Raw genomic sequence first — 56,440 nt, 5'->3', positions numbered from 1 at the left:
CAGCGGTTCGCCCTCGCGCGGTTCCTGCTCCGACTCGCTCACGATCCCTCCTTTGGCTCCTTCTCAGGCGGCCTTGGCCTGCCTGATCGAATCGAAGGCGGCGAAGAGCCGCTTGCGGGTCGCCGCATCCAGCGCCTCCAGCGGCGGGCGCATCGCGCCATAGCCGTCATCGCCATGGATATGGCCGACCAGCGCCTTCACCGCCGCCAGCACCGGGTGCGAGCAGATCTCGTCGACCAGCGCGTTCACCACCGGGCTGTCCTTGCCCTCGTAGACCATCGGCCGCAGCAGGCCGGGCACCAGATTGGCAAGGCCGCAGATCGTGCCCTCGGCACCGTTGCGCACCGCCTTGGCGAGCTGGCGCTCGTCGCCGACGAGAATGGCGAGTTCGCCATGCGCCTTCAGCAGCGCCTCGGTATTGGCATAGCTGCCGGAAGAATCCTTCACGCCGATGACGAGGCCCGGGAACGCGGTCTTGAGCCGCTGCACGAGTTCGACGCTGATGCTCACCGCCGTCACCGACGGGATGTGGTAGACGACGACGTTGCGGGCGGAGGCGCCGAGCTTCTCGAAGAACTGCGAGAACCAGACATAGAGCCCTTCGTCGCTGACGCCCTTGAAGTAGAAGGGCGGCGCGACCAGCAAGCCCTTCGCCCCGGCATCGAGCGCGATGCGCGCCTGCTCCACCGCCTCATGCATCGAGGCCGCGGCGATGCCGGCATAGATCTGCCTGGCCGGATCGATCCCCGCCCCGATCAGCGCGCCCATCATCGCGGTCCGTGCCGGGAGCCCCAGCGCCGCGCCCTCGCCCGTCGTGCCGAACAGCGTGACGGAATCGCAGCCCTCGGCCAGCACATGGCGGGCGTGATGGACGAGGCGCGGCAGGTCGACGCTGCCGCCTTCCCGCATCGGGGTGGTGATCGCGCAGGAAAGGCCGAAGCGGGTCTTGTCGGAGGCCATGGGATGAGCTTTCAGGACTGAACGTTGGCTGACATGTTAGTATGAAGACAGAGCCGCCCGCAAGCGGTTCCGGAAGGCATCGACTAGCCGTCCTTGAGGCCTCCGGCGGAGAGACCGGCGACGATCTGGCGCTGGGCGATGACGGTGACGAGGAGCACGGGCAGCGTCACCAGCAGCGCCGCCGCTGCCAGCGGCCCCCAGGAGATCTGCTCGAAGGTCAGCGAGTTGTAGACGGCCGAGGGCAGCGTCCGGCTCGCCTTGCCGCCGAGCACCACCGAGAAGATGAAGTTGTTCCAGGAGAAGATGAAGGCGAGGATGCCGCCGACGACGATGCCGGGCTTGGCCAGCGGCAGCGCGACATGGCGGAAGGCCTGCCAGGTCGTGGCCCCGTCGATGCGCGAGGCATCCTCCAGCTCCATGGGAACATTCTCGAAATACCCGATCATGATCCAGACGATGATCGGGATGGTGATGACGAGATGGGTGATGACCAGCGCCGTAATGGAGCCCACCAATCCCGCGATTTGAAACAACAGGAAGAGCGGGATCAGGTAGGAAAGTGCCGGCGTCATCCGCGCCACCAGGATCAGCACCGCGAATTTATGCGCCTTGCCGCGCGCGATGCCGTAGCCGGCGGGCACGCCGACCAGCAGGCCAAGCAGCACCGCCCCGCCCGTGACCAGGATCGAGTTCCAGAGATAGAGCCCGAAATTATTCTGCGCGAAGACGTCGACATAGTTCTTCAGCGTCGGCGGATTCGGGATGAAGACCGGCGGGAAGGCGGTGTTGTCGAGCTCGTTCTTGAGCGACAGCGAGATCATCCAGAGGAAGACCAGCACCGCCGGCGAGACCAGCACGAAGACCGAGGCCCAGAAACCGAATTTCTTGAGCGTGCGGTTCATCACGCGTTCCACTTCGACTTCTGCCGGGCATAGAGCAGCAGCAGCGAGAGCATGATGATGATGACGAAGAAGATCACCACGACGGCCGAGGCGTAGCCGATCTTGTAGAACTGGAAGGCCTGCAGATAGAGGAAGATATTCAGCGTCTCGGACGCCGTGCCCGGCCCGCCCTGCGTGATCACGAAGATCGTGTCGAAGGCCTTCAGCGCATCGATGGTGCGGATCACGATCGCCACCATGATGAAGGGCCAGACCAGCGGCAGCGTGATGTGCCGGAACATGTGCCAGTCATTCGCGCCGTCGATCAGCGCTGACTCGTAAGGCTCCCGCGGCAGCCCGGCCAATCCGCCGAGCACGATCAGCATGACCAGCGGCGTCCAGTGCCAGACCTCGACCAGGACCAGCGTCGGGATCACGGTCGAGGGCTCGTAGACCCAGCCGGACGGCCCGATGCCGACGAGCGACAGCAGGTAGTTCAGCACGCCGAGCTGCGGGTGGAACATCATCGTCCAGACCAGCGCGACCGCGACCGGCGTCGCCATCATCGGCATGACGAAGATCGTGCGCAGCAGGCCGCGGAACGGGAACTCGCGATGGAAGACCAGCGCCGCCGCCGTGCCGAATACAATGGGGAGCACCACTGCAAGAATAGTGAAATAGGCCGTATGCCCCATCGACTCGATGAAGCGCTGGTCCTTCATCAGCTCGGCGAAATTGCCGAGGCCGACGAACTCCACCCCGCCACCGATCTTCCAGTCCTGCCCGGACATGTAGAGCGTGAACAGCCAGGGGAAGACGATCACCGCCGCGATCACCAGCACCGCCGGCAGCGAGAACAGCCAATAGCGCGGCGTGAAATCCGCCGAGGCCGAAGCGGCGCCCGCAGGCGCCGCGCTGGCGAGATCGGCTGGCAGGGACGTACTGGTCATGTGGTCTGCTTCACTGGAAACCAATCGTCATGCTCGCCCTTGCGGCGAGCATCCACGTCTTGAACACGCAGCTCGATCGCGGAAGACATGGATGGTCGGGACAAGCCCGACCATGACGCCCCCGCGCTGAGCCGGGATCAGCCCTGCTCGCTTTTGGCGAGCACCGGCGCGAAGGTCTCGGTCGCCTTCTTCAGCTCTGCCGCGACATCCGCTCCGCCGATCGCATTGGTCAGCGCCACGCCGAACACGTCGCGGAACTCGGTCACCGGCACGATCTGCGGCAGGCCGGCGCGCGCGACCTTGGCCGAGGCCAGCAGGCAGTCGAAATACTGCTTGCCGAACTTCGACTGCGCGATCGTCTCGGTGTCGAGATAGGCCGAGGAACGGCCGGGCGCGCCCGCGCCGGCCTTGAGCATGGCGATCTGGTTCTTCTTGTTGGTCATGAACTGGAGATAGAGCCAGGCCGCTTCCTTCTTGGAGGAGCCGCGCGAGATGCCCATGCCGTCGGCGAACATGCCGGCATGATGCGCCTTCGGCCCCGGCGGCGTCACGCCATAGCCGACCTTGCCGACGATGCGCGACTTGGTCGGATCTTCCAGCGGCGTGGCGAAACCGATGCCGTCGAGCCACATCGCGGCGCGGCCCTGCATGAAGGTGGTCTGGCACTCGTTCCAGTTGAAGCCGACCTGGCCGACAGGCCCCGTCTCCTTGTTGAGCTTGCGGTAGAGATCGGCGGCCCAGATCGCCTCCGGCGTATCGGTCTGCAATTTGCCGTCCGTCGAGGTCGTCTCCATGCCCTGCCCGAGCATCAGCGAGGTCCAGACCGGAACGTTCGCGTTCTTCAGGCCGCGCGAAACGAAGCCGGCGACGCCCTTCGCGGGATCGTGCAGCTTCTGCGCGACGGTGAACATCTCGTCCATCGTCTTGGGATAGGCCACGCCCTTCGCGTCGAAGAGCTCCTTGTTGTAGTAGACCATCCAGTAATCGACGAAGAACGGGATCGTATCGAGCGCCCCGTCGGCCTGCCGCGCATAGGCGACCGGGCCGGCGCCGAAATCGGCGAAGTCGAAATCCGGCGCGGTCAGCGACGGGTTCTTGATGAAGGGCTCGAGATTCTCGAACCACTTGCCCTTGGCCGCCATGCGCTTCTGCACATGCAGCGAGATGCCGCTGACATCGAAGCTCGGCTTGCCCGAGGCGAATTCGATCACCGCCTTCTGGCGCTGCTGCTGCTCCGGCACCTGCTCGGCCGAGACCTTGATGCCGGTGAGCTCGGTGAACTCCTTCTCCGCCGCCTGCATCAGGTCGGAGCGCGGGTTCTTGACCAGCAGCACGTCGATCGACTGGCCGGAGAATTTCTTCCAGTCGAACGCGCCTTGCGCCTGCGCCTTGCGCAGCACGAAGGGCGAGGCGATCGCGGCGGCGCCGCCAGCCAGCAGGACACGACGGGTCGGCTTGAGAATGCTATCGGTCATCGGCGTCCTCCCCAGGACTTGAACACGGCCCGTTTCAGGCCTTTGATGGCGCGCGGAACACGAGGCGACGATGGCCTCCCGCACCCGTGATCGGGCTGGACGCTAATCTCCTTTCGGCCCGGTTGCAAGCTAACATGTTGGCGTGCACATAGTGTCGCCGCGCCATGCCTCCCCGCCGCCGGATCCCCCGCGAGAGCTGCCCGTGACGAGCCCGCCCCGCATCGATTCCCACCAGCATTTCTGGCGGCTTGCCCGCGACGACTATGGCTGGCTGACGCCGGCGCTGAAGCCGATCTACCGCGATTTCGAGCCTGCCGATCTCGCCCCGCATCTCGCGCAGCACGACATCGCCTCGACCATCCTCGTCCAGGCCGCCGCGACCGAAGCCGAGACGCATCACCTGCTCGCCATCGCCGCCGCCACGCCCTTCGTCGCGGGCGTCGTCGGCTGGACCGATTTCGAAGCGCCGGACGCCCCCGCCCGCATCGCCGCGCTCGCCGCCGATCCGCTGCTCGTGGGCCTGCGCCCCATGGTGCAGGACATCCCCGATCCCGGCTGGCTGGCGAAGCCCGCGCTGGCCCCCGCCTTCGCGGCACTCAAAGAGCACGGCCTCGTCTTCGACGCGCTGGTGAAGCCGCCGCAGATCCCCGCCCTCCTCACGCTGCTGGAGCGCGAGACGGAACTCCCCGTCGTCATCGACCACGGCGCCAAGCCGAACCTGACCGGCGCCGAGCTCTCCGCCTGGCGCGGCGGCATCGCGGCCTTGGCCGCGCGGCCGAACACATCTTGCAAGCTCTCCGGCCTCGTCACCGAAGCCGGACCCGGCTGGCGCGAGGCGGTGCTGGCGCCGGCCGTCGCCCAGCTGCTGGCCTGTTTCGGGCCGGAGCGCCTGCTCTGGGGCAGCGACTGGCCGGTCGCAACGCTCGCCGCCAGCTACGATCAGTGGCTCGCCGCCGCCGAGCGCCTGACCGCGACGCTGACCGGGCCCGAGCGCGCCGCGATCTTCGGCGGCAACGCCGCCCGCATCTACCTGACCAAGAGGGGCCGCCGCCCGTCATGCTGAAAAACCTCGACCCCGTCCTCTCTGCCGACCTGCTCTGGGTGCTCGCCGCGATGGGCCATGGCGACGACCTCGCGCTGGTCGATGCCAACCACCCCGCCGAAACCATCGCCGGCGCCACCACCAGCGGCCGCCTGATCCGCCTGCCCGGCCTGACGATGCAGCGCGCCGCCCGCGCCATCCTCTCGGTGCTGCCGATCGACGATTTCGAGCCGCAACCGCTCAGGCGCATGGAAGTGGTCGGCGATGCCAACGCGATCCCCGATGTCCAGCGCGCCGTGCAGGCCGAGATCGACAAGGCGATCGGCCGCTCCACGCCGCTCGCCGGCATCGAGCGCTTCGCCTTCTATGATCAGGCGCGGCGGGCTTTCGCGGTCGTGCAGGTCGGCGATCCCCGACCCTATGGCTGCTTCCTGCTGCGCAAGGGCGTGATCGCCGGCGAGCCGGGCTGAAACGCGCGCCTCACGAGCCCTTGGCGATGGCCTGCTTCAGGCGCGCGACCGCCTCCACCGCGCCGGAGCGAACCGTGACCTCCAGCGTCGGCGCCTCGCGCTCGATCATCGCGATCAGCGTCTCGGGCGTGATCTCGGCCCGCTGCTGGGTCAGCTTCAGCACGGCATTGGCGATGATATTCGGCCAGAACGCCGCCCCGCCCTTGGCCAGCCCCTTGGCCTTGCGGCCTTCGAATTCCTGGGCGAGCTGTTCGGGGGTCTTGCGGGCCATGATGTCGTCACCTCCAAGCCATTCCAGCAAAACTGCGAAGCGGTTTTGCGTCCGGAATTGCGTCAAAATAGAAAGCTGTAGCTTTGGAGGCGAATTCTGTTCGCCGTAAAAGCTGCAGCGGATCAAGGCGCTGCCTATCACGAAATGCCGGCCTTTGCTGTGGCATCGGATTTGTCTGGAAAACGGATTCCCCTTTCCGGTCCGATGCACTAGCAGGAGCGGCGCCCGAGGCTTGAGCCGTGATGCGGCCGCCCGTTCAGGACCAGACCATGCCCCGCTTCGCCTTGCTCGCCGCGCTCGCCGGCCTCCTCCTCGCCGCACCGGCCGCCGCCCGGATCACCGACCGGGAGCTGAGCTGCGCCGACTGGCTGAAATCCGGCGGCCATCGCAAGAGCGAATACCCGGCCTCCGTCGCGGAGAAGATCAGGGCCTTCTGCGCCAACAATCCGAAGATGAAGGCGATCGACGCCGAAATGACGATGACGGGGGATTGAGCGGCGCGGCCTTCTCCTTCTCCCCTCGGGGGAGAAGGTGGCAGCGCGCAGCGCTGACGGATGAGGTCGTGCCCCGCCGTCCTTCCCTCATCCGTCTGCTTCGCAGACACCTTCTCCCCCGAGGGGAGAAGGAACCCACGCCAAATCCCCGCCCGCGTTACCGCGTTCGCTGATCGATGAGGGGCAGCGGAGCGCCGCGAGGCGCGGGGTATCGGGCCGCTTCCATTGAGCCAGGATGCGGCGCGGAGGGATTGAGCCACCCTCCGCACGCCCCGTGGCGCTCCGCTTGCCGGCGTTCTTAAGTCTCCGGGCCGCGCTTATACGGCAGGGCGTTTCGCTGACCTGCGGGCCTCGACGCCAGTTCGGCAGAGACGCTTGCGCGATCTCCTTTGTCTCGTGCAGCGGATGATCCCGAAACGGGCTTAAGCCGCTTTTCGGTCCGCTGCCGGCCTTGTCGCGTCCTGGCCCCGCAGATGCGGTGCCGCCATGCCTTCCAGCGAGCTCCTCGCACAGGGATCGTAATGTCCCCAGGGCGGTGCCCCGAAGCCTCCCGGGAGTGGGTCGTAACCCCACCCGCAGGCGCCGCCCCCGCCCCGCCAACGGCATACCTCCGGATGGCTGCCCCTCGGGGACGAGGTGGGGTGAGGATAAGGGCGGCGTGTGAGCGCGGGGATAAGTTATCTCGCCTAAAGTCGATAAGCGCAAAAGCGCATTCAAAAAACTTGTTACCGGCAGGATCACGCGTTCGAAAACCTGACGATTTGAGTTTTGTCCGTTCGCGCTTCGCCGACCTCACGCGCAAAAATAATAGTACCTTACTAGCGTCTTGCCTTCGCTATCAGAAAATTACATGCTCAAAAAACGACCCCAAAAATCGATTGAATCGGCCATGCCAAGTCACTTAATTAATTCGATAAAGATAAAAAACCTATTTGGATTATACAGCTACGACCTTCCGCACGAAGGCTCTCTCGCTGACGCAAGTATATTATACGGCGATAATGGTGTTGGAAAGAGCACCATACTAAAACTAGTTTTCCATCTCCTCTCACCGGGCGGAAATAATGGTCATCGCACCGCGTTGCTAGAAGCAAATTTTTCTTATCTAGAAGTAATTTTGACAACTGGCATAAAAGTAAGTGCAACTAAAAAGTCGAACGATGAAAATAATTCAATTGTACTGCAAATTAACGATGAGAACAAAATACTAGCCATATGGGAACACCATGTCGACCACGTCAGATTCGAAGATGGAAATAATACAGTTCTATACCTGAATAACGAAGGAAAGATAATATCTAGGCGCCGAATCAATCAAAAAGCCGGCCCCCGCCCCCCGGAAGGCGAAGAAGCATTCCTTGAGGCGCTTCAGCGGCACAGTCCTACTGTCTTTATTCTGAACGCCTAACGCCGCTTGTATAGTGATGAACTAGACGAAACCCGACATGAAGCCGAATTAAAATCCATTTTCAGACGGAACGAAACCAAAAGCGCGACAGATGTAGTAGCAAGGTCAAGACAGATTGCTCTCTCAAGCGCTCTACGTCGCGTGGAATTTTGGATAAGCCGCCGAACTATATTGGCCAGCAATGAAGGATTGACGAATGTCAATGAGGTATATCGCAATATTCTTAGGCAGATAGAAATTGATAGATCTGACTTAATTTCAGACAGCGAAATGATGGATCTATCAAATAGACTTGACATAATCAATAAAAGGACAGCCGATTTTTCTAAATATGAAATACAGAATACTATATCAACGATTGATTTCAAGAATGCCTTGGAAAATCAATCTGACTACTATTCGGAGTTGTCAGCTCGACTACTTAAGCCTTACGTCGAAAGCCTAGAAGCAAGGATATCGTCACTCGACTCGATATACAATATTGTTGATAAATTCATCCAGATCGTTAACGAAATGCTCAATGATAAATTCATCACATATACGATGACTGAAGGATTTAAGATACTTAATATTAAAGGGCATTATATTGAAGTAGAACACTTGTCTTCTGGTGAGCAGCAACTGCTTCTTTTGTTGTCTCATATACTTGTAGCGCGCGACAAGCCTAGCGTGTTCATAGTTGATGAACCAGAGTTATCTTTGAATGTCAAATGGCAGAGAAAGCTAATCGATAGCCTTCTTGAATTAACTCAGCGATCTCAGATACAATTTATACTAGCAACTCACTCTCTTGAGTTGCTATCACAACATATGGATAAAGTTGTACCTCTATATAATAGGCAGCCTACATGATACCAAGACGATCAATCAGCGAATTAAAAGCAAGGTATACACTCGAGCCAAGCATAAAAGACATATTCGTGGAAGGTCAATTCGACAAAGACGTGATATCCGTCCATTTTTCGAGCGACCTAGGATATCAAATTTATTTGATAGACACAGTTGATCTTCCGTTCGAAGAGCTTAAGAAACTCGGCCTTACAGACGGGAATAAGCAAAGAGTCATAGCCTTGTCTATGATGATGAACGACCTAAACAAAAACGAAACAGTTCGATTTTTAGTTGACCGCGATCTGGATGAATGGGTTGGAGAAAAAAGATCTGCAAAAGGTCTTTTTTCAACGAAATACTGTTGCATGGAGATGTATTTCTTTGAGGAAGAAATAATAAAAGATATAATATTAATCTGTTCAGAGTCAAAAATAGACAAATGGAGTGATTTTTATAGGAAATTTGCAGCCGTATTGACAGATTACTTTAGTTACAGGCTCGCACGTCACGAGCATGACGCAACTCTTAGTATCCCAAACATAGAGCAATGCCTAGAAATGAAAGATTTAATTCACATAGATATAGATAGATTCAACACGATAATGTGCACAAATAATAAGCGAAATGACTTCGTTGATGAAATACATAACAAATCTGCCTCATGGAAAAAAATTATAAATGGGAAAAATAAATTATCAATCAATGGGCACGATTTCATAAACACCATGGTATGGTGCATTAACAAATTTAAAGGCCACCGAAAGTTCGCGGACAAATTGTTTGTTGAGCGTCTACTGGTAATGCACTCAAAGAGGATTATCGAGATAGGGCAGATATTTGAGAACCCTACAACCGATGACTACGCTCTCCGACCCGCTTGACTCTCCGCCCCGTCCCATCCTACCCCCATCGACGGGACACGCCCCCCCAACGGGGCGCGCCCATCTGTAAGGATGGAGACATCGATGGCGAATACCGTTCCGAACACGCGCCCGCGCGTGCCTAATTTCTCGTCCGGCCCCTGCGCCAAGCGCCCCGGCTGGGCCCTCAAGAACCTCTCCGACGCCCCGCTCGGCCGCTCGCACCGCGCCAAGATCGGCAAGGACAAGCTGAAAGCTGCGATCGACCTGACGCGCGAGGTGCTGCAGGTTCCCGCCGATTACCGCATCGGCATCGTGCCGGCCTCCGATACCGGCGCCGTCGAGATGGCGCTCTGGTCCCTGCTCGGCGCTCGCGGCGTCGACATGGTCAGCTGGGAAAGCTTCGGCGCCGGCTGGGTCACCGATGTCGTCAAGCAGCTCAAGCTCCCCGATGTCCGCACCTTCGACGCGCCCTATGGCGAATTGCCGAACCTCAAGAAGGTCGACACCAAGAACCGCGACGTCGTCTTCACCTGGAACGGCACCACCTCCGGCGTGCGCGTCGTCGACGCGAGCTGGATCGCTGACGATCGCGAGGGGCTGACGATCTGCGACGCCACCTCCGCCGCCTTCGCCCAGCGCCTCGACTGGCAAAAGCTCGATGTCGTCACCTTCTCCTGGCAGAAGGTGCTCGGCGGCGAGGCGGCGCATGGCATGATCGTGCTCTCGCCCCGCGCCGTCGCCCGGCTCGAAAGCTACAAGCCGGCCTGGCCGCTGCCGAAGATCTTCCGCATGACCTCGGGCGGCAAGCTGATCGAGGGCATCTTCACCGGCGAGACCATCAACACGCCGTCCATGCTCGCGGTCGAGGACTATATCGACGCGCTGGAATGGGCCCAGAAGGTCGGCGGGCTCGACGGCCTGGTGAAGCGCGCCGACGGCAATGCCCGCGTCATCGCCAAGTTCGTGCGCGAGAACGACTGGATCGACTTCCTGGCCGTGAAGCCGAAGACGCGCTCCAACACGTCGGTCTGCCTGAAGTTCACCGACCCGGCCGTGACGGCCCTGCCGGCGGACGCACAGGCGGCCTTCGCCAAGCAGGTCGTCTCGATCATCGAGAAGGCCGGCGCCGGCTACGATCTCGGCCATTACCGCGACGCCCCTCCGGGCCTGCGCATCTGGTGCGGCGCGACCGTCCAGTCGCGCGACGTGAAAGCGCTGCTGCCGTGGATCGCCTATGCCTTCGCCGAGGCCAAGGCGGCGCTCGGCAAGAAGGCGGCGTAAGCAACTGCCCGTTGTGACACACTCGACGTCATCCCGGGCAAGCGAAGCGCAGACCCGGGATCCATCGTAGAGCGAGACGCCCTTCGATGGATCCCGGAGCAGCGCCGCTTCGCGGCTTGTCCGGGATGACGGTGTGTTTCCCCGCTTCCTGAATTCACACAAGCGCAGAGCGCCCTCGCGCCGCGCCAGCCGGAGCCTCCCATGCCCGCACCAAAAGTCCTGATTTCCGACGCCCTCTCCCCCGCCGCCGTCCAGATCTTCAAGGACCGTGGCATCGACGTGACCTTCGATCCGAACCTCGGCAAGGACAAGGACAAGCTGGCCGCGATCATCGGCGAATATGACGGCCTCGCCATCCGCTCGGCCACCAAGGCGACCGCCAAGCTGCTGGAGCAGGCGACGAACCTGAAGGTCATCGGCCGCGCCGGCATCGGCGTCGACAATGTCGAGATCCCGGCCGCCACCGCGCGCGGCGTGATCGTGATGAACACGCCTTTCGGCAACTCGATCACCACCGCCGAGCACGCCATCGCCATGATGTTCGCGCTCGCCCGCCAGATCCCCTCGGCCGATACCTCGACCCAGGCCGGCAAGTGGGAAAAGAACCGCTTCATGGGCGTCGAGATCACGGCCAAGACGCTCGGCCTGATCGGCGCCGGCAATATCGGCTCGATCGTCGCCGAGCGCGCCATCGGCCTGAAGATGCGCGTCATCGCCTATGACCCCTATCTCTCGCCGGAACGCGCCGTTCAGCTCGGCGTCGAGAAGGTCGAGCTGGACGACCTGCTGAAGCGCGCCGACTTCATCACGCTGCACGTGCCCATGACCGAGAAGACCAAGAACATCCTCTCGGCCGAGAACCTCGCCAAGACCAAGAAGGGCGTGCGCATCATCAACTGCGCCCGCGGCGGCCTTGTCGACGAGCAGGCGCTGGCCGATCTGATCAAGTCCGGCCATGTCGCGGGCGCCGCCTTCGACGTGTTCTCGGTCGAGCCGGCGGAAGCGAACCCGCTCTTCGGGCTGGAGAACGTGGTCTGCACGCCGCATCTCGGCGCCTCCACCAACGAGGCGCAGGAGAATGTCGCCCTGCAGGTCGCCGAGCAGATGAGCGACTACCTGCTCAAGGGCGCGATCACCAACGCGGTCAACTTCCCCTCGATCACGGCGGAAGAAGCGCCGCGCGTGAAGCCCTTCGTCGATCTCGCCGAGAAGCTCGGCTCCTTCCTCGGTCAGCTCACCGAAGCAGCCGTGAAGGGCATCCGCATCGAGTACGAGGGCGCGGTCGCGAGCCTGAACCTCAAGGCGATCTCGGCCGCCGCGATCACCGGCGTGCTGCGCCCGTTCCTGCCCGAAATCAACATGGTCAACTCGGCCATGGTGGCGAAGGAGAAGGGCATCGTCGTCGAGGAGCTGACCCGCGAGGTCGCCGGTAATCTCGAAAGCGTCATCCGCATCGTCGTCGAGGCCGAGGACATGCCGCGCCACGCCTCCGGCACGGTGTTCCAGGACGGCAAGCCGCGCATCGTCGAGATCCGCGACATCGCTGTCGATGCCGAGTTCGCGCCGCACATGCTCTACGTGCGCAATGCCGACAAGCCGGGATTCATCGGCCAGTTCGGCTCGCTGCTCGGCCAGGCTGGCGTCAATGTCGCGACCTTCGCGCTCGGCCGCGACAAGCCCGGCGGCGACGCGATCTGCTATGTCTCGGTCGACGAGCCGATCTCGGACGAGTTGCTGGCCAAGATCCACGAAATCCCGATGGTCAAGCGCGCCCGCCGCCTGAAGTTCTGATCGTGCTCAACCCGCTGAAGGCTCTCGTCGCCGCGCCAACCGGGGCGGCGGAGCCGATCCATTTCGAGGTCCGCCGCGACGAGGCGGCGGGCCTCTGGTACGCCATCGATACCGGCGAGCTCGGCATCGTCACCGAGGCCGAGACGCTGGAGGCGCTGCGCGAGCGATTGACCCGGCTCCTGCCGGAATGCTTCGGCATCGAGGGCTGCCCGGTCGAGCTGTCGCTCTGCGATGCGGAGAATGGCGAGCCAGCCTGAGTACCGCCGCAACCTTGCCGCAATATCACGGCCCTGTGATCGCTCCATCGCAGAGGACCGCCCATGCCTGCCCTTGCCCGCCTCGCCGCCCTTGCCCTCGCCTGCCTGACGGCCGCCCCGGCCCTCGCCGACTGGGACCGCGACAAGCTCGACAAGGCGATCGAGGGCATCGAGCAGGCCTCGAAGGGCCGCCTCGGCGTCGCGCTCATGGACCTGCGCGACCGCAAGCTCTGGTCGCATCGCGGCTCCGAGACCTTCCCGATGCAGAGCGTCTTCAAGCTGCCGCTGGCGGTCGCCGTGCTGCAGCAGGTCGAGGCCGGCAAGTTCAGGCTCGACCAGCCGATCACCGTCACCCGCAAGGATTTCTCGCTGTTCCACAGCCCGCTCGCCAAGAACTTCAAGGGCGAGCGCAACGACTACCCGCTGCGCGAACTCATCCGCCTCGCGGCCGGCGAGAGCGACAATACCGCCGCCGACCTGCTGATGCGCGAGATCGGCGGGCCGCAGGTGATCACGAAGATGCTGCGCGACGGCGGCGTCACCGGCATGTCGGTCGATCGCTATGAGCGCCTGTTCCAGCCGGAGATCTACGGGCTCAAGGGCTTCAGCTGGGATGACACGGTGGACGAGAAGGCCTTCCGCGCCGAACTCAAGGCGATGCGCCCGCGCCTGCGCATCGCCGCCCTGTCGAACGCGTTGAAGGACAAGCGCGACGCCTCGACCCCGGAAGCGAGCGCGCAGTTCCTCGAGGCCTTCGCCAAGGGCAACTGGCTGCGCGACCCTGCCCACACCGCCTTCATCGAGAAGATCGTCGCGGAATCCAAGGTCGGCACCGACCGGCTCAAGGCCGGCCTGCCGGCAGGCACGCGCTTCGCCCATCGCACCGGGCTCGGCCTCACCACGGACGGCATCAACCACGCCACTAACGATATCGGCGTCGCGACCCTGCCGGATGGCCGCCGCTTCATCATCGTGACCTATCTCTCCGGCTCCCGCGCCGATGCCGACGAGCGCTCGGCGGCGCTGGCGGAGGTGGCAAGGCTGGCGGTCTCCGCACTGCGCTGAGGGCAGCCTCTCATCAATCAACGGAGCCTCCCCAGCGATCAGGCTGAGGAGGCTCCGGCGCAGACGGGCCGGCTGCTTCAGATCGACAGCCGTCCGGTGTCCGGCCGGTCAAGATCGAGATCGCGGGTTTCTGGGATCAGCAACCCGGTCAGCAAGGTGATACCGGCCACGAACATCAGGTAGAACAGGAACAGCCGGTGCTCGCCGGTCTGCGAGAGATAGGTATTCACGTAAGGGGCCGTGCCGCCGAAGATCGCGGTGGCGAGCGAAAGCGGCCCGCTGACGCCGGTAGCCCGGACCGAAGTCGGGAAGACCTCGGCCCACACCGCCGTATTGACCCCGAACAGGCAGGCCAGGATCAGCAGGGCGCAGATCATCGCCGTCAGAAGGCCGGAGAAGCTGTTCGTGATCATCCCGTCGAGTTGCAGGGTCGCAGCGATGAAGCCGAGGCCGAACAGGATGATGAAGGTCCGTCGCCCGAACCGGTCTGCGAGCCAGCCGACGATCGGGATGGCGACGAAGAACACCGCTTGCGCGATCAGGCTCGCGGTCAGCGCCGACGTCGCATCGAGCCCGCGGCTGATCTGCGCGAAGGTCGGGCTGTAGATCAGCCATGTGTAGAACATGATCGAGCCGCCAGCTGAAAGCCCGAAGACGACGGCGACGCCGCGCCAGTTCCGCACCAGCGAGCCAATTCCGGTCGCGGTCTTCGTGCCCTGCGCCTGCGCCTTCGCGAAACTGTCAGTCTCGGTCAGCTTGCGGCGCAGATAGAGCCCGTAGAAGCCGAGCAGACCACCGAGCACAAAGGGAATGCGCCAGCCCCAGCTCTCCAGCGCCGGACGTCCGAGCGTGGCGTTGAGCAGCAGGCCGGTGACCGTCGCGATCATCGTGCCGAGGACGACGCTCATCCAGGACGTGCTGCCATAAAGCGCGCGCTGGTGACGCGGGGCCCGCTCGACCAGGTAGGTGACCGACGTGCCCATCTCGCCGCCATGGGCAATGCCTTGGGCGAGGCGCGCGACCAGCAGGATGATGGAAGCTGCGAGCCCCACCGTTGCGAAGGTCGGGGCGAAGGCGATGACGAGGCTGCCGCCGGCCGTGATGAACATCGCCAGCGTCAGGCTCTTCTTGCGCCCGACACGGTCGGCATAGAGGCCGAACAGGAAGCCGCCGAGCGGCCGCGTCAGGAAGCCGGCGGCAAAGACGGCCAGCGCCGCCAGCAGCGCCGCCGACTTGTCGGCAGCCGGAAAGAACTGGAGCGCGAAATAGGGAGCGAAGATTGTGTAGATCGTCCAGTCAAACCATTCGAGCGTGTTGCCGAAATTGACCGCGATCAGGTCTTTCACGCGACGGGAGCGCGGGGCGGCAAGCGCCCCCGCTGTGGCGATATCTGACATGTGGTGAACCCCTCTTTTTATTGATGGTGACGTTGTCGCTGGTGAAGCCGGCGCCGCCTCAGCCGGCAGCTCGCCCTTCAAGGCCGAAGCGGGCATCGGCATCTGCCCCCGGCACGCGCATTTCGAAGACGTCTTTCACGACCGTGTAGTCAAAATAGCCGAGGCGGGCGATCGGCTTGATCGCGGGAATGTCGATCTTGCCTTCGCGCGTGATGAACCGGTCGTCGATATGGATCTTCTCGACGCGAGCGAAGACGATGTCGATCGTTCCGACCGGTGAATTGCCCTTGAGACGGTGCGTGCTCAGGTAACGGCACTCGAACTTGACCGGGCTCTCCTTCACCATCGGAATGCGAGCGTTGTCCGCATATTCCCGCGTGACGTTCAGGCGGTCGAATTCGCTTTCCTCCGGAGGCAGCGCCATCGCGCTCAGATTGACGGCCTCCCGCAGGTCGTAGGTCGCCATGTTCCAGACGAACCAGCCGGTCTCCTCCGCATTGAGCACCGTGTCCTTGCGGCGCCCGTCCGGATACTGGTTCGCCGAGAACATCACCATCGGCGGGTCGAAGGTCAGGTTCTGCCACTGGCTGTAAGGCGCAATGTTCTCGATGCCCGCAGCGCTGACGCTCGACAGCCAGCCGATCGGCCGCGGCACGGTACAGCTCTTGAACGGGGAGAACGGCAACGGGCTCGGCTCCGTGCAGGGTGAATACTTCATGGCGTCGCGTCCCGGGCTCGAGTGGATTTCAACAATATCTCACCGATATATCGGATGGACAGCGGTTTGGAAAGCCCCGTGGAATCGGCTATCGGATCAACACAGGAATCGTTTCCGTCGCACGGGCGGCGCCGAGCTGGAAAACCGGATGAATCAATCGGAACAGGCGGTCGCCGCCTTGCAGCGCTTGATCGAGCAGGGCGAACTCCGGCCCGGCTCGATGGTGTCCGAACGCGGCCTGATGGAGGCGACGGGCCTCGGCCGCACCCCGGTGCGGGAGGCGATCCAGCGCCTCGCGCTCAACCATATGCTGCGCATCCACCCCAACAAGGGTATCGAGATTCCGGCGATCTCCGTCGAAGACCAGCTCAGCGGCCTCGAGGTTCGCCGGGCTGTCGAGGTTCTCGCCGTCGGCCTCGCCTGCCGCCGGGCGACCGACAGGGACATCGAGGCGATCGCGGCGCTGAAAGCGACCCTATCCGGCGGGTTCGACCTCCACGGCTATTCCGAGACCGTCCGACAGACCCACGCCCTGATCATCCAGGCGGCTCATAACCCCTATCTGGAAGCGCTGATGGTGCCGCTGCAAACGCTATCGCGCCGCTTCTGGATCATGCATGTCCGCGACGAACAGGCGGAGATCGCCCATGGCAAGCGATTGCACCAGAACATCCTGCAGGCGATCCTGGCTCGCGATCCGGACGAGGCCGGCGCCGCATCGCTGGCCCTCAACAGCTACCTCGTCGAGTTCGCCCTCTCGGTCGTGGCACGGATGGCGGCCGCGCGGGGCTGAACCGGAGCCTTACCGCCCCAGCCGTTCGGCGATGAAGATGCCGCCGAGCACCAGCGCCAGCGCCAGCGCGTGATAGAGCCCGAAGGGCTCGCCGATGATCAGCACGGCGAGGATCGGCGCGAAGACCGGCACGAGATTGACGAAGACGCCGGCTCGGCCGGGCCCGATCAATTCGATCGCCCGCATGAAGGAGAGCTGCGAGACGATCGACGGAAAGATCACCGTGAAGGCGAGGATCAGCCAGCCCTGCGACGTCGGCATGTAGGAGCGCCCGAGCGCGATCTCGGTCGCCAGCAGCGGCAGCGAGGCCAGGCAGGCGAAGCTCGCCATCGCCGTGAAGAAGACGAGGCCCGGCACGGCCGGCCGCTTGCGCACGCCGACGGTGAAGCCGGCATAGAGCACGCAGGCGATGATCATCAGCACGTCGCCCGGCACGAAGCGGAAAGCCATGAGGATATGGATGTCGCCCCGGCTCGCGGTGACGGCGACGCCGAGCAGCGTCACCGCGACGCCGATCGCCTGCATCGGGGTGATCTTCGTGCGGAACACCAGGAAGGCGCCCATCAGCACGAAGACCGGGATCGCCCCTTGCAAGATGCCGATATTGATCGCGCTGGTCGAATAGGCCGCGAGATACATCAGCGTGTTGAAGGTGGTGAACCCGAGCGTGCCGAGCACGGCGATCAACCGCCAATGCGCCCGCAGCACCGGCCAATGCGCGCGCAATTGATCGCGCAGCAGCAGGGGCATGATCGCGCAAACCGCCACCCAGCGCAGCGAGGTCAGCATCATCGGCGAGATATTGCCGACGGCGAGCCGGCTCGCCACGGCGTTGCAGCCCCACATCAGGGTGGTCAACACCATCAGCAGGTAGGCATTGCCCCAGGCGCGTTGCAGCCAGGTCTGGGTAGGGTGCACGTTTCCGCCCTGTTGCGAGAAAGGGCTCTTGCAATACCCTTGCGTGTACCCGGCTCATATGAGATCGGGCGCACACCTGCCCGTCGCCCTGCGCATCCCTGCGGAACGTCCCGATGATCAAAACCAGCGCCCGCCCGCTCCGCCTGCTCTTCGTCGACGGCAATATGCGCGACACCCGCGAGGGACTGCGCCAGTCCTATGGCATGGCCTATGGCGAGGCCTATGCCGCCGAGATCGCGGCCTTCGAGCCGGGCATCGTCTCCGATATCTGCCTGCCGGCCGACGAGGGCGCGAACCTGCCCGACGGCGAAGGCCTCGAATCCTATGACGGCATCTTCCTGACCGGCTCGGCCCTGCACATCTACGACACCGCCCCGCCGGTGACGCGCCAGATCGACCTGATGCGCGCGATCTATGCCAGCGGCACGCCCTGCTTCGGCTCCTGCTGGGGCATCCAGGTCGGCTCCGTCGCGGCCGGTGGCACCGTCACCGCCAATCCGAAGGGCCGCGAGACCGGCTTCGCCCGCCGGATCACGCCGACCGAGGCCGGCCGCAACCATGCATTGCTCGCCAGCCGCCCGGCCGCCTTCGATGCTCCGGCGATCCATCTCGACACCATCGCGCTGCCCGCGCACGGTACGACGATCCTCGCCTCCAACGCCTACAGCCAGGTCCAGGCCGCCGAGATCAAGCATAATGGCGGCACCTTCTGGGGCGTGCAGTACCATCCCGAATTCTCGCTGAAGCAGATCGTCGCGATTCTCGACCGGCGCGTGCCGCTGATGATCAAGGAGGGTTTCCGCAAGGACGAGGCTTCCGCGAAGGCCTGGCTCGACGACATGCTGACGCTCGATGCCGAGCCCGACCGGCAGGACCTTGCCTGGGCGCATGGCCTCGACCGCGAGGTGCTCGACACCGAGCGCCGCGTCACTGAACTGCGCAATTTCATGGAGCATCGCGTCAAGCCGCATGCCAGCGCCCGCGGGCGGGCCTGAGCCTTCGACGCGAGCAGCCCTTCTCGGCAGGGAATATTCGGAGCTGCGCCGTCATCCCGGGCGACCGGAGGGAGACCCGGGATCCATTCCGGAGCGCTTCCGAAGAAGGTTCCGGCATGGATCCCGGATCTTCGCTGCGCTGCGTCCGGGATGACGCGCTTGGATCGGAGCGCCGCATAGACGCAGCCTTGCCATCGCGGTCTCTGCTGACTACCTAACCACCCGCGAGGCCACGACCTCCCCCAACCTGGGACATGTGCCGGGACGACCCGGCGAACCATGGGGGACCCGCTATGGCGTGGCTCTATCTGTTTTCCGCCGGCATTCTCGAGATCGTCTGGGCTTTCACCATGAAGCAGTCGGACGGCTTCACGCGCCCGATGCCGACCGCGATCACCATCGTCACGATGATCGGCAGCTTCGCCCTGCTCTCGCTGGCGATGCGCTCGTTGCCGCTCGGCACGGCCTATACGATCTGGACCGGCATCGGCGCGGTCGGCGCCTTCCTCGTCGGAGCCACCGTGCTCGGCGAGGCGCTGACGCCGATGCGCATCGCCGCCGCGGCGCTGATCGTCTCCGGCCTCGTCATGATGAAGCTCTCGGCAAGCTGACGGCCGCACTTGCCAAAGCGGCCGGCGCCTTCTAGGCAGGCCGGGCCTCGGGACGACCCGCGGCCTTCGGAACCTCACAGGGGACGGCCCCACGACGCGGAATGCTCCGCGCCGTCGCGCAACCCCGTGAGCGGAGGCCCTCAGCCGTGGCCAATCCCAGCGACCAGTTCATCGTCAAGACTCTCATTCCGTTTCGTATCGGTGGGCTCGATCTCGGCTTCACCAATGCGGCGCTGATGATGGTGCTCGCCACCGCCGCGATCGCCGGCGGGCTCATCCTCGCGACGCGCTCGCGCGCCATCGTCCCCGGCCGCACGCAGGCGCTGGCCGAGATGCTCTATGAATTCGTCGCGCGGACATTGACCGACGCGACCGGGCGCGAGGGCCTGCGCTTCCTGCCGCTGATCTTCTCACTCTTCCTATTCGTGCTGGTGCTCAACCTGTTCGGCATGGTGCCCGGCGCCTTCACGGTCACCAGCCATATCGTCGTGACATTCGCGCTCGCCATGCTGGTGATGGCGACGGTCATCGGCTACGGCGTGCTGCGCCACGGCTTCGGCTTCCTCAGGCTCTTCGTGCCCTCCGACGTGCCGAAATGGCTCCTGCCCTTCATCACGCTGATCGAGATCGTCTCCTTTCTGTCGCGGCCGATCTCGCTGAGCCTGCGCCTCTTCGCCAACCTGCTCGGCGGCCATATCGCGCTCAAGGTCTTCGGCAGCTTCGTCGCGGCTCTCCTTGCGGCGGGTATGAGCTACTCCCTGCTGGCGCCGCTGCCGCTGCTGATGACGGTCGCGCTCACTGCCTTCGAGTTCATGGTCGCGGTGCTGCAGGCCTATGTCTTCACCGTGCTCGCCTGCATCTACCTGAACGACGCGCTGCATCCCGGCCACTGAACGACCGGGGCGCTCCTGCAAACGCAGGACGCATCCGGCGCCCGGCCCGCCTATCCGCATTCCGGCCCAATTCCGCCTTGGGCACGCCGAATTCGGCAGTGCCAATCACGGCGACGTGATTGCGATCTGGAGGGGATGATTTCGATGCGAAGCCATATTGCCGCCGCCCTGATTCTGGCACCCGGCCTCGCCGCCGCGGCCGAGACCGAACTGACGAGCCGGATCGACCGCGTCACGGTCTTTCCGGATGGGGCAGTGGTGACGCGGCTCGGCAAGGCGGACCTGCTGCAGGGCGTCTCGCAGATCGTGCTGCGCGGCTTGCCGGCGACGATCGATCCCGCCTCGATCCGTGTCGAAGGCAAAGGTATCGCGAAGGGACTGGGCGACGGTTCGTTCTCGGTCGGCGCCGTCGATGTCCGCGTCACGCCGGGCGATGCCAGGCCCGTGCTCGACACGGTGCTGGAGGAGAAGCTCAAGACGCTGCGCGACGAGAAGGAGAAGCTCTCCGGCCAGATCGGCGCGATCGAGGCGAAGCGCGCCACGATCGAGCGCTTCGCGCAGGTCGGCCCCGACAAGCTCGGCCCCGACGGCAAGGCCCTGCCGGTCGCCGACTGGCCGGCCGTGTTCGAGGCGATCGGCACCGCGCTGGTCAAGGTTCAGGACGAATTGCGCGGCACCCGCAACCGCCTCGCCGATGTCGAGGCCGAGATCGCGGCGCTGGAGCGCGCCCGTCCGCAGGCCGGCCGGCCCGGCGCACCGAAGCGCGACGTCGCCATCGCCGTCGAGGCACCGCAGCCGGTCGCAGCCGAGTTCACCGTGACCTATCGCGTTACCGGCGCCAACTGGACGCCGACCTACGAGGCCCGCCTGACTACGACCGGCGAGAGGCCGGAAATCGCCCTGACGCGCCGCGCCGAAATCCGCCAGCGCAGCGGCGAGGCCTGGGACGATGTCGCGCTGTCGCTTTCGACCACGCGCTCGGCCGGGGGCACCCGCGCGCCCGACCTCACCCCGATGCAGGTCGCCTTCTTCGAACCGCCAGCAGTCTATGAAAGCCGCGCGCGCGTCAGCGCCATAGCACCTGCCCCGATGGCCGCCCGCGCCAAGGCCGAAGCCGAAGCTCAGGCGGACGCATTGGCCAAGCAATCGCAGCGCGCAGCCGCGCCGAAGCCCGCCGAGGTTCAGGTCGCGACGATCGAAGCCGGCGCCTACCAGGCGAATTTTCAGGTGCCCGGCCGCGCCACGATCCCGCAGGACGGCAGCTCCAAGACGGTGACGCTGACCCAGCGCAAGGCCGAGGCGACGCTCGCCGCGCGCACCGTGCCGGAACTGGAGCAGAAGGCCTATCTCGAAGCCGGCTTCGTCCATGAGGAAGAGGCGCCGCTGCTGGCCGGGCGCGTCGCGCTGCATCGCGACGGCACCTATGTCGGCATGGGACAGTTCAACCTCGTCGCCCCCGGCGACAAGGTCGAGCTCGGCTTCGGCGCCGATGACCGCATCAAGGTCTCGTTCGCGCCGGTGAAGCGCCGCGAGAACGAGCCGAGCTGGCTCGGCCAGACCCGCACCGATCTGCGCGAGTTCCGCACGGTCGTGAAGAGCCTTCACGCCAAGCCGGTGAAGATCACCGTGCTGGAGCGCATCCCCTTCTCGGAGAGCAGCGGGATCACGGTCGAGACCATCGCCGCCCAGACCACGCCGCCGACCGAGAAGCAGGTCGGCGACCGGCGCGGCGTCGCCTCGTGGACCTTCGATCTCGCGCCCGGCGCCGAGAAGGAGATCAAGCTCGCCTACCGCATCAAATGGCCGGGCGACCGCGAACTCTCCTACGAGGAGCAACCGCTGCCGGGGCGGTGACGCGACATTCGCAGCGACCAAGCACGGCACCGGACTCCGTCATGCTCGCCCTTGTGGCGTGCATCCACGTCTTGAACACGGCCCTCGACCAGCGAAGACGTGGATGGTCGGGACAAGCCCGACCATGACGCCCCGAGACCTCAGAGTCCCAAACCCATCTCGATCTCGCGCTTGCGGCCGAGATCGTTCATCCAGGTCCGGAATTGCGGCTGGACTTCGAGCTGGTGAGCATAATGCCGGCCCAGCGCCTGCGTCAGCCGGCCGCCGCGGCCGAGCTGCTCGTCGGCGAAACCGATCATCACCGAATTCGGCCAGGCCTGCGGCCGGATTTCGCGCAGGCGGGCGAACAGCGCGTCCTCGTCCTCGGCCGGATCGGCCTGCACCATCAGCATCATCATCGCCGCCGTCGAGCGCGAGATGCCCATATGGCAATGCACCAGCAGATGGCCCTTGGCCCGCCCGCTCGCGGTCTCGCGCAGGCCCTCGCCGAAGCGCAGGATATCCTCGACATGGCGCGGCTGCGGGTGCGTCATCCCCTGCGATGGACCCAGGATGTCGTGGAAGCGAAGCGTCAGACGATGGTGCTCGCCATAAGCACCGAAGGCATCCGGCTCCTCTCGGCCGGGATCGATCACCGACAGCACATGCGTCACCTCGCGGGCGCTGTTCCCCGGCAATTCCTCGATGCCGCAGATCGTCAGGGTCGAGATGGACAGGGTCTTCATGGCGCGCCTCCGCTGCGGAGCCCGCCGCCTAACGCTCCTGCGCCGGCTACGCAACCACTGGAAGTGACGGGCTGCCCTGCATGATTGCAGCCGGCCCCGAAGGGCCGGCCGCGATGCTCGTGATCAGGCGGCCTTGGCCTGCCCGAGTTCCTGATCGACGACGCCGACCCAGTAGCGCACGCCGTCCGGGATGATCTCGTCGTTGAAGTCGTAGAGCGGCGTATGCAGGCCGACGAAGGAGCCGTCCGGATTGACGCCGTTGCCGATGCGCATGAAGGCGCCCGGACGCACCAGCATCATCTCGGCGAAATCCTCGCCGCCCGTGCCGGGCCGCAGCTGGCCGTTGACCTTGTCCGCGCCGACCGCCGCCGTGGCAGCGGCAACGCCGACCCGCACCTGCTCGGCCTCGTTCACCAGCGGGCTGGTGCCGCGATGGTAATAGGCCTCAGCCTTGCAGCCCCAGGCCTGGGCGGTGGCCGCCGCGAGCTCGGCGATGCGGCGCTCGACGGTGTCGCGCACCTCCATGGAATAGGTCCGCGCCGTGCCGCCGATGACGAGCTCGGAGGGGATGACGTTCGAGGCGTTGACGTCGCCACCATGGATGAAGCCGACGCTGATCACCGCCGTGTCGAGCGGGGGCACATTGCGGCCGACGATGCCTTGCAGGCCGAGCACGAAATGCGCCTGGGCATAGGTGATGTCGGTCGAGCGATGCGGCTGCGATCCACCATGGCCGCCGACGCCGTGGAAGGTGACCTTCCAGAAATCCGCCGCCGCCAGGAACGGGCCGACCGTGGTGCCGAAAGTGCCGGGCGCCATGCCGGGCGTATTGTGCAGTCCGTAGATCGCATCACAGGGGAAACGCTCGAACAGCTTGTCGGCGAGCATCGCATTGGCGCCACCGCGGCCTTCCTCGGCCGGCTGAAAGATCAGGTTGACGGTGCCCTCGAAATCCCGGTTCTCGGCGAGATAGCGCCCGGCCGCGAGCAGCATCGTGGTGTGCCCGTCATGGCCGCAGGCATGCATCCGGCCCGGGTTCTTCGAGGAATAGGGCAGGTTCGTCGTCTCATCGAGCGCGAGGCAGTCCATGTCGGCACGCAGGCCGACCGCCCGGCCGGGCTTGTTGCCGCGGATCACGCCGACGACGCCGGTCTTGCCGACATTCTCGGTGACCTCGACGCCCCATTCGCGCAGCTTGTCGGCGACGAGCTTGGCGGTGCGGACCTCTTCGAGGCCAAGCTCGGGATGGGCATGGATGTCGCGGCGGATCGCGGTGAAGGCGGCGTGATGCTGGTCGAGCCAGGCGTCGAGCTTCGTCATGGTCGGTGAAATCCCCTCTCCTGTGGGCGGCACACGGCATGGCCCCTCCAATGCCGCGCGCTGCCCCATAGCCCTTACGCCCGATTGTGGCAGCATCACTGCGCAGATGCTGCAGGGCGGCCATGCTCCGGCAGCCAGCCCCCCCATATTAACGCAGTTTCCAAGTGCCTGCAGGCCGCCACTCAACCTTCGCGCAGAGCGGACATAGTCTATCCGTGCTCATCGACCCTGCGACCGAGACAGGCCGGCATGAAAACCTTGCTTCTTTCCGCCCTGACCACCTGGGGGCTCGCGCTGCCTGCCCTGGCTCAGGACGCCCGCCCTGCGCCGCCTCAACCGCCCGCGATCCTGTTCCCTCTGATTCAGCCCGGCGGAACGCTGGACCTGACCATGGTGAGTGCCCGGCAGCTGTTTCGCGAGCTCGATGCCAATAGCGATGAGAAGCTGGACGGCGCCGATATCGCCTTCGAGAAGGCGGTTGCCGCCGCCGGCTTCCGGGCCTCGGCGCTGATGCGGTTCATGAGTGCCGACCTGAACGGGGACGGCTCCGTGACGGAGCAGGAGCTGCTCAGCAAGCTGCGCTATGATCAACGCCGCAACGAGCCTGCTTCCGGTGCGGCCGCAAAGGTCCGGGCGGAACGCGATGCGGCCCAGATCCGCGAATCCATGGCTGCCGATACCGACAAGGACGGCCGCATCACCAGCGAGGAAGCGGTGGGGTTGGGCACGGCCTGGATGGCCAGGAACGACAATTCGCCCCAGAGCTCCAGCGCTCGCCTGCGCGAACTGCTCGAACAGGCTGGAACGGATGCGCTCTCCACGGAACAATTCATGGGAATTGTGACGGACCTGTTCGGGGCGACTGATGCCGATGGCAACGGCACGATCTCCCAGGGCGAGTTCCTCGTGCTCCGCAAGCGCATGGAGGAGCGCCAGCGCCATTCGGCCATGGTCGAGCAACAGCGCAAGGCCGAGGCCGCCCGTAAGGCCTGCACATTGCCCAAGCCCTCGACGGCAGCCAAAGTCCTGCTGCTGTCCGCATATCAGGGCGATGCGCTCTCGACCGCCACGATCGACACTCAGGATGCCGAGGTCCGGACGGCATCGATCACGGTGGAGCCCGGCGACGAGCCCCTCTATGTCGTCGCGCTCTCACATCAGCCGATGATCTGGCGCCTGTCCGGCGCCGCCGAGCGCGTGGAGCGGGTCGTCCTTGCGTCCCAATCCGTCATCGAGGCGGGTGTTTCCGGATCGGATGTCCGGCCGCTTGCGGGAGTTACCGGCATTTCAGCCGATAAGGTGATATTCCTGCCCAAGCCGAGCTGCCTGAGCCACTTCTCCGAAACGCCTTCGATCGAAGCGGCCCGCACCATCGGCATCGTCAGGAGCGAAACCGGCAAGGCGCCGATCGTTGCGGCGCACTACACCATATCCGACGTGGCTATTCCCTCCGCGACCCTGCAACCGAGCCGGGATCGATCGGCCGCACGGACTGCTATCAGGAGCCGCAGGGACGGCACGGCTTACAGCACCGACCCCAACGGAATCCCGCGGCCCGAAGCCGTCCGCGAATACGAGCTTGAGAACGAAGCCATGCGCTTCTATCCAGGCGGCGTGGTCGAGATTGATGCCGGCACCGTCGTCGCCAGCGGCAAGGCCGCCCGCTACGAAGTCCTGCCAAGCCAGGTCGGTCTGCTCCAGCTGGTCCGCAGCGGCGCCTTGAGCCGAAACCTGAAGGGCGACTTCCTGATCAGGCAGAAGATTCGCTTTCCCGCCGGCCTTTACGGAGCCCATTCGGTGCGCTTTCTCCTCCTGTCAGGCGTGCCGGCGCCGGAGGGCGATTCCGGCCATTCCTGCACCTATAGCGAGGAGACCGGCCAACCGATCCCGGGCGGCTCCATCAGCTGCTGAAGCGGCAACGGGCGCGGGTTCTCCACCTCTCGCGACCTCCCCCTCCACCGGAAAACTTGACCTGTGGGCCGTGTTGGCCCATGAGGGCTTGCAAGGACCTGCCCCGAAACCCCGGCCTTGCGCCGGGGTTTTGCATTTGCGCGGGCCGCTTGCATGAGGCAACGCGGTAACAGCAGGGACACCTCGCTCATGGCGAATGTTGTGGTGGTCGGCGCCCAGTGGGGCGACGAGGGCAAGGGCAAGATCGTCGACTGGCTCTCCAGCCAGGCCGATGTGGTCGTCAGGTTCCAGGGCGGCCATAATGCCGGCCATACGCTGGTCATCGACGGCGTCGTCTACAAGCTCTCGCTGCTGCCCTCCGGCATCGTCCGCCCCGGCAAGCTCTCGGTCATCGGCAACGGCGTCGTCGTCGACCCCTGGCACCTTGTCGAGGAGATCAGCAAGCTGCGCGCCCAAGGCGTCGCGATCACTCCGGACAACCTGCGCATCGCCGACAACGCGACGCTGATCCTGCCGCTGCACCGCGAGCTCGACCATTTCCGCGAGACCTCGAATGCCGGCATGAAGATCGGCACGACCAAGCGCGGCATCGGCCCAGCCTATGAGGACAAGGTCGGCCGCCGCGCCGTCCGCGTCATCGACCTCAAGGACGAGGCCCTGCTCGAGGCCAAGATCGAGCGCCTGCTTGCCCACCACAACGCGCTGCGCCGCGGGCTGGGCATCGGCGAGGTCGATGGCAAGGAGCTGCTCGGCCAGCTCAAGGCGATCGCCGCCGAGGTGCTGCCTTATGCCACATCGGTCTGGGCGCTGCTCGACGCCGAGCGCCGCGCCGGCAAGCGCATCCTGTTCGAGGGCGCGCAAGGCGCCCTGCTCGATGTCGACCACGGCACCTATCCCTTCGTCACCTCCTCGAACATCGTCGCCGGCCAGGCCGCGACCGGCTCAGGGATGGGCCCCTCCGCCGTCGGCTATGTGCTGGGCATCGCCAAGGCCTACACCACCCGCGTCGGCGAAGGCCCCTTCCCGACCGAGCTCTTCGACGAGATCGGCGAATTGATCGGCACCAAGGGCAAGGAATTCGGCGTCGTCACCGGGCGCAAGCGCCGCTGCGGCTGGTTCGACGCCTGCCTGGTGCGCCAGACGGTCAAGACCTCCGGCATCGACGGCATCGCGCTGACCAAGCTCGACATCCTCGACGGCTTCAAGGAGATCAAGGTCTGCGTCGGCTACAGGCTCGACGGCCAGGTCCTCGAGCACCTGCCGGCCGGTCAGAACGATCAGGCCCGGGTCGAGCCGATCTACGAGACCATCGAAGGCTGGGAAGGCTCCACCGCGAACGCCCGCTCCTGGGCCGATCTCCCGGCGCAGGCGATCAAGTATGTCCGCCGCATCGAGGAGCTGATCGGCGCCACCGTCGCCGTGCTCTCCACCAGCCCGGAGCGCGACGATACGATCCTCGTCCATAATCCTTTCGAGGGTTGACGGCGCGCGTCATCAGCGACAAGTGAGGCCAATGGCCGACTTCTATCCGATCCTGGCGCGTGCAGTCGCCGGGCTGCCCGAAACCTCCCCGGAGGCCCGGCGCGCCATCTACGACCGGGCGCGGGCTGCGCTCGTCGCGCAGCTGCGCGGGCTCGACCCGCCGCTGAGCGAGGCCGAGATCATGCGCGAGCGCCTGGCGCTCGACGAAGCTGTCGCCCGGATCGAGGCCGATTACGACGAGGCTCCGGCGCCGCCGCCGGCCTCGGACGGTCCGGTGATCCGCACCGTCGAGAATCCGACGCTGCCGATCCGCCCGCCGGCACCGAAGAAGGCGCCGGAATTCGCGCCGTTGCCGCCCGCCGCCGGACAGGATGACGGCGAGCCGTTGCCCGAGCCGGCCGAGCCGCAGGTCGCCCGTCCGCGCGTGCAGCCGCCGCGCGAGCGCCGGGTCAAGCCCGGCCATATCCGCTCCGCCGTCGTCGGCGGCGTCGTGGCGGTCGCGGTTGCCGCGATCGCGGCCACGGCCATCTATGTCCACAAGCTGCGACCGCAGGACACCCCGCGCCCGAGCGAGACCGCGCAGCGCGCCCAGCCGACCCAGCCCGACAATGCCGGCAAGATCGCCGAGCGCGTGGGCGAGCCCGGCACGCCGCAGCAGAACCGCCCCGCCGGCAACCAGCCGAGCAGCACGCCCGGCATCCCGGTGCCGCAGCCCGGCGGCGAGATCGCTGTCGCCCAGCGCGCCGTCCTCTTCATCGAGGTGCCCGAGACCCCGCAGCAGCCGCAGACCTCGACCGGTCGCGTGTTCTGGCGTCTCGACAGCGAGAGCGCCGGCCAGGGCCGACCGATCGAGACCATCGTGCGTGCGACGGTCGAGATTCCCGATGTCGGCCTGAACCTCGACTTCACCATTCGCCGCAACACCGATTCGGCCTTCCCGGCCTCGCATATCATCGGCCTGCGCTTCAGCAGCACCGGCGACCCGGCCTCCCAGGCCGTCAAGGAAGTCGGCGTGCCCCAGTTCAAGACCGCGGAAGGCGAGCGCGGCGCGCCGCTTTCGGCGATCAATTCGGCGCTCGGCGACAACCTTTTCGTCGCGGCCTTGTCGAACGTCCCGGTCGAGGTCGAGCGCAATATCGACCTCATCCTCAACCGCAGCTGGATCGACGTGCCCGTGCGCTTCGCCTCCGGGCGGCGCGGCATCATCACTTTCGAGAAGGGTGTCTCCGGCAGCCAGACGCTGGCCGACGCCTTCGGTCGCTGGCGGTAAGAGGCGGCACTCGGCCGTCGTGACGTCTAGGGGGTGCTGACTTGCCCTCGGAACCGCTTCGTCATCCCGGGCTTGACCCGGGATCCATCGAAGAACGCCGGAGCTTTATGATGGATCCCGGATCTGCGCCGCTGCGCAGCTTGTCCAGGATGACGGCGCGTTTCCGCAAGAAGCGGGCAGAGGCTCAGCTCTTCCGCTCCGCCGCGAAGCGCGCGGCCGCCCGGAGCACATCCGCCTTCTCACCGAAGCCTGACAACGCCTCGACAGCCTCGGCGCTCAGCCGGTCGCGCTCGCGCTTGGCGCCGGCGAGCCCGAGCGCGCCGACCAGCGTGCCCTTGCCCTTGTCGGCATCCTTGGCCGTCGCCTTGCCCATCTGCGCAGCGTCCGATTCGACATCGAGGATATCGTCGGCGATCTGGAAGGTCGCGCCCAAGGCCCGGCCATAGCGGCCAAGCGCGGCGAGCGCCGCCGCATCCGCGCCACCCAGCCTGGCGCCGATCTCGACGCTCGCCGCCAGCAGCGCCCCGGTCTTCATCGCCTGCAGCCGGCGGATCTCGGCGTCCGGAAGCGCGCCGCGCACCGCCTCGAAGCGCCCCTCGGCCGCAAGATCGAACATCTGGCCGCCGACCATGCCGCCAACGCCGGAGGCGCGCGCGAGGCATGTCACCAGCGCCGCCCGCACCGCCCCGTCGGGATGCGTCGCCTCATTGGCCAAAACCTCGAAGGCAAGCGTCAGCAGGGCATCACCGGCCAGGATCGCGGTGGCCTCGTCGAAGGCCTTGTGCACGGTCGGCCGGCCGCGGCGCAGGTCGTCGTCGTCCATCGCCGGCAGGTCGTCATGCACCAGCGAATAGCAGTGCAGCAATTCGACCGCGGCGCCGGCGCGCAGCCCGCGTTCCGCCGGGGCGTTGCAGAGAAGCCCCGCCTCGACGGTCAGGAAGGGCCGCAGCCGTTTGCCGCCGCCGAGCGCGCCATGCCGCATCGCCGCGGTCAGGCGCGCCGGACGCGTGACCTCGCCTTCGGCAGGCTCGTCGGCAAGCAGGTTTTCGAGCAGCCGCTCGATCAACACGGCCGTCCGTGCGAGACGCGTGTCCAGATCGTGGATGCCTGACGGGACGGAACTCATGCGCGGGTCTCGCGTTCGCTGCCGGAAGGGGGGCCTTGCCGGACGATGATGGCATCGTCAAGCTGCGCCGCCTTGGACCCGGGCCGTCATGGCCGGTCCTTTCGAACGGCAGCGGGGGTGAAGCAAGGTGCTGGGTAGGGTTCTCGGCCTGTGCTTCCGGATCGCCGTCTGGCTGCTTCTCGCCCTCGCGGCCCTGATCCTGCTCTACCGATTCGTGCCCGTGCCCTCGACGCTGATGCTCGGCCGCTGGCTGGTGCTGAAGCCCGTCGAGCGCGACTGGATGCCCCTCGACCAGATCTCCCCCCATCTCGTCAGGGCCGTCATCGCCTCGGAGGACCAGCGCTTCTGCAGCCATGGCGGCGTCGACTGGGTCGAGCTCAACAAGGTGCTGGAGAACGAGGACGGGCCGAGCCGCGGCGCCTCGACGCTGACCATGCAGACGGCCAAGAACGTCTTCCTCTGGCCGGGCCGCTCCTACATCCGCAAAGGCCTGGAAATCCCGCTCGCCATGGCGATCGACCTGGCATGGGGCAAGCCGCGCGTGATGGAGGTCTATCTCAACGTCGCCGAATGGGGCGAGGGCCTGTTCGGGGCCGAGGCCGCCGCGCAGCGCTATTTCCGCAAGCCGGCGTCGCGCCTGACGCCGGCCGAAGCGGCGCGGCTCGCCGGCGCCCTGCCCAATCCGCTGCTGCGCAACCCGGCCAAGCCGAATCGGGCGCTGCAATCCGCGGCCGGCCGCAGCCTGCGCCAGCTCGGCCAGCTCGGAGCGCTCGGGGATTGCGCCCTGCCCGGCTGACCGGCAGGATATCAGGCGTTCAGCGCCATGCCGGCGAAGAAATCCGGATTCGGCACTAGCAATCCTCGCCCTGACCGTGTATGGCCAACGCCTCACGAGATTGATCCGTCGCCGTGGCGGATGCTTGGCCTTGGGGCCAGCGTCCGGGCGGTGGCACGATGGAGAGTACAATGGCCGTTCCGAAGAGAAAGACGTCGCCGTCGAAGCGTGGCATGCGCCGCTCGGCCGACGCCCTGAAGCAGCCCACCTATATCGAGGACAAGAACTCGGGTGAGCTGCGCCGTCCGCACCATGTCGACCTGAAGAGCGGCATGTATCGCGGCCGTCAGGTCCTGAAGGTCAAGACCGACGCCTGAGGCGTCGTCATCGACTCGACAAAAAGGCCGGCGCCCGCGCCGGCCTTTTTGTTTGCGCCACCGACTGAACCCGTAGCGGCCCCGACGCGACAATGACCTAACGTCATTTTTCGCAAGAAGGAGGCCGCAATGACCTGCCATCCAGCGCTCAACGGCCGAATCGTCACCTGGCTGAGGCAGCGGCGGGTCGGCTCCCGGCACGGCAATGGCGAATGCTGGACGCTGGCCGAGGACGCCTTGCTGGCGAACGGCGCCAGAAGCTCGCGCCGGCTCACACCGCATTTTTCGGCGAGCGCCGACTATGTCTGGGGCGACGAGGAGCCGAATCCGGCATCGATCACGGCCGGCGATATCCTTCAGCTCAGCAATTACAGCGTCCAGAAGACGGTTCGCGTCATCGACTTCCTCAGCGGCCCGGCGGGGCGGGCGCGCCCGCCGCTCGTGCTCCGGCTGGCCCATCACACGGCGATCGTCCTGCGTGTCGTCATTCCGGGAATGCTGCTGGAGGTCATCGAGCAGAACGTCCCGCTCCCCGGCTCGACCCGGCCGGACAGGGTCGTCCAGATCAACCACTTCGCGCTGGCTTCATGCCAGGGACGCGAAAACAGCTATTCCGATGCCGGAGATCAGGAAACCGTCCTGACGAACTATGCCGTCCTCGGCGGGCGCATCCGCGCCTTCCATCCCCAGCCCTGACCATCGGGGCCCGGGAGCTCACGGCGGCTCTCGGGCAAGAGCCGCGCCGCTGCCCGGTAGAGACCGGTCGCGGCTTGCGGGCTCGCCCGCCCGCGCCGGGCAAAGGGCCCGATCTCGGCCCGCGCCGCGGCCGCCTGCAAGAGCACCAGCGCCGATGCGTTGGCATCCGCGGCGTTCCGTTCGCTCCAGCTTGCGGCCTCGGCCATGTCTCACTCCGGCACAGGTCAATCGTGACGGAGTTCTTGTTGCAAGGCGGCGGCCAGCCTTAACGCAGCGTTAATCAGAAATACCGCATCGTTTCGAAGCACTTCCCATCGCATGGACAGGGCGACGAAGCACCAGAACGGGGCTCCGCGGCCGTCCTCTAGAGGCCGACCGATGCCCTCCCCGTCGATCTTCAGCTTCCAGAACGGCAGCCCGGTTGATCCCCGCAGCATCCTCTCCTCGATCGGCGAAGTGGTTTACGGCTGGGATATCCAGAGCGACGCCCTGAGCTGGGGGCCGAACGCGACCGAAGTCCTCGGCCCGATTTCCGAACAGGCGATGCAGCGCGGCCTCGCCTTCGCCGGCCTCGTCGAGCCCGGCAGCGGCCCGAGCCGCTACGACGCGATCTTCTGCTCCAGCGAGCACGACCGGGGCGAAGGCGTCATCTACCGCACCCGCTACGCCGTCGATCTCGCCGGCCGCAAGATGTGGGCCGAGGATACCGGCCGCTGGTTCGCCGGCAGCGACGGCTACCCCGCGAGCGCGCGCGGCGTGCTCCGGCTCGAACGCGCGGCCCGGCCCGACGAGCTCGAGCAGTTCGGCAACGAGCTCTGCGACCGCCCGGCGCTTGTCGAACGAATCGGCATGGCATTGCAGGAGCATCTGCCGGCGGAGCGGCCGGTCGTCGTCCTCGTCGCGGCCATCGACGAACTCGCCCGCCTCAACGACGATTTCGGCCATGAGGCCACCGACGAGATCATCAGCACCGTCCATGAGCGCCTGCGCTCGGTGACGCGCCGGCGCGACCATCTCGTCCGCTATGCCGGCAACAGCTTCGCCATCCTCCTCGTCGGCTGCCCGCCGGAGCAGGTCGAACAGGCGGCCCGCCGCTTCATCAAGGTCGTCGCGCAATCCGCGATCGAGACCAGCCACGGCATCGCGCTGGTGCGGCTGCGCGTCGGCGCGGCGAGTGCGCCCGAACTCGGCAGCCATGGCGGCACGCTGCTGGCTGCCGCCGAAGGCGCGCTGGCGAGCGCGCGTGCCGGATCGATCGACACCGCCGTCACGGCCAAGCCGCAGCCGCGGCGCAACCCCGGCACCGAGCAGACCGGCTTCGACGTGCAGGCCATCGCGGCCCTGAACGATCGCCGCGTGCGGCTCGCCCTGCAGCCGATCGTCCGGACGGGCACGCGCGAGACCGCCTTCCACGAGGCGCTGCTGCGCGTCGGCCAGGGCGATACCGGGCTCTATTTCGCCTCGGCCGAGCTCATCCCGATGCTGGAGCGGCGCGGCCTCGTGCGGCTGTTCGACCAGCGCGTGCTCGAACTCGCCATCGAGATGCTCGGCGCCGATCCCACGCTCAACCTCTCGGTCAACGTCTCGCCGCGCTCGCTGAACGACCCCGAATGGTTCGACGCCTTCATCGCCTGCACGGCCGCCGCGCGCGGCATGGCCTCGCGCCTGATCGTCGAGATCACGGAAACCGCGACGATCGAAAGCCCCGCCCGCATCGCCAAGCTGCTCGGCCGCATCAAGGACCAGGGCGCGCGCGTCGCGATCGATGATTTCGGCGCCGGCCACACCTCGCTCCGGCACCTGCGCGCCTTCCCGATCGACATCCTCAAGATCGACGGCGCCTTCACCCAGAACCTGCGCCGCTCGACCGACGACCGCTTCTATGTCCGCACGCTGGTCGAACTCGCCGGCCATCTCGGCGTCGAGACGGTGGCGGAATGGGTCGATGACGAGATGCAGGCCAGCATGCTGCGCGACTGGGGCGTCACCTATCTGCAGGGCCATCTCGTGGGGCGGGCGGAACTGCATGTTCCGGTGCAGCAGGCGAGCTACCGGAAGCTCGCTGCCGGTTGAAGCTTCACGCGTTTGCAAGTCGCGTCAGGGCTCGAAGAAAGCCCCGGCGCATGATAACTGCAGGCATGGACGCATTCGCTGACCCGCAAGCCGTCGCACGCTACGCGGAAAATCCACCCCGGCAGGTACCCGGTTACGCGGACATGCAACGCATGGCCATGCTTCTGCTGGCAGAGCATGCGCCTGACGATGCCGAGATCCTTGTTCTCGGTGCCGGTGGCGGTCTTGAGATCAAGGCCTTCGCCGAAGCACGCCCCGGCTGGACCTTCGCCGGTGTCGACCCCTCCGCTCCCATGCTGGACCTCGCCCGGCAGACGCTCGGCGAGCTCGCGCCACGCGCCCGGTTTCACCATGGCTTCATCGACAGCGCACCATCAGGACCGTTTGACGGCGCAGCCTGCATCCTGACGCTGCATTTCATCGAACGGCAGGAGCGGATTCGGACCCTTCAGGATGTTCGCCGACGGCTGAAGCCAGGCAGCCCCTTTGTCGCCGCGCATTACAGCATACCCGACAACGAGCGCGCTCTCTGGATGTCGCGGAGCGCCGCCTTCGCCGTCTCTTCGGGCATTGAGCGATCGCAAGCGGAACGGGCACGAGCCGGAGTAATGGAGCGCTTGCCGATCCTGTCGCCGGAAGGCGACCAGCAGGTCCTGAGCGAAGCTGGCTTCAAGGATATCAGCCTGTTCTATGCAGGCTTCGCGTTCCGTGGCTGGGTTGCCTACGCCTGACACCACGGCGCGCAGGCGCCGTCAGCTCGGCCGTTCGCGACATCCGGTTGCCACCCAGCAAAAACCGCGCCCTCGTTCCCCGAGAGCGCGGCTCGAAATCGTCAGGCCAGCCTCAGCGAGAGCGTGACAGCTTGTCGAGGCGCTCGCGCATCTCGTTGAGCTCGCGCTTGAGGTCGCCGATATCGCCGCTGGCCGCTTCGGCTGCGGGCTTCGCGCCGGCGGCCGCTTCCTGCTTGGCCTGCGCCGCCGCGGTGAACGGGTTGAACAGCCGGAAGGCGTCCTGGAAGATCTGCATGTTCGCGCGCGTCTGCGCCTGGATGGCATCGAGCGCGTTGCCGCCGAAGGCCGAGCCTCCGAAGGCCTTGGTCATCTGCTCGCGGAACTTGCTCTGCTCCTGCGTGAGGTTCTCCATCGAGAACTCCAGGTAGCGCGGCACCAGCGCCTGCATGCTGTCGCCATAGAAGCGGATCAGCTGGCGCAGGAACGCGATCGGCAGCAGGTTCTGTCCGTCCTTCGCTTCCTCGTCGAAGATGATCTGCGCCAGCACGGAGCGAGTGATGTCCTCCCCAGACTTCGCGTCATAGACGACGAAATCCTCGCCCGAGCGCACGAGCCCGGCGAGATCCTCCAGGGTGACATAGGAGCTGGTGCCCGTATGATAGAGACGCCGATTGGCGTATTTCTTGATGACGGTCGGTTCTTTATCGCTGGCCATCGGTCCTGCTTGACGTTGATCCGCGGCCGCCGGTGGTTCCGGCGTGCTCGGCGAAACGGTCTCCCATGGCGCGACGATAGCCTGTCGGTGCTGCACCGCAAGCTCTTTGAGCGGGCGCTGCAAAAATCCGCCGAAGTCTCTGCAACCGCAGGCATACGCCCTCCCTTACGTCACCCGATTGACGACGCCCCGGTCGATTTCGCCCTTCGCCCGTCTTGACGGCGCCGCAGCAGGCTTCGAAGGTGGCGGTGAGCGGTTGAGCCGGCGGGAGCGGTGCAACCGTAACAACAAAGCGAGGAACCCTCTCATGGCAGATTCGGATATCGTGATCGTCGGTGCGGCCCGCACGGCGGTCGGCGCCTTCAGCGGCGCTTTTGCCAATACTCCCGCCCATGATCTCGGCGCCGTCGCGATCAAGGAAGCGCTGAAGCGGGCCAAGGTCGAGGCGGCCGAGGTCGATGAAGTCGTGCTGGGCCAGGTGCTTGCCGCCGGCCAGGGCCAGAACCCGGCCCGCCAGGCCGCGATGGCCGCCGGCATCCCGCAGGAGAAGACCGCCTGGGGCCTCAACCAGCTCTGCGGCTCGGGCCTGCGCACCGTCGCCATCGGCCTGCAGCAGATCGCCAATGGCGATGCCAACATCATCGTCGCCGGCGGCATGGAATCGATGTCGCTCGCCCCGCACGCCTCCTACATGCGTGCCGGCACCAAGATGGGCGACGTGAAGTTCGTCGACACGATGATCAAAGACGGCCTCTGGGACGCCTTCCACGGCTACCACATGGGCACGACCGCCGAGAACGTCGCGACCAAGTACCAGATCAGCCGCGAGGAGCAGGACCGCTTCGCCGTCGCCTCGCAGAACAAGGCCGAGGCCGCGCAGAAGGCCGGTCGCTTCAAGGACGAGATCGCCCCGGTGACCATCTCGACCCGCAAGGGCGACATCGTCGTCGACAGCGACGAGTACCCGCGCCATGGCGCGACGCTGGAAGCCATGGCCAAGCTGCGCCCCGCCTTCTCGAAGGATGGCACGGTGACCGCCGGCAACGCGTCCGGCCTCAATGACGGCGCCGCCGCGCTCGTCATCATGACCGCCAAGGAAGCGGCCCGCCGCGGCCTCACCCCGCTCGCCCGCATCGCCTCCTGGGCGACGGCCGGCGTCGACCCGCAGATCATGGGTACCGGCCCGATCCCCTCGACCCGCAAGGCACTCGAGAAGGCCGGCTGGAAGGTTGGCGATCTCGATCTCGTCGAGGCCAACGAGGCCTTCGCGGCGCAGGCTCTGGCGGTCAACAAGGACCTCGGCTGGAACCCGGACATCGTCAACGTCAATGGCGGCGCGATCGCGATCGGCCACCCGATCGGCGCGTCCGGCGCCCGCGTGCTGGTGACGCTGCTGCACGAGATGGCCAAGCGCGACGCCAAGAAGGGCCTCGCCACGCTCTGCATCGGCGGCGGCATGGGCGTCGCCATGGCCGTGGAGCGCTGAGACAAGCGCCCCCGCTCATGGCGAAGCGTACCACGCTCTACCGCTATCTCACCGGCCCCGATGACGCTTCCTTCTGTCATCGGGTCAGCGAAGCGCTGAGCCTCGGCTGGTCGCTCTACGGCCAGCCCACCCTGACCTTCGACACGGTCCAGGGCCGTGTCATCTGTGGCCAGGCCATCATCAAGGACGTGGACGCGGATTACGCGCCCACCCTGAAACTGTCTGAACAATAACGGCGGCAAGCCGGAGCATCGGACCGAAAAGTGGAGTGCAGTTTTCGGGTCAATCCGATGCTGAAACAAAGAACTGGATCGCCAATTCGCGTCTGTAAGAACGCACAACGATCTGGACCGATCACGAAAAGGGAGACTGGCCTATGGCGAAGGTGGCATTGGTTACGGGGGGCTCGCGCGGTATCGGCGAGGCGATCTCGAAGGGTCTGAAGGCGGCCGGCTACAGCGTCGCCGCGAGCTATGCCGGCAATGACGAGGCCGCGGCCAAGTTCACCGCCGAGACCGGCATCAAGACCTATAAATGGGACGTTTCGGACTATGATTCCTGCGTCGCCGGCATCGCCAAGGTCGAGGCCGATCTCGGCCCGGTCGACATCCTGGTCAACAATGCCGGCATCACCCGCGACGGCATGTTCCACAAGATGACCAAGGATCAGTGGAACGCGGTGATCGGCACCAACCTGAACTCGCTCTTCAACATGACCCGCCCGGTCTGGGAAGGCATGCGCGCCCGCAAGTTCGGCCGCGTCATCTGCATCTCCTCGATCAACGGCCAGAAGGGCCAGATGGGCCAGGTGAACTACTCGGCCGCCAAGGCCGGCGATATCGGCTTCGTCAAGGCGCTGGCCCAGGAAGGCGCGCGCGCCGGCATCACCGTCAACGCGATCTGCCCCGGCTATATCGCGACCGAGATGGTTCGGGCGATCGACCCGGCCGTGATCGAGAAGTCGATCCTGCCGCATATCCCGGTCGGCCGCCTCGGCGAGCCCGAGGAGATCGCGCGCGCCGTGGTCTTCCTCGCCAGCGACGATGCCGGCTTCATCACCGGTTCGACCATCTCCGCCAATGGCGGCCAGTACATGGCCTGATCGGGCCACCATACCCATCGCGTATTTGGAACCGCCGCCTGGCAACGGGCGGCGGTTCTGCTTTCCGGTCAGGCCATGGCGGGGCGAGGCGAGCCGTCGGCCTCCGTCGCCTCGGGCGTCTGCGTGATCGCCGGATTGAGCGGGTCGATGACTTCGAACGGCCGCTCGACCTTGTCCGGCGCCTCGCGCATCCGCATGCGCAGGCCGGCGAAGCCCGCAAGCGCCAGGGCGATCGCCGCCATGAAATAGAGCAGCCCGTCGATGTCGAACCGCGCCATGATGCCAGCACCGACCAGAGGACCGAGCGCGGAGCCGAAGCCGCTGACCAGGATCAGGCGCCCGCTGACCGCGACCACCCGGTCGGCCGGCATCCGATCGAGCGCATGGGCGACGCAGACGGGATAGAGCGTCGACATGAAGCCGCCGAGCAGCGCCGCCACCGGCAGCACCGCGAGGAGCGAGCGCGGCATCGCCACCAGCAGAACCACGGCCGCCGCATAGCCGACCGCCAGCCCCGCCAGCACGAGGCGGCGGTCGTTACGATCGGACAGGCGCCCGACCGGCACCTGGAATGCGAGTCCGCCCAGCACCGCGACCAGCATGAACAGCGCGATCGTCTGCTGCGGCGCGCCGTTGCTGAGCATCCAGGCCGGCACCAGCGCGTAGAAGGCGCTGGTCACGATGCCGCTGACCACGCAACCGACGACGGAGATCGGCGCCTGTCGGGAGAGTTCACCATAGCGCAACTTCGCCTCGGGCTTGAGGCCAGGTGCTTCCGCCCGCGTCGTGCTGACCATGACCAGCGCCAGCGCGAAGAGCGCGATGACGACCTGGAACGCTCCCGCAGCCTGGATCGTGAGGCCTGCGACGGCGAGCTGGCCGATCGCCAGCGCCACGAAGGTTCCGACCATATAGGTCGAGAAGATACGGCCGCGCTGGTCCGGCATCGCCTTGGCGTTGAGCCAACTCTCGGTCGTCACGAAGAGCCCGACGCAGCCGATGCCGATCACCACCCGGCAGGCCGCCCAGACCAGCGCCGAGGTCCAGAGCGGCATCAGGGCGGTCGCGACCACCACCAGCCCGGCGAAGGCCGTATAGGCGCGGATATGGCCGACACGCTGGATCACCCCGCCGCTCGACACGGCACCGATGGTGAAGCCGACGAAATAGGCGCTGAGCACGATGCCGGTCGCGGCCGGGCCGAAATCCTCGAGCGTCAGCCGCAAGGACAGGAAGGTGTTGAAGAAGCCGTTCGCGAGCTGCACCAGGCTGGTCGCGGCGATCAGCGTTCCGATCTGAAGCAGCATCGGCCAATCCCTGTAGCATCGGACCGGAAAGCGGAATCCACTTTTCGGATAAATCCGATGCAATACCAACGAGATGGATCATCGTTGCCGCATCCGGCCGGACGCGCGATGATCCAGGCGGCGGCCGACCATGGTCGGCCCGATTGGTACAGGGCTAGCCGGCGAATGTGGGCTCAATGCGTCGAGCCCGCCCGGCAGGGTCAGTTCTGGCGGCCGCTCTTCGGCAGCAGGAAGGTCAAAAGGCCGAAGGCCGGCAGCCAGGCGCAGATCTTGAACACCTCGATGATGCCGATCTTGTCGGCGAGCAGGCCGATGCCCGCCGCTGCGACGCCACCGAGCCCGAAGGACAACCCGTAGAACAGGCCGCCGACGAGGCCGACCCGATGCGGCACGAGGTCGATCGCGTAGATCAGGATCGCCGAGAAGGCGCTCGACATGATGAAGGAGACGATGATGCTGAGCACGCCGGTCCAGAACAGGTCTGCATGAGGCAGCATCAGCGCGAAGGGCAGCGAGCCCAGGATCGACAGCCAGATCACTCGGTCGCGGCCGATCCGGTCGCCGATCATGCCGCCGACGATCACGCCGATGGCGCCGACCACCAGATAGAGGAACAGCATGATCTGCGAGAGCTGGATCTCGATGCCGAAGCGCTCGATCAGGTAGAAGGTATAATAGGAGGTGAAGGCGGCGGTGTAGCCGTTCTTCGAGATCAGCAGCATGACCAGCACCGCCATCGCCAGCAGCACGCGCCCGCGCGGCAGGCCGTGGCTCGCCGTCTCGTCCACATGCGTCGATGACGATTTCTGCTCGCGCCGCATCGCCGAATAGCGGGCGCCGAGCCAGCCCATCACCAGCATCGCGACCAGCACGACGCCGGAGAACCAGGACAGGCTCTCCTGCCCACGCGGCATCACCACCAGCGCCGCCAGCAGCGGGCCGACGGAATAACCGATATGGCCGCCGACCTGGAACACGCCCTGCGCCAGGCCCTGCTTGCCGGCCGCGGCATGGCGCGCCATCCGCGTCGCCTCCGGATGGAACACCGCCGAGCCCAGGCCGATCAGCCCCGCCCCGACCAGGACCATGGGGTAGCTATGGGCGAAGGAGAGCATCAGGAGCCCCGCCAGCGTCGCGCACATGCCCGCGACCATCGCGTAGGGCCAGGGCTTGCGATCCGTGACGAAGCCGAGCAGCGGCTGCAGCAGCGAGGAGGTCACCTGGAAGGCGAGCGTGATCAGGCCGATCTGCACGAAATCGAGCTGATAGTTCTCCTTGAACAGCGGATAGAGCGCCGGGATCATCGACTGGACGAGATCGTTCAGCAGATGCGCGACGCTGAGCGCTGCCAAGACCGGCATCAGCGGACGGCGGGTGACGGATTGCAGCGGGATCGTGGTCATAAATCAGGCAATGAGCCGCCTTGCGCGCGCGGTCAACGGGGCCGGGAGCATGACGCCCATGGCTGCAAGGCTGGGTTGCGGTGCAGCATCAGGCTCAGGCGCGGCCGACCCCATCGGCAAGCCCCCTGAAACCTGCTATCGCCGCGCGGACTTCGTTCCCGGCACCCTCATGACCGTCCGCACCGCGACCCTCATCGGCTTCTGCGCCATCCTGCTCTGGTCGACGCTCGCGCTGTTCACGGCGATGTCGGGCCGCGTCCCGCCCTTCCAGCTCGTCGCCATGACCTTCGTCATCGGCGGCCTGCTGATCCTTGCGATCACCGCTTTGCGCGGGCAGCTCTCGCGCATCCGCCCGACGCCGGCCTCCTTCGCGCTCGGGCTCTACGGGCCGTTCGGCGATACCGCGCTCTACTATGCCGCCGTGAAGACCGCGCCAGCGGCCGAGGCGAACCTGATCCACTATCTCTGGCCGCTCCTGATCGTGCTCTTCGCCGCGCTGCTGCCCGGCGGCGGCCTCAAGCCCCGCCATCTCGTCGGCGCGCTGATCGGGCTGGTGGCGACCGGCCTGCTGGTCTCGGGCGGCCTCGGCAGCGGCGGCGGGCTCGCGCTCGGCCATGTGCTGGCGGCGCTTGGCGCCTTCGTCTGGGCGAGCTATTCGGTGGCTTCGCGCCGCTTCGCCAATGTACCCTCGGAGAGCCTCTGCATGACCATGCTGGGCTGCGCCGTGCCGGCGCTCGCCTGCCATCTCGCCTTCGAGACCACGCTCTGGTCGCTGACCTCAATCGAATGGGGCGGCGTTCTCGGTCTCGGCCTCGGCTCGATCGGGCTCGCCTTCGTCGTCTGGGATATCGGCATGAAGCAGGGCGACGTCGCCCTGCTCGGCGTCGCCTCCTATGCCGCGCCGGTGCTCTCGACGCTGATCCTCGTGCTGTTCGGCTATGCCCCGGCGAGCTGGCTGCTCGCGGCCTCCTGCGCGCTCATCGTGGTCGGGGCGCTGGTGGCGAGCGGCGGCGGCTCCGCAGGTTCCAAGAAAGGGCGCGGGGAACCCCTCTCCCGAATGGGAGAGGGGCAGGGGTGAGGGAAGGCCGGAAAACCAGCTCGCTGCGGTCCTTAGCGCGGGCAGCCATCGGATAAGGCGTCCAACGGCCTACCCCTCACCCTGCCCTCTCCCTCCGGGAGAGGGTTCCCCGCGCCATTATTCGGCCCGGCACAGCGAGTTCAGCCAAAACGCTGACAGCAGCGCGGCTCAATTCCGCCGCAGCAGCCGCTCCAGATAGTCCAGCTCTTCCGCCGGCCTCAGGGGATCGCCGAGCCGCTTGCGCAGCTCCTCCAGGATGCGCCGCGCCCGCTGGGTCGCGCTCTCGTCGGCACCGGGCACCTTGACCCGGCCATCGGCCCAGTCGCGCTGGCGCTGCGGCCGGCCGAGCGGGTCTTCGCTGCCGCGCTGCTGCGCCGAAGGCCGGCCGGCCGGGCGGCCATCCGGCTCGCCATAGGCCTGCCCCTCGCCTTCGCCCTCGCCGGGCTGGCCCTGCATCTGCTGGGCGAGGTTCTGGCCGCCCTTGCGCAGGGCTTCGAGCGCACGGCCCTGTGCGTCGAGCGCGCCTTCGCCCTGCCCCTGGCCGAGCTGGCCTTCCGCCTCGCGCATCGCGTCCTCGGCCTCGTCGAGCTCGCCATTCTGCGGCGCGCCCATGCCGCGCATCCGGCGCTGCAGATCCTGCAGCCGTTCACGCAAGGCCTGCTGGCGCTGCGACAGGCCTTGGCCCTGACCCTGGCCGTTCTGGCCCTGCATGCCCTCGCCGCCTTCGCCGTCCTCACCCTGCTCGCCGGGCTGCTGCCCCGGCTGCTGACCGCGCTGGCCCTGTTGGCCACGCTGCCCCTGCTGGCCTTGTTGACCCTGCTGGCGCTGGCCGGGCCGCGCCTGCTGCTGGCCGGGCCGCTGGCCGCGCTGGGTCTGGCCCTGCCCCTGCTGGCGGCGCTGCTCGTTCTGATAGGTCTCGTCGCGCAGGTTCTGCTGGTCGCGCGTCATCCGGTCGAGATCGCCGAGCGCCTGGTTCATCTCGCGCTGACGCGGGTCCTGCTGGCCCGGGCGCGCCATCTGGAGATTGTTGAGCATCCGGTTGAGCTCTTCCATCAGGCGCTGCGCCTCGGCCATGTCGCCGCGCTTCGAAAGCTCCTCGATGCGGTCCAGCATGTTCTGCAGGTCGCGCGGCGTCACCGTGCGGAAATTCTCGGGCAGGCGGGCCTGATCGCGATCGCCGTTCTGCTGTTGCTGGCGCATCATCTGCTCGGCGAGCTGGCGCATGAAATTGTCCATGGCCCGGCGCATCTCGTCGGTGAGCTTCTTGATCTCCTCCTCGGAGGCGCCGCGCTCCAGCGCCTGCTGCAGGTTCTCCTGCGCCTGCCGGAGCGCCCGCTCGGCATCGGACATGTCGCCGTCCTCGAGCTGGAGCGCCATCGCCCACATCAGCTCGGCGACCTCGCGCAAGGCGTCGTCGCCGGCCGCGCGGCGCAGGCGCTCGCTCAGCATGCGCATGCCCAGATAGACGCCCGACTCCTTCATGAAGAGCGAGGGTTCGATCATCAGCGCATCCATGGCGAGCTGCACCTTGGAGCGGTCCTCGACATCCATGACGAGCTTGCGGCGCTGCTCGACCAGCGCCTTGGCCAGCGGCTTGGTGAAGGTGCGCTGCGGCAGCACGACCTCCAGCGGCTCACTGCGGCCCTCCTGCCCGGCCTCGTCCTTGGCGATCAGCACCATCCTGACCTTGGCGCCGGCCCAGGGATGAGCCGAAAAATCGACGGTGCTCTTGTTCTCCTCCTCGCCCGAAGCGGAGGACGGTACGGCAAGGTTCTGCTTCGGCGGCTCGACCAGCGAGCGCCCGCCCTTGGCCACGTCGGGACGCGAGACATTCACCTCGATCGAGGCGATGCCGTAATCGTCCCGGGCCTTGTAGGTGATGCCCAGACCGCCGGACTGCGCGCCCGTCACGGGCTTCGGCGGATCGGTAAGGGCGATGGTCGGCGGCTGGTCGGGGACCGAGGTGATGTTGAGCGTGGTGCCGGGTGCTCCACTGCCGGTGAGCTTCAGCGTGCCGTTGCCGGCGAGCGTGAAGCGCTTCTCCAGAACGGCCTGCTGCGGCCCGACTGGTTGGGCCGGCTTCGACTGACCGTCCTTGGCTTCGCCCTCCTTGGCCTCCGGCTTGATCAGGTCGAGGCGGCCGGTCGTGGCGACGTCCATGTTCGTCTTGCCGGCGATGCGCACGACGATGACCGATTTCTCGGGCGCGCTCAGGTTCGGGCTCGCCAGCTTGGCGAAATCGATCAGGATCGGCGGCAGGCGCGTATAGGCGGGCGGATCGATCCAGGCATCGATCCGGGTCGAGGCGGCGATCGCGGACGGCCCCTTCCAGTCGAAGGCGGCGGAAAGCCGCTGCGTGACCTCGGGCCCGGCGACGAAGAAACCGGTTATGGCGGCGAGCAGCGGCACGGCGCGCAACGCCCGCCGGTCATGAACGGCCATGCGCGGCTGCGGCGGCTGGACGCGTAGAGAGGCAACCTGCCGGCTCTGGCGTTCGACATGCAGCTTCCACAGGGCCTGCGAGACCGGATCGGCCGAGCCGATCGCGAGACTATCCTCCAGCGAGGACGCCGGGCGATGGCCATCGGCGAAGGAGCGGTCGAGCCGCGTCAGCGCATCGCGATGCGTCGGCAGGACGAGGCGGGCGACATGCCAGAGGCTGGCGGCAAAGGCGCCCGCGAAGGCGAGCACGCCGACGATCCGCCCATACCAGGGCAGATGCGTCCATAATCCGAACCAGGACAGGGCGAGGAAGGCGAGGACGACGCTAAGCGGCAGCCACAGCCGGGGCCACAGCCGCTCCCAGCCGAGCGACAGGCGCGAGGCCAGCGCGAGACGGCCGAGCCGCTGCCGGATGCCGTCGATCGTGTCGGGCGCCTTGCGGCGCTCTGCCTCGCTCATGCCATCCCTCCGGGCAGCCCCCATTTCCGTCTGAACTTGCCTGACTCAAGCAGGCTAGCACGGGAATGTGGCATTGCCAGCGCGAAGAGACGCCAACGCACAGCGCTCCGCCTTTCGTGAACGGACACCCGGTCCGTCATGCTCGGGCTTGACCCGAGCATCTCCGAAACCAGAGCGAACTGGTCATGAGATTCTCGGCTCAAGCCCGAGAATGACGCGCGAATTTACGCGAACCAGCCGGGCAGCTTGTCCGTGCCTATGAGCTCCTCATAGCTCTGGCGCGGCCGCGTCACGGCATACTGGTCGCCCTTGACCATGACCTCGGCGACCAGCAGGCGCTGGTTATAGGTCGAGGACATCGAGGCGCCGTAGGCGCCGGCCGTCATGAAGGCGATCAGGTCGTTCTGGCGCAGCTGCGGCAGCTTGCGCCCGGTCGTGAAGGTGTCGCCCGATTCGCAGATCGGCCCGACCACGTCATAGGCCAGCTCCGGCCCGCCGATCACCGGCTCAGTCACCGGCCAGATCTCGTGATAAGCCTCGTACATCGCCGGGCGGACGAGATCGTTCATCGCCGCGTCGACGACGAGAAACTGCTTGGTCGGGCGCGGATTGAGATGCAGCACCCGCGTCAGCAGAATGCCGGCATTGCCGACGATCAGGCGGCCGGGCTCGAAGCCGAGCTCGACATCGAGCCCCTTCGTCACCTTGGCGACCATCTCGGCATAGGCCTCGATCAGCCCCGGGCCGTAATCGAAGGTCTTCGGGATATCGTAGGGAATGCCGAGCCCGCCGCCGAGATCGAGCCGATCGACGCGGTGCCCCTCGCCCTTCAGGTCCCCGACCAGCGCGACCATCTTGGTATAGGCGGCCTCGAACGCGTCGATCTCGCCGATCTGACTGCCGATATGGACGGCAAGGCCCATGATCCGCACGCCCGGCATGTTGGCCGCGCGCGAATAGAGCCGGCCGACCTCCTCGAAGGAGACGCCGAACTTGTTCTCGGAGGACCCGGTCGTGATCTTGGCATGACCGCCGGCGCCGATATCCGGATTGACCCGGAACACCGCCTCCTGGCGCTTGCCGAGCGAGGCAGCGACCTTCGAGAGCAGATCGAGCTCGCTCTCGCTTTCGATATTGACCTGGTAGATGCCGGCCTCGACCGCGAAGCGCAGCTCCTGCTCGCTCTTGCCGACGCCGGAGAACACGATCTTCTCAGGCGGAATGCCGGCGGCGAGCGCCTTGCGCACCTCGCCTTCCGAGACCGTGTCGATGCCGGCGCCGAGCGCGCCCAGCGTCTTCAGCACGCCGAGATTGCCGTTCGCCTTCATGGCGTAGAAGACATGGGTCTTGCCGGCCGGCGCGGTCGTCTTCATCGCCGCCTCGAACAGCTTGTAATGCCGCTCGATCGTCGCGCTCGAATAGACATAGACCGGCGTGCCGACCTCGGCCGCGATGCGCTGGAGATCGACGCCCTCGGCATGGAGCGAGCCGTCGCGATAGGCGAAATGATGCATGGGATAAGCTCGCAGTTAGGCTAGGCAAGCGTCATTCCCGGGCGGGGCGAAGCGCAGACCCGAGAATCTCTTTCAGGAGATGCTCGGGTCAAGCCTGAGCATGACGGCGGTTCCGAAGGACCGATTCCGATCCGTTGAAGATCACATCAGGGGATCGAGGACGAAGGGCCGGTTCGGCACGGGGATCCTCTTGTCCGTCTTGACCGGCTTGGCCAGCACGGAAGCCGAGCCAAGCGAAGCGGGATCGTTCTCCTTGGCGCCGATCTGATCGTCCGGCAGGTCGATGGCGCCGGTCGCATTGGGCGGCGGCTCCAGCGGGCCCTTGCGCCCGCAGGCGCCGAGCGCAACGGCCAGCAGGCCGACGACCAGCAAGGTGCGGCCGAGTTTCAGGCGGGAATCAAGCACGAAAACGAACCCTCGGGGCGAAACGTGGCGGGACCTTAGCGGAGGATGCGGCGAAGCGCGAGCGCTTGTGACGGAGGGAGCCGTCATCCCGGACGCAGCGCAGCGGAGATCCGGGATCCATCGTAAAGCGCGGCGCCTTTCGATGGATCCCGGGGCAAGCCCGGGATGACGTAAGGTTCCGACGCGCCTCAGCCTTTCGCGAGCTGCTTCAGCCAGCGGCGCGCCTGCTTGCGGACATTGGCCGGGGCCGTGCCGCCATAGCTGACGCGGCTCTTGACCGACTGGTCGACGCCGAGCACGGCGAAGACGGCCTCGGTGATCTGCGGCTCCACCGCCTGCATCTCGGCGAGCGAGAGCTTCTCCAGCCCGACCTTCTTCTCAGAGGCGATGCCGACGAGACGGCCGGTGACGTGATGCGCGTCGCGGAACGGCATCTTCAGCACGCGCACCAGCCAGTCGGCGAGATCGGTCGCGGTGGCATAGCCGAGACCCGCGGCCTTCTTCATCACCTTCAGGTCGGGCTGCATGTCGCGGACCATGCCGGCGGTCGCGGCAAGGCAGAGCGACAGCGTCTGGAGCGCGTCGAACGTGCCTTCCTTGTCCTCCTGCATGTCCTTCGAATAGGTCAGCGGCAGGCCCTTCATCATGGTCAGGAGGCCCTGCAGCGCGCCGAAGACGCGCCCAGCCTTGCCGCGCACCAGCTCGGCCGCATCGGGGTTGCGCTTCTGCGGCATGATCGAGGAGCCTGTCGAGAAGGCGTCCGAGAGCCGCACGAAGCCGAATTGCGGCGTCGACCACAGCACGATCTCCTCGGCGAAGCGCGAGAGATGCATGGCGCAGATCGAGGCGGCCGAGAGCGTCTCCAGCACGAAATCGCGATCCGAGACCGAATCGAGCGAATTCGCCGTCGGCCGGTCGAAACCGAGCGCCTTCGCCGTCATGTGCCGGTCGATCGGGAAGGAGGTGCCGGCAAGCGCGGCGGCGCCGAGCGGGCATTCGTTGAGGCGGGCGCGGGCATCGCGGATGCGGCTACGGTCGCGGCCGAGCATCTCGACATAGGCGAGCAGGTGGTGGCCGAAGGTGACCGGCTGCGCCGACTGGAGATGGGTGAAGCCCGGCATCACGGCGCCGGCATAGGTGTCGGCCTTCTCGGCCATGGCAAGCTGGAGGTCGGCCATCTGGCCGTCGATCTCGTCGAGCGTGTCGCGCACCCAGAGCCGCATGTCGGTCGCGACCTGGTCGTTGCGCGAGCGGGCGGTGTGCAGCCGGCCCGCGGCGAGGCCGATCTTGTCCTTGAGGTTGGACTCGACGTTCATGTGGACGTCCTCGAGCGCCCGCGAGAACGTGAAGGCGCCGCTTTCGATCTCGCCCTCGACCTTTTTCAGGCCGGCGATGATCGTCGCGACATCCTCCTTGGTCAGGATGCCGGTCTCGGCCAGCATGGCCGCATGCGCCAGCGAACCGCGGATATCCTGGCGCCAGAGCTTCTGGTCGAAATCGATGGAGGCATTGATCTCCTCCATGATGGCGTCGGGACCTGTGGCGAAACGCCCACCCCACATGCGATTGCTCACGACGGTCTTTCCTGCTTTTGAGGACGAATAATGACGTCTGGAAAAAAGATCGGACTGGCCCTCGGGGTCGTGGCGGCGCTCGGCCTCGCTGGCATAGCCGCCTTCTACTCCGTCCGGGGCGATGCCGGCAACGGATCATGCAGCGCGGCACGCACGGCGGTCGCGCGCATGAAGCCGCTCGTGCAGGGCGAGATCGCGGCGGTCGAACTGCGCGCCAACCCGCAGCCGGCGCCAGCGCTCGGCTTCACCGGGCCGGACGGCCAGCCGACGACGCTGGCCGCGCTGAAAGGCAAGACGCTGCTGGTCAATCTCTGGGCGACCTGGTGCGCGCCCTGCCTGAAGGAGATGCCCTCGCTCGACGCACTCCATAAGGAGATGGGCGGGCCGGATTTCGCGGTCGTCGCGATCAATATCGACACGCGCAACCTCGACAAGCCGAAGACCTGGCTCGCCGATAACCGGATCACGGCCCTGCCCTTCTATGCCGATCCACAGGCTGCGACCTTCCAGGTCCTGCGCGCCGCGCACAAGGTCGAGGGCATGCCGGTCAGCCTGATCATCGACAAGGCAGGCTGCGAGCTCGGCATCATCCAGGGCCCGGCCGACTGGGCGAGCGCCGATGCCAAGGCCCTGATGAAGGCCGCCATCGGCCGCTGATTGACGGCTTTGAACCTCGCGGGCTTATTGCGCGACGGTAGGAGATTGCATCCGTCGCAGGCGAGGTCTTCAATCGTGAGTATATCCTTCTTCCGCGCAGCGCTTCTGCGCTGCCTCCTCGCCGTGTCTCTGCTGGGTGCCTGCCTCGGTATCGCTCAGGCCCAGGACCGCCAGGCGATCACCGGCACCACCGTCTCGCTCGTCCCGCTCGCCGGCTTCACGCCGGCGAAGACCTTCGCCGGGCTGGAAAGCGCGAGCACCAAGGCCTCGCTCCTCGTCGCCGAATTGCCGCCGCAGGCGCATGAGCAGCTCGCCCCGCTCTTCAAGGATATCGAAAAGGCCAAGACGAATTTCGCCCGCCAGAACATCACCGTCGACGACATCGAATCGATCGAGACCGGCGCCGGCCCCGCCCCACTGATCACCGGCAGCCAGGATGTGAACGGCACGAGCTACGACAAGTGGATGGTGCTGCTGAAGGGCGAGAAGACCGTGCTGATCACGGTCCAGTCGCCGGATGGTGCCGATCTCGACCCGGACGACATCGTCGCGATGCTGAAGACGGTCTCGCTCGGCGCCCCGCCCAGCATCGCCGAGAAGCTCAAGGCCCTGCCCTTCACGGTCACTGCCGCCGAACCGTTCCGCATCATCGATACGCTCGGCGGCGCCGGCGTGCTGATGACGGCCGGCCCGCTCGATGCCGACCCGTCGGGCACGCAGCCGATCATCGTCGTCGCCTACCAGCTTTCCGCGCCGATCCCGGCCGATAAGCTGGAGGCGAGCGCCGAGGCCCTGCTCAAGCAGACCAAGAATCTCGAAGCCGCCACGATCGCCAAGCGCGAGCGCGTCACCTTCGCCGGATCGCCCGGCGTGTTGCTGACCGGCACGGCCACGGATCGCGGCACCGAGAAGCGCTTCGCGCAATACATGGCGGTGGGCGCCGACGGGCGCTTCGTCCGCCTCGTCGCGATCGCCCCGGCCAGCGCCTACGACGCCATGAAGGGCGGCATCGAGAAGGTCGCGGCCAGCATCGCCTTTGCCGCGAAGTAAGCGCTCCCCGTCGCGCGCCATCGCCCAATTGGATTGGCTGATGGCGCCGACAAGGGTAAGGCAGGCGCATGACCTATACGATCGGCCTTGCCACCACCTTCCACGACCCCGCCATCGCGATCATCGGTCCCGATGGCGAGGTTCTCTTCGCGGAAGCGACTGAGCGCTATCTGCAATACAAGCGCGCGCCCAATTGCGAGCCGGATTCGGCGCCGCGCATGGAAGGGCTGCTGAAGCGCTACATCCCTGAGGGTGCCGAAGTCCGCATCGCCACGAGCTGGGGCGAGGATTTCACCGGCTTCCTCGACCAGATGGCCCGCGCCGGCTCCTTCACGCTGGACGCGCTGCTCAAGCTCTCGCCGGAACTCAACCGCTCGCTGGTGCCAGAGCGCACCGAGCGCGCGCTGATCGCCTCGCTGCATCTCGGCCAGCAGCGCGCCGGCATGGGCGTGCTGCTCGGGCTCGACCGCGCCTATGGCGAGGCCAATGTCACCGGCCTGAAGCGCTATGGCCACCATCTCAGCCACGCGGCCTATGCCTGCTGGTCCTCGCCCTTCGACAATGCCGCCTGCCTCGTCGTCGACGGCATGGGCGAGACCGGCGCCTCCGCCATTTTCGCGCTGGAGAACGGCAAGCTCCGCGAGGTGAAGCGCCATCGCGGCCGGGAATCGATCGGCTTCTATTTCGGGCTCGTCACCGACCTCGCCGGCTTCGACCAGGCCAAGGGCGAGGAATGGAAGATCATGGGGCTCGCCCCCTATGGCAAGACCGACCCCGAACTGATGGCTCTGCTGCGCAAGCTCTATCAGATAGAGGGCCACAAGCTCTCCTTCGCCAAGGCCGATGTGGTGCAGGCTGTCGCCGCCGAGATCCTGACAAAGCGCCCGGCGGACGCGCTGGATCAGGGCTGGGCCGATCTCGCCCGCTGCGGGCAGGACGTCTTCGCCGAGATGATGGAAGCGCTGCTGGCTGAGACCGCCGCACTCGTGCCGAGCGAGAACCTCGTCATGGCCGGCGGCTGCGCGCTGAACTCCTCCTTCAACGGCAAGATCGCCGGCCGCCACGGCTTCAGGACGGTCTTCGTGCCCTCGGCTCCGGCCGATGACGGCAACGCGATCGGCGCGGCCTGGCTCGCCCATGCCGAGGCGAACCCGGACTGGCGCGCGCCGAGGGGGCCGCTCACGCCCTATCTCGGCTCGACCGTCTCGACCGAGCCCTTCGAGCGCATGCAGCTCTGGGAGAAGCGCCTGCGCAAGCTCAGCGCCGGCGAGATCGCGCCGGTGACCGCCAAGCTCCTGACCGAGGGCAAGCTGATCGGCTGGGTGCAGGGCCGCGCCGAATTCGGCCCGCGTGCGCTCGGCAATCGCTCGATCATCGCCGATCCGCGCCCCGCCGACGCCAAGGACATCCTCAACGCCAAGGTGAAATACCGCGAGGCCTTCCGGCCCTTCGCCCCCTCGATCCTGGCCGAGCAGGCCGCCGACTGGTTCGAGAACTATCAGGATACGCCCTATATGGAGCGCACGCTGGTCTGGAAAGAAGCGGTGCGCCACCGCGTCCCGGCCGTGGTCCATGAGGACGCGACCGGGCGCCTCCAGAGCGTCACGGCCGAGCGCAACCCGCGCTATCACGCGCTGATTGAGGCCTTCCACGCGCTGACCGGCGTGCCGGTGATCCTCAACACCTCCTTCAACATCATGGGCAAGCCGATCCTGCACACGGCTGAGGACGCGATCCTGATGTTCTATACGAGCGGGCTCGACGCGCTGGTGATCGACGACTGGCTGCTGGTTAAGTAACGGGCGGCGTTCTGGCCTTCCCAAAAAAACACGCCGTCATCCCGGACGGAGCGAAGCGAAGATCCGGGATCCATTCCAGAGCCTTCATCGGCGAGGTTCCGGAATGGATCCCGGGTCTCCCTGCGGTCGCCCGGGATGACGGCGCCAAGGTTTGGAGATCGAAGGGAACTGATCCGCACCGTTGATAGGTCGGATCACGCGAAATCGCTGGTTTCGGCCCGGTTTGCGGTCATTCTTCCGGCCCACCGGAAGGAGACGACGCCATGCTGCAATTGCGCCCGAACTGCGAATGCTGCGACCGCGACCTGCCGCCGCAATCGCGCGACGCCCTGATCTGCACCTTCGAATGCACGTTTTGCGCGGACTGCGTCGAGACGCGCTTTGCCGGCACCTGCCCGAATTGCGGCGGCGATCTCGTGCGCCGACCGATCAGGCCGGAGCGGATGCTGGAGAAGTACCCGGCCTCGACGGAGCGCGTCCGCAAGCCGCACCCGCAATGCGTGGCGGCTTGAGGCAGGCGCTCAGGTCAGAAGACCGATCGAGAAACCGGCGAGCCCTTAGCTCGCCTGCTTCACCGCGATGCCCTTCTCTTCGAAGAGCTGCTGCAACTCGCCGGCCTGGAACATCTCGCGGGTGATGTCGCAGCCGCCAACGAACTCGCCCTTGACGTAGAGCTGCGGGATCGTCGGCCAGTTCGAATAGGCCTTGATGCCCTCGCGGATTTCCTGGTCCTCGAGCACGTTCACGCCCTTATAGGGCACGCCGATATAGCCGAGAATCTGCGCGACCTGGCCGGAGAAGCCGCACATCGGGAATTGCGGCGTACCCTTCATGAAGAGCACCACGTCGTTGTTCTTCACTTCCGCTTCGATGCGGGCATTGACGTCGGACATCGTCTCGTCTCCTGAAGCGGGTTCAAGGCCCGCCGGATGGCATTGTTCTAATCTTGGGGAACGCTGGTCGTCAGCGCAAGGGCGTGCAGCACGCCGCCCATATTCCCCTGGAGCGCGGCATAGACCATCTGGTGCTGCTGCACCCGGGTCTTGCCCTTGAAGGCGGCCGAGACGACGGTTGCGGCATAGTGGTCGCCGTCACCCGCCAGATCCTTGATCTCGATCGCCGCGTCCGGCAGCGCCGCCTTGATCATGCGCTCGATCTCGTGCGCGTCCATCGCCATGGGTCGAACTCCTCAGGCCGCCTTGCCGGCCATGTAGGACGGCAGCCAGTCTTCATGGATCTTGCGGAGATCGGCGATCGCCAGCGCAGGCTCGCCCGGCAGGGCAAGCGAGGCGCCGCCCGTCTTGCCGATCGCGAGCGCCGGCACGCCGGCAGCCTTCGCCGCCGCGATGGTCGCCTCGGCTGCGGCCACTGGCACGGTCAGGACATAGCGCGCCTGATCCTCGCCGAAGAGCGCGGCATGGGCGGGGCCGGCCGGCAGCGTCTCGATGGTGGCACCGATGCCCTTGGCCATCGCCATCTCGGCGAGCGCCACGGCCAGGCCGCCATCCGACAGGTCGTGGCAGGTCGTGACCTGGCCCGATGCAATCAGCCCGCGCACGAAATCGCCGTTGCGGCGCTCGATCGCGAGATCGACCGGCGGCGGGGCGCCCTCCTCGCGGCCGCAGACAGTCGCGAGATAGGCGCTCTGGCCGAGCCAGCCGGCGGTCTCGCCGATCAGGACGATCGTCTCGCCCTCGGCCTTGAAGGCGACGGTCGCGTGCCTGGTGACGTCAGCCATGACGCCGACGCCGCCGATGGTCGGGGTCGGCAGGATCGAGATGCCGTTGGTCTCGTTGTAGAGCGAGACGTTGCCGGAAACGACCGGGAAGTCGAGAACCTTGCAGGCCTCGCCGATCCCACGGATGCAGCCGACGAACTGGCCCATGACTTCCGGCTTCTCGGGATTGCCGAAATTCAGGTTGTCGGTGATGGCGAGCGGCGTCGCGCCCGTGGCGGTCAGGTTGCGCCAGGCTTCCGCCACCGCCTGCTTGCCGCCCTCGAAGGGATCGGCCTCGCAATAGCGCGGCGTCACGTCGGCGGTCATGGCGAGGCCCCGCGGCCCGTCCTCGATGCGGATCACGCCGGCATCGCCGCCCGGCGTCACCGCCGAATTGCCGAGGATCAGCGTGTCGTACTGCTCCCAGATCCAGCGCTTGGAGGAGAGGTCCGGCGAACCGATCAGCTTCCTCAGCGCCTCGGCATTGCCGCAAGGCGGCGTCACGGTCTCGGCCGCGATGCGCTGCTGCGGCGCGGTCTCGATCCACGGCCGGTCGTATTCCGGAGCCTCGTCGCCGAGTTCCTTGATCGGCAGGTCGGCCATGACCTCGCCCTGGTGCTTGATGACGAAGCGCAGCGTGTCGGTGGTGTGGCCGATGACGGCGAAGTCCAGGCCCCACTTCTTGAAGATCGCCTCGGCGGCGTCCTCATGGCCGGGCTTGATCACCATGAGCATGCGCTCCTGGCTCTCCGACAGCATCATCTCATAGGCGCTCATGCCCTCCTCGCGGCAGGGCACCTTGTCGAGATCGAGCTCGACACCGAGATCGCCCTTGGCGCCCATCTCGACGGCGGAGCAGGTCAGGCCGGCGGCCCCCATGTCCTGGATCGCGTCGACATGGCCGGCGGCCATGATCTCGAGACAGGCTTCGAGCAGCAGCTTCTCGGCGAAGGGGTCGCCGACCTGCACGGTCGGACGCTTCTCCTCCGACTTGTCGTCGAACTCGGCCGAGGCCATGGTCGCGCCGTGGATGCCGTCGCGGCCGGTCTTGGATCCCAGATAGACGATCGCCTTACCGACGCCGGAGGCCTTGGCGTAGAAGATCTCGTCGGCCTTGGCGATGCCGACCGCCATGGCGTTGACGAGGATATTGCCGTCATAGCGCGTATGGAAACCGGTGGCGCCGCCGACATTCGGCACGCCGAAGGAATTGCCGTAACCGCCGATGCCGGCGACGACGCCGGAAACGAGATGGCGGGTCTTCGGATGCGCCGGATCGCCGAAGCGCAACGCGTCGAGCACCGCGATCGGGCGCGCGCCCATCGTGAAGACGTCGCGCAGGATGCCGCCGACACCGGTCGTCGCGCCCTGATAGGGCTCGATGAAGGACGGGTGGTTGTGGCTCTCCATCTTGAAGACGATCGCCGTGCCCTCGCCGATATCGATGACGCCGGCATTCTCGCCCGGGCCCTGGATGACCCAGGGCGCCTTGGTCGGCAGCGTCTTGAGATGGATCTTCGACGACTTGTAGGAGCAGTGCTCGTTCCACATCGCCGAGACGATGCCGAGCTCCGTGATCGTCGGCTCGCGGCCGATCAGATGCAGGAAGCGCTGGTACTCGTCCGGCTTCAGGCCGTGCTCGGCGACGAGCTGCGGGGTGATCTTGATGTCGTTCGGAATCACGGGCTCAGGGTTCCTGACGGTCCGGCGATAGGGGTTGGCAGGGGCATAGCCTGCCTCGGCCCGCGAGACAACATTCCCCGACGCAGACGCCGCTTTCAGCTCTGGATGGCCGCCAACGCGCCCCTGAGCGGCGCCGGGATCGGCACCGGCTTCTGGCTCGCGCGCTCGACATAGACATGGGTGAAGCGCCCTTGTGCCGCCGCCTGCGTGCCGCCCTGCCGGAAGATGCCGATGCGATAGGTCACCGAGCTGCTGCCGAGGCGCTCGACCGCGATTCCCGCCTCCACCGTTTCGGGGAAGGCGACGCTCTCGAAATAGGTGCAGCCGGTCTCGACCACGAGCCCGACGACATCGCTGCCGGCGAGGTCGAGGAAGCCGCCCTCGATCAGCCAGGCATTCACCGCCGTGTCGAACCAGCCATAATAGACGACATTATTGACATGGCCGTAGGCGTCATTGTCGTGCCAGCGCGTCGGAATGGCGCGGAAGACGCGGAAATCGGCGCGGGTCAGGCGCGGCTGGCGTTCGCTCATTCCGCGCCTCCCGGCGTCTCAACCGCCTTGATCTCCGGCACGCCGAGCGCATCGGCGAGCCGCGCCTTGGCCGAGCCCGGCTTCAACGGTTTCTGCTGGCTCTCATGCGGCGCCCAACCGGAAACCCAGACGAATTCGAAGGTCGCGGGCAGGCGGCCATCGGGATCGGCGAAGCGCTCGGCATAGATCGCCGCCGCGCGCAGCAAGGTCTCGCGCCGCGATGGCGTCTTGCGCCGGGCGATGAGCGCATTGGCCCAGCCCATGGCACGCAGATCGCGGAACAGCCCGAAGGCGTCGCGATAACGCACCGTGACGAGTTCGCTGTCGATGACCGGCAACGCGAAACCGGCACGCTGCAGCAATCCGCCGAGATCGCGCAGATCGGCGAAGGGCGCGACGCGCGGGCTGACTCCGCCCATCGTCTCGCTCTCGGCTTCGAGCAATGCCTGCCTGAGTTCCTGCAAGCTCCGGCCACCGAGCAGGCAGCCCATGAACAGCCCGTCGGGCCTGAGCGCCCGCTTGATCTGGATCAGCGCGCCCGGCAGGTCGTTGACGCCGTGCAGCGCCAGCAGCGAGACGGCAAGATCGAGCGAGCTGGCGGCGAAGGGCAGGCTTTCGAGATCGCCGACGAGATCGGCCGGAGTGCCCGCGGCTTCCGCCATGCGCAGAAGCCGCCCGGCCCGGCCCGCCAGGATCGGCGCAACGACGGGCAAGGCCGTGCCGAGATCGGCCGCGACCGCAAACTCGCGCAGCACCGCGCCAAGCCGGTCCTCCAGGTCATCCGCCGCGCGTTGCAGCAGGAAATCCGGGTA

55 protein-coding genes (2 of these 55 only partly in view) are annotated in these 56,440 nt (G+C 66.2%); 31 read left to right on the top strand and 24 right to left on the bottom strand.

What is annotated here, in order from left to right; translation table 11 throughout:
* The 5 genes from WFK61_RS08220 to WFK61_RS08200 all read right to left on the bottom strand — a co-directional run.
* On the bottom strand, positions 1 to 42 hold the 5' end (the start) of the coding sequence (locus WFK61_RS08220; protein WP_336811044.1) for a GntR family transcriptional regulator. It extends 636 nt beyond the left edge of the window; the window shows 42 of its 678 coding nt (coding positions 1–42); the start codon lies at positions 40 to 42; its stop codon lies off the left edge, out of view.
* 21 nt (positions 43 to 63) lie between these two features.
* Complete coding sequence (locus WFK61_RS08215; protein ID WP_336811043.1) at positions 64 to 960, bottom strand: dihydrodipicolinate synthase family protein; 897 nt, start codon at positions 958 to 960, stop codon at positions 64 to 66.
* A gap of 83 nt (positions 961 to 1,043) precedes the next feature.
* On the bottom strand, positions 1,044 to 1,862 hold the full coding sequence (locus tag WFK61_RS08210; protein ID WP_336811042.1) for a carbohydrate ABC transporter permease: 819 nt from the start codon (positions 1,860 to 1,862) through the stop codon (positions 1,044 to 1,046).
* A complete protein-coding gene (locus tag WFK61_RS08205; protein ID WP_336811041.1) occupies positions 1,862 to 2,791 on the bottom strand; it encodes a carbohydrate ABC transporter permease in 930 nt (309 codons plus the stop codon). Before WFK61_RS08205 ends, WFK61_RS08210 begins: the two co-directional genes overlap by 1 nt.
* Before the next feature lie 137 nt (positions 2,792 to 2,928).
* Positions 2,929 to 4,266 (bottom strand): ABC transporter substrate-binding protein, encoded by a 1,338-nt coding sequence (locus tag WFK61_RS08200; protein ID WP_336811040.1) that lies wholly within the window; start codon positions 4,264 to 4,266, stop codon positions 2,929 to 2,931.
* 202 nt (positions 4,267 to 4,468) lie between these two features.
* Between WFK61_RS08200 and WFK61_RS08195 the strand changes: the two genes are divergently transcribed.
* Positions 4,469 to 5,329: an amidohydrolase family protein gene (locus tag WFK61_RS08195; RefSeq protein ID WP_336811039.1), complete on the top strand. Its 861-nt coding sequence runs from the start codon at positions 4,469 to 4,471 to the stop codon at positions 5,327 to 5,329.
* A complete protein-coding gene (locus WFK61_RS08190) occupies positions 5,323 to 5,778 on the top strand; it encodes an RbsD/FucU family protein (RefSeq protein ID WP_336811038.1) in 456 nt (151 codons plus the stop codon). The genes WFK61_RS08195 and WFK61_RS08190 overlap by 7 nt, the downstream gene beginning before the upstream one ends.
* Positions 5,779 to 5,788: 10 nt before the next feature.
* Here WFK61_RS08190 and WFK61_RS08185 read toward each other — a convergent pair whose 3' ends face one another.
* Positions 5,789 to 6,049 (bottom strand): hypothetical protein, encoded by a 261-nt coding sequence (locus tag WFK61_RS08185; RefSeq protein ID WP_336811037.1) that lies wholly within the window; start codon positions 6,047 to 6,049, stop codon positions 5,789 to 5,791.
* A 269-nt stretch (positions 6,050 to 6,318) separates the two neighbouring features.
* On the opposite strand from WFK61_RS08185, the gene WFK61_RS08180 reads away from it, so the two are divergent.
* The 8 genes from WFK61_RS08180 (at position 6,319) to bla (ending at position 14,039) form a co-directional block, all read left to right on the top strand.
* The gene (locus WFK61_RS08180; protein ID WP_336811036.1) at positions 6,319 to 6,543 is read left to right on the top strand and encodes a hypothetical protein; all 225 of its coding nucleotides are present in this window, start codon (positions 6,319 to 6,321) and stop codon (positions 6,541 to 6,543) included.
* An 850-nt stretch (positions 6,544 to 7,393) separates the two neighbouring features.
* Positions 7,394 to 7,951 carry a hypothetical protein gene (locus tag WFK61_RS08175; protein WP_336811035.1) on the top strand — a complete coding sequence of 186 codons (558 nt, stop codon included), beginning with the start codon at positions 7,394 to 7,396 and terminating at the stop codon, positions 7,949 to 7,951.
* Positions 7,952 to 7,957: 6 nt separating this feature from the next.
* Positions 7,958 to 8,803: an AAA family ATPase gene (locus WFK61_RS08170; protein WP_336811034.1), complete on the top strand. Its 846-nt coding sequence runs from the start codon at positions 7,958 to 7,960 to the stop codon at positions 8,801 to 8,803.
* Between the two features lie 137 nt (positions 8,804 to 8,940).
* On the top strand, positions 8,941 to 9,663 hold the full coding sequence (locus WFK61_RS08165; protein WP_336811033.1) for a hypothetical protein: 723 nt from the start codon (positions 8,941 to 8,943) through the stop codon (positions 9,661 to 9,663).
* 84 nt (positions 9,664 to 9,747) lie between these two features.
* Positions 9,748 to 10,926 carry a phosphoserine transaminase gene (locus WFK61_RS08160; RefSeq protein ID WP_336811032.1) on the top strand — a complete coding sequence of 393 codons (1,179 nt, stop codon included), beginning with the start codon at positions 9,748 to 9,750 and terminating at the stop codon, positions 10,924 to 10,926.
* Between the two features lie 201 nt (positions 10,927 to 11,127).
* On the top strand, positions 11,128 to 12,717 hold the full coding sequence (gene serA / locus WFK61_RS08155) for a phosphoglycerate dehydrogenase (protein ID WP_336811031.1): 1,590 nt from the start codon (positions 11,128 to 11,130) through the stop codon (positions 12,715 to 12,717).
* Positions 12,718 to 12,719: 2 nt separating this feature from the next.
* Positions 12,720 to 12,974, top strand: coding sequence for a DUF1902 domain-containing protein (locus WFK61_RS08150; protein ID WP_336811030.1), 255 nt, complete (start codon positions 12,720 to 12,722; stop codon positions 12,972 to 12,974).
* Positions 12,975 to 13,037: 63 nt separating this feature from the next.
* Positions 13,038 to 14,039, top strand: a complete 1,002-nt coding sequence (bla, locus tag WFK61_RS08145) for a class A beta-lactamase (RefSeq protein ID WP_336811029.1) — start codon at positions 13,038 to 13,040, stop codon at positions 14,037 to 14,039.
* 77 nt (positions 14,040 to 14,116) lie between these two features.
* On the opposite strand, the gene WFK61_RS08140 is transcribed toward bla, so the two are convergent.
* Together WFK61_RS08140 and WFK61_RS08135 are read right to left on the bottom strand one after the other, a co-directional pair.
* Positions 14,117 to 15,436, bottom strand: coding sequence for an MFS transporter (locus WFK61_RS08140; protein WP_336811028.1), 1,320 nt, complete (start codon positions 15,434 to 15,436; stop codon positions 14,117 to 14,119).
* A gap of 58 nt (positions 15,437 to 15,494) precedes the next feature.
* Positions 15,495 to 16,091 (bottom strand): flavin reductase family protein, encoded by a 597-nt coding sequence (locus WFK61_RS08135; RefSeq protein WP_336811027.1) that lies wholly within the window; start codon positions 16,089 to 16,091, stop codon positions 15,495 to 15,497.
* On the opposite strand from WFK61_RS08135, the gene WFK61_RS08130 reads away from it, so the two are divergent.
* Entirely contained in the window at positions 16,045 to 16,947 is a 903-nt protein-coding gene (locus WFK61_RS08130; RefSeq protein WP_336811026.1) for a GntR family transcriptional regulator, read from the top strand. The genes WFK61_RS08135 and WFK61_RS08130 overlap by 47 nt on opposite strands.
* Before the next feature lie 9 nt (positions 16,948 to 16,956).
* Here WFK61_RS08130 and WFK61_RS08125 read toward each other — a convergent pair whose 3' ends face one another.
* Positions 16,957 to 17,865, bottom strand: a complete 909-nt coding sequence (locus tag WFK61_RS08125; protein ID WP_336811025.1) for a DMT family transporter — start codon at positions 17,863 to 17,865, stop codon at positions 16,957 to 16,959.
* 113 nt (positions 17,866 to 17,978) lie between these two features.
* On the opposite strand from WFK61_RS08125, the gene WFK61_RS08120 reads away from it, so the two are divergent.
* From WFK61_RS08120 to WFK61_RS08105, 4 genes are all read left to right on the top strand, one after another.
* Positions 17,979 to 18,860 carry a type 1 glutamine amidotransferase gene (locus WFK61_RS08120; protein ID WP_336811024.1) on the top strand — a complete coding sequence of 294 codons (882 nt, stop codon included), beginning with the start codon at positions 17,979 to 17,981 and terminating at the stop codon, positions 18,858 to 18,860.
* 293 nt (positions 18,861 to 19,153) lie between these two features.
* A complete protein-coding gene (locus tag WFK61_RS08115; protein ID WP_336811023.1) occupies positions 19,154 to 19,471 on the top strand; it encodes a DMT family transporter in 318 nt (105 codons plus the stop codon).
* 101 nt (positions 19,472 to 19,572) lie between these two features.
* Entirely contained in the window at positions 19,573 to 20,364 is a 792-nt protein-coding gene (locus WFK61_RS08110; RefSeq protein ID WP_442896276.1) for a F0F1 ATP synthase subunit A, read from the top strand.
* Between the two features lie 144 nt (positions 20,365 to 20,508).
* Positions 20,509 to 22,218 (top strand): mucoidy inhibitor MuiA family protein, encoded by a 1,710-nt coding sequence (locus WFK61_RS08105; protein WP_336811021.1) that lies wholly within the window; start codon positions 20,509 to 20,511, stop codon positions 22,216 to 22,218.
* A 140-nt stretch (positions 22,219 to 22,358) separates the two neighbouring features.
* Here the strand turns inward: WFK61_RS08105 and WFK61_RS08100 are convergent, their stop codons facing one another.
* Positions 22,359 to 22,943, bottom strand: coding sequence for a tyrosine phosphatase family protein (locus WFK61_RS08100; RefSeq protein WP_336811020.1), 585 nt, complete (start codon positions 22,941 to 22,943; stop codon positions 22,359 to 22,361).
* 123 nt (positions 22,944 to 23,066) lie between these two features.
* Positions 23,067 to 24,263, bottom strand: a complete 1,197-nt coding sequence (locus WFK61_RS08095) for a M20 aminoacylase family protein (protein WP_336811019.1) — start codon at positions 24,261 to 24,263, stop codon at positions 23,067 to 23,069.
* A gap of 84 nt (positions 24,264 to 24,347) precedes the next feature.
* On the opposite strand from WFK61_RS08095, the gene WFK61_RS08090 reads away from it, so the two are divergent.
* From WFK61_RS08090 to WFK61_RS08080, 3 genes are all read left to right on the top strand, one after another.
* Positions 24,348 to 26,174: an EF-hand domain-containing protein gene (locus WFK61_RS08090; RefSeq protein WP_336811018.1), complete on the top strand. Its 1,827-nt coding sequence runs from the start codon at positions 24,348 to 24,350 to the stop codon at positions 26,172 to 26,174.
* A gap of 189 nt (positions 26,175 to 26,363) precedes the next feature.
* On the top strand, positions 26,364 to 27,656 hold the full coding sequence (locus WFK61_RS08085; RefSeq protein ID WP_336811017.1) for an adenylosuccinate synthase: 1,293 nt from the start codon (positions 26,364 to 26,366) through the stop codon (positions 27,654 to 27,656).
* A 31-nt stretch (positions 27,657 to 27,687) separates the two neighbouring features.
* The gene (locus tag WFK61_RS08080) at positions 27,688 to 28,926 is read left to right on the top strand and encodes a chromosomal replication initiator protein DnaA (RefSeq protein WP_336811016.1); all 1,239 of its coding nucleotides are present in this window, start codon (positions 27,688 to 27,690) and stop codon (positions 28,924 to 28,926) included.
* A gap of 184 nt (positions 28,927 to 29,110) precedes the next feature.
* Here WFK61_RS08080 and WFK61_RS08075 read toward each other — a convergent pair whose 3' ends face one another.
* Positions 29,111 to 30,052 (bottom strand): polyprenyl synthetase family protein, encoded by a 942-nt coding sequence (locus WFK61_RS08075; RefSeq protein ID WP_336811015.1) that lies wholly within the window; start codon positions 30,050 to 30,052, stop codon positions 29,111 to 29,113.
* A gap of 127 nt (positions 30,053 to 30,179) precedes the next feature.
* Here WFK61_RS08075 and mtgA point away from each other — a divergent pair, with 127 nt between their 5' ends.
* From mtgA to WFK61_RS08050, 5 genes are all read left to right on the top strand, one after another.
* Positions 30,180 to 30,848 (top strand): monofunctional biosynthetic peptidoglycan transglycosylase, encoded by a 669-nt coding sequence (gene mtgA, locus WFK61_RS08070; RefSeq protein WP_336811014.1) that lies wholly within the window; start codon positions 30,180 to 30,182, stop codon positions 30,846 to 30,848.
* Positions 30,849 to 31,018: 170 nt separating this feature from the next.
* Positions 31,019 to 31,204, top strand: a complete 186-nt coding sequence (rpmF, locus tag WFK61_RS08065) for a 50S ribosomal protein L32 (protein ID WP_047582212.1) — start codon at positions 31,019 to 31,021, stop codon at positions 31,202 to 31,204.
* A 129-nt stretch (positions 31,205 to 31,333) separates the two neighbouring features.
* Positions 31,334 to 31,900: a hypothetical protein gene (locus WFK61_RS08060; RefSeq protein WP_336811013.1), complete on the top strand. Its 567-nt coding sequence runs from the start codon at positions 31,334 to 31,336 to the stop codon at positions 31,898 to 31,900.
* A 378-nt stretch (positions 31,901 to 32,278) separates the two neighbouring features.
* Positions 32,279 to 33,973, top strand: coding sequence for an EAL domain-containing protein (locus tag WFK61_RS08055; RefSeq protein WP_336811012.1), 1,695 nt, complete (start codon positions 32,279 to 32,281; stop codon positions 33,971 to 33,973).
* A gap of 65 nt (positions 33,974 to 34,038) precedes the next feature.
* The gene (locus tag WFK61_RS08050) at positions 34,039 to 34,704 is read left to right on the top strand and encodes a class I SAM-dependent methyltransferase (protein WP_336811011.1); all 666 of its coding nucleotides are present in this window, start codon (positions 34,039 to 34,041) and stop codon (positions 34,702 to 34,704) included.
* 112 nt (positions 34,705 to 34,816) lie between these two features.
* Here WFK61_RS08050 and phaR read toward each other — a convergent pair whose 3' ends face one another.
* Positions 34,817 to 35,419: a polyhydroxyalkanoate synthesis repressor PhaR gene (gene phaR, locus WFK61_RS08045; RefSeq protein ID WP_257731039.1), complete on the bottom strand. Its 603-nt coding sequence runs from the start codon at positions 35,417 to 35,419 to the stop codon at positions 34,817 to 34,819.
* A 307-nt stretch (positions 35,420 to 35,726) separates the two neighbouring features.
* Here phaR and WFK61_RS08040 point away from each other — a divergent pair, with 307 nt between their 5' ends.
* The 3 genes from WFK61_RS08040 to phbB all read left to right on the top strand — a co-directional run bounded on the left by WFK61_RS08040 (position 35,727) and on the right by phbB (position 38,007).
* A complete protein-coding gene (locus tag WFK61_RS08040; RefSeq protein ID WP_336811010.1) occupies positions 35,727 to 36,905 on the top strand; it encodes an acetyl-CoA C-acetyltransferase in 1,179 nt (392 codons plus the stop codon).
* Positions 36,906 to 36,922: 17 nt separating this feature from the next.
* On the top strand, positions 36,923 to 37,138 hold the full coding sequence (locus WFK61_RS08035) for a DUF1737 domain-containing protein (RefSeq protein WP_291658038.1): 216 nt from the start codon (positions 36,923 to 36,925) through the stop codon (positions 37,136 to 37,138).
* Positions 37,139 to 37,281: 143 nt separating this feature from the next.
* Complete coding sequence (gene phbB, locus WFK61_RS08030; protein ID WP_336811009.1) at positions 37,282 to 38,007, top strand: acetoacetyl-CoA reductase; 726 nt, start codon at positions 37,282 to 37,284, stop codon at positions 38,005 to 38,007.
* Between the two features lie 68 nt (positions 38,008 to 38,075).
* On the opposite strand, the gene WFK61_RS08025 is transcribed toward phbB, so the two are convergent.
* Together WFK61_RS08025 and WFK61_RS08020 are read right to left on the bottom strand one after the other, a co-directional pair.
* Positions 38,076 to 39,314, bottom strand: coding sequence for an MFS transporter (locus tag WFK61_RS08025; protein WP_336811008.1), 1,239 nt, complete (start codon positions 39,312 to 39,314; stop codon positions 38,076 to 38,078).
* Between the two features lie 200 nt (positions 39,315 to 39,514).
* Positions 39,515 to 40,717: an MFS transporter gene (locus WFK61_RS08020; protein ID WP_336811007.1), complete on the bottom strand. Its 1,203-nt coding sequence runs from the start codon at positions 40,715 to 40,717 to the stop codon at positions 39,515 to 39,517.
* Between the two features lie 169 nt (positions 40,718 to 40,886).
* Here WFK61_RS08020 and yddG point away from each other — a divergent pair, with 169 nt between their 5' ends.
* Complete coding sequence (yddG, locus tag WFK61_RS08015; protein ID WP_336811006.1) at positions 40,887 to 41,795, top strand: aromatic amino acid exporter YddG; 909 nt, start codon at positions 40,887 to 40,889, stop codon at positions 41,793 to 41,795.
* A 168-nt stretch (positions 41,796 to 41,963) separates the two neighbouring features.
* On the opposite strand, the gene WFK61_RS08010 is transcribed toward yddG, so the two are convergent.
* The 4 genes from WFK61_RS08010 to argH all read right to left on the bottom strand — a co-directional run bounded on the left by WFK61_RS08010 (position 41,964) and on the right by argH (position 48,189).
* Positions 41,964 to 44,696, bottom strand: coding sequence for a TIGR02302 family protein (locus tag WFK61_RS08010; protein WP_336811005.1), 2,733 nt, complete (start codon positions 44,694 to 44,696; stop codon positions 41,964 to 41,966).
* Positions 44,697 to 44,920: 224 nt separating this feature from the next.
* Positions 44,921 to 46,210, bottom strand: a complete 1,290-nt coding sequence (gene lysA / locus WFK61_RS08005) for a diaminopimelate decarboxylase (protein WP_336811004.1) — start codon at positions 46,208 to 46,210, stop codon at positions 44,921 to 44,923.
* Between the two features lie 141 nt (positions 46,211 to 46,351).
* Positions 46,352 to 46,615: an LPS translocon maturation chaperone LptM gene (gene lptM / locus WFK61_RS08000; protein WP_336811003.1), complete on the bottom strand. Its 264-nt coding sequence runs from the start codon at positions 46,613 to 46,615 to the stop codon at positions 46,352 to 46,354.
* Between the two features lie 188 nt (positions 46,616 to 46,803).
* Complete coding sequence (gene argH / locus WFK61_RS07995) at positions 46,804 to 48,189, bottom strand: argininosuccinate lyase (protein ID WP_336811002.1); 1,386 nt, start codon at positions 48,187 to 48,189, stop codon at positions 46,804 to 46,806.
* Between the two features lie 30 nt (positions 48,190 to 48,219).
* Here argH and tlpA point away from each other — a divergent pair, with 30 nt between their 5' ends.
* The 4 genes from tlpA (at position 48,220) to WFK61_RS07975 (ending at position 52,207) form a co-directional block, all read left to right on the top strand.
* Positions 48,220 to 48,846: a thiol:disulfide interchange protein TlpA gene (gene tlpA / locus WFK61_RS07990; RefSeq protein ID WP_336811001.1), complete on the top strand. Its 627-nt coding sequence runs from the start codon at positions 48,220 to 48,222 to the stop codon at positions 48,844 to 48,846.
* Positions 48,847 to 48,921: 75 nt separating this feature from the next.
* Positions 48,922 to 49,896 (top strand): hypothetical protein, encoded by a 975-nt coding sequence (locus WFK61_RS07985; protein ID WP_336811000.1) that lies wholly within the window; start codon positions 48,922 to 48,924, stop codon positions 49,894 to 49,896.
* A gap of 68 nt (positions 49,897 to 49,964) precedes the next feature.
* Positions 49,965 to 51,695 carry a carbamoyltransferase family protein gene (locus WFK61_RS07980; protein ID WP_336810999.1) on the top strand — a complete coding sequence of 577 codons (1,731 nt, stop codon included), beginning with the start codon at positions 49,965 to 49,967 and terminating at the stop codon, positions 51,693 to 51,695.
* A gap of 263 nt (positions 51,696 to 51,958) precedes the next feature.
* The gene (locus tag WFK61_RS07975) at positions 51,959 to 52,207 is read left to right on the top strand and encodes a DUF1272 domain-containing protein (protein ID WP_336810998.1); all 249 of its coding nucleotides are present in this window, start codon (positions 51,959 to 51,961) and stop codon (positions 52,205 to 52,207) included.
* 45 nt (positions 52,208 to 52,252) lie between these two features.
* Here WFK61_RS07975 and grxD read toward each other — a convergent pair whose 3' ends face one another.
* The 5 genes from grxD to WFK61_RS07950 all read right to left on the bottom strand — a co-directional run.
* Positions 52,253 to 52,588, bottom strand: coding sequence for a Grx4 family monothiol glutaredoxin (grxD, locus tag WFK61_RS07970; RefSeq protein ID WP_113585809.1), 336 nt, complete (start codon positions 52,586 to 52,588; stop codon positions 52,253 to 52,255).
* A 47-nt stretch (positions 52,589 to 52,635) separates the two neighbouring features.
* Complete coding sequence (locus tag WFK61_RS07965; protein ID WP_061970071.1) at positions 52,636 to 52,872, bottom strand: BolA family protein; 237 nt, start codon at positions 52,870 to 52,872, stop codon at positions 52,636 to 52,638.
* A gap of 12 nt (positions 52,873 to 52,884) precedes the next feature.
* Positions 52,885 to 55,095, bottom strand: a complete 2,211-nt coding sequence (gene purL, locus WFK61_RS07960; RefSeq protein WP_336810997.1) for a phosphoribosylformylglycinamidine synthase subunit PurL — start codon at positions 55,093 to 55,095, stop codon at positions 52,885 to 52,887.
* A gap of 95 nt (positions 55,096 to 55,190) precedes the next feature.
* Positions 55,191 to 55,628, bottom strand: a complete 438-nt coding sequence (locus tag WFK61_RS07955; RefSeq protein WP_336810996.1) for an acyl-CoA thioesterase — start codon at positions 55,626 to 55,628, stop codon at positions 55,191 to 55,193.
* On the bottom strand, positions 55,625 to 56,440 hold the 3' portion of the coding sequence (locus tag WFK61_RS07950; protein ID WP_336810995.1) for a class I SAM-dependent methyltransferase. Its footprint extends 72 nt past the window's final position; the window shows 816 of its 888 coding nt (coding positions 73–888); the start codon falls outside the window, past its right edge; the stop codon is at positions 55,625 to 55,627. The genes WFK61_RS07955 and WFK61_RS07950 overlap by 4 nt, the downstream gene beginning before the upstream one ends.

Source organism: Allobosea sp. MMO-172 (genome assembly GCF_037147855.1).
Taxonomy (GTDB): Bacteria; Pseudomonadota; Alphaproteobacteria; order Rhizobiales; family Beijerinckiaceae; genus Allobosea.
The sequence above is the reverse complement of the archived record's forward strand: the minus strand, read 5'-3'. Positions and strand labels throughout refer to the sequence as shown.

Coding starts and splice junctions, on each gene's coding strand:
- WFK61_RS08020 (WP_336811007.1), bottom strand. CDS start 40,717: ATGACCACGATCCCGCTGCAATCCGTCACCCGCCGTCCGCTGATGCCG.
- WFK61_RS08025 (WP_336811008.1), bottom strand. CDS start 39,314: ATGCTGCTTCAGATCGGAACGCTGATCGCCGCGACCAGCCTGGTGCAG.
- WFK61_RS08175 (WP_336811035.1), top strand. CDS start 7,394: ATGCTCAAAAAACGACCCCAAAAATCGATTGAATCGGCCATGCCAAGT.
- WFK61_RS08185 (WP_336811037.1), bottom strand. CDS start 6,049: ATGGCCCGCAAGACCCCCGAACAGCTCGCCCAGGAATTCGAAGGCCGC.
- WFK61_RS08080 (WP_336811016.1), top strand. CDS start 27,688: ATGGCCGACTTCTATCCGATCCTGGCGCGTGCAGTCGCCGGGCTGCCC.
- WFK61_RS07980 (WP_336810999.1), top strand. CDS start 49,965: ATGACCTATACGATCGGCCTTGCCACCACCTTCCACGACCCCGCCATC.
- WFK61_RS08205 (WP_336811041.1), bottom strand. CDS start 2,791: ATGACCAGTACGTCCCTGCCAGCCGATCTCGCCAGCGCGGCGCCTGCG.
- tlpA (WP_336811001.1), top strand. CDS start 48,220: ATGACGTCTGGAAAAAAGATCGGACTGGCCCTCGGGGTCGTGGCGGCG.
- WFK61_RS08040 (WP_336811010.1), top strand. CDS start 35,727: ATGGCAGATTCGGATATCGTGATCGTCGGTGCGGCCCGCACGGCGGTC.
- WFK61_RS08210 (WP_336811042.1), bottom strand. CDS start 1,862: ATGAACCGCACGCTCAAGAAATTCGGTTTCTGGGCCTCGGTCTTCGTG.
- bla (WP_336811029.1), top strand. CDS start 13,038: ATGCCTGCCCTTGCCCGCCTCGCCGCCCTTGCCCTCGCCTGCCTGACG.
- WFK61_RS08160 (WP_336811032.1), top strand. CDS start 9,748: ATGGCGAATACCGTTCCGAACACGCGCCCGCGCGTGCCTAATTTCTCG.
- WFK61_RS08200 (WP_336811040.1), bottom strand. CDS start 4,266: ATGACCGATAGCATTCTCAAGCCGACCCGTCGTGTCCTGCTGGCTGGC.
- lysA (WP_336811004.1), bottom strand. CDS start 46,210: ATGCATCATTTCGCCTATCGCGACGGCTCGCTCCATGCCGAGGGCGTC.
- WFK61_RS08085 (WP_336811017.1), top strand. CDS start 26,364: ATGGCGAATGTTGTGGTGGTCGGCGCCCAGTGGGGCGACGAGGGCAAG.
- WFK61_RS08105 (WP_336811021.1), top strand. CDS start 20,509: ATGCGAAGCCATATTGCCGCCGCCCTGATTCTGGCACCCGGCCTCGCC.
- WFK61_RS08140 (WP_336811028.1), bottom strand. CDS start 15,436: ATGTCAGATATCGCCACAGCGGGGGCGCTTGCCGCCCCGCGCTCCCGT.
- grxD (WP_113585809.1), bottom strand. CDS start 52,588: ATGTCCGACGTCAATGCCCGCATCGAAGCGGAAGTGAAGAACAACGAC.
- WFK61_RS08075 (WP_336811015.1), bottom strand. CDS start 30,052: ATGAGTTCCGTCCCGTCAGGCATCCACGATCTGGACACGCGTCTCGCA.
- rpmF (WP_047582212.1), top strand. CDS start 31,019: ATGGCCGTTCCGAAGAGAAAGACGTCGCCGTCGAAGCGTGGCATGCGC.
- serA (WP_336811031.1), top strand. CDS start 11,128: ATGCCCGCACCAAAAGTCCTGATTTCCGACGCCCTCTCCCCCGCCGCC.
- WFK61_RS08100 (WP_336811020.1), bottom strand. CDS start 22,943: ATGAAGACCCTGTCCATCTCGACCCTGACGATCTGCGGCATCGAGGAA.
- WFK61_RS08060 (WP_336811013.1), top strand. CDS start 31,334: ATGACCTGCCATCCAGCGCTCAACGGCCGAATCGTCACCTGGCTGAGG.
- WFK61_RS08055 (WP_336811012.1), top strand. CDS start 32,279: ATGCCCTCCCCGTCGATCTTCAGCTTCCAGAACGGCAGCCCGGTTGAT.
- WFK61_RS08110 (WP_442896276.1), top strand. CDS start 19,573: ATGCTCCGCGCCGTCGCGCAACCCCGTGAGCGGAGGCCCTCAGCCGTG.
- yddG (WP_336811006.1), top strand. CDS start 40,887: ATGACCGTCCGCACCGCGACCCTCATCGGCTTCTGCGCCATCCTGCTC.
- WFK61_RS08130 (WP_336811026.1), top strand. CDS start 16,045: ATGCCCGCAGCGCTGACGCTCGACAGCCAGCCGATCGGCCGCGGCACG.
- WFK61_RS08050 (WP_336811011.1), top strand. CDS start 34,039: ATGGACGCATTCGCTGACCCGCAAGCCGTCGCACGCTACGCGGAAAAT.
- WFK61_RS07975 (WP_336810998.1), top strand. CDS start 51,959: ATGCTGCAATTGCGCCCGAACTGCGAATGCTGCGACCGCGACCTGCCG.
- WFK61_RS08035 (WP_291658038.1), top strand. CDS start 36,923: ATGGCGAAGCGTACCACGCTCTACCGCTATCTCACCGGCCCCGATGAC.
- WFK61_RS08095 (WP_336811019.1), bottom strand. CDS start 24,263: ATGACGAAGCTCGACGCCTGGCTCGACCAGCATCACGCCGCCTTCACC.
- phaR (WP_257731039.1), bottom strand. CDS start 35,419: ATGGCCAGCGATAAAGAACCGACCGTCATCAAGAAATACGCCAATCGG.
- WFK61_RS08190 (WP_336811038.1), top strand. CDS start 5,323: ATGCTGAAAAACCTCGACCCCGTCCTCTCTGCCGACCTGCTCTGGGTG.
- WFK61_RS07965 (WP_061970071.1), bottom strand. CDS start 52,872: ATGGCGATGGACGCGCACGAGATCGAGCGCATGATCAAGGCGGCGCTG.
- WFK61_RS08180 (WP_336811036.1), top strand. CDS start 6,319: ATGCCCCGCTTCGCCTTGCTCGCCGCGCTCGCCGGCCTCCTCCTCGCC.
- WFK61_RS08120 (WP_336811024.1), top strand. CDS start 17,979: ATGATCAAAACCAGCGCCCGCCCGCTCCGCCTGCTCTTCGTCGACGGC.
- WFK61_RS08010 (WP_336811005.1), bottom strand. CDS start 44,696: ATGAGCGAGGCAGAGCGCCGCAAGGCGCCCGACACGATCGACGGCATC.
- phbB (WP_336811009.1), top strand. CDS start 37,282: ATGGCGAAGGTGGCATTGGTTACGGGGGGCTCGCGCGGTATCGGCGAG.
- WFK61_RS08215 (WP_336811043.1), bottom strand. CDS start 960: ATGGCCTCCGACAAGACCCGCTTCGGCCTTTCCTGCGCGATCACCACC.
- WFK61_RS07955 (WP_336810996.1), bottom strand. CDS start 55,628: ATGAGCGAACGCCAGCCGCGCCTGACCCGCGCCGATTTCCGCGTCTTC.
- WFK61_RS08115 (WP_336811023.1), top strand. CDS start 19,154: ATGGCGTGGCTCTATCTGTTTTCCGCCGGCATTCTCGAGATCGTCTGG.